This window comes from Acinetobacter calcoaceticus (assembly GCF_900520355.1).
Taxonomy (GTDB): domain Bacteria; phylum Pseudomonadota; class Gammaproteobacteria; order Pseudomonadales; family Moraxellaceae; genus Acinetobacter; species Acinetobacter calcoaceticus_C.
Map to the genome: position 1 here is coordinate 1,037,076 of NZ_LS999521.1, position 57,671 is coordinate 1,094,746.

The window sequence follows — 57,671 nt, forward strand, 5'->3', positions numbered from 1 at the left end:
TGGTGGAGGTACTAATATCGTCTAGTTCCCAAGTATATGCATGAGCAGACATGGCTAACATTAGACTGGTGCTGGCAAGGAGCACTTGTACCGTTTGGTAAAGGTCAAAAGTCTTTTTCATTTGTTTTTCTCCTTGCTACGTTCCGTTTTGTACCATTGAAGGGAGTTACCCTGTATTTTATTTTTAAGCATGTCATATGCGGCTTTAAATACAATAAATAGAAAAATTTGTGAGTAACTTACATAAGACAAAACAGAGTAAAAATAGAGTTCTGCTTTAACTTTTTCTAAAGAAAGGGTAAACCACATTTGTGCTACATATAAGCAAAATGAAAGACCCCACAAAGTGGTAAATGGCCCCGGAACTGAAATACCTGCAATACCAAGTAAGCCCAAAGTTAAGGTGATATGGCTCCAGAATAACGCGGGTACGAAAAGTACGTAGCACATAATGTTATTCAGAATTTCAATTCCGATGGGAAAAGGTGTTCTTAACGCTACAGGTAGATATTTACGGGTCACATAAAAATTACCTTGAGTCCAACGTGAGCGTTGTTTAACAAATACGCTTAAAGAGGGTGGATCTTGTTGCCAGCCAATTGCATAGGGTACCCATTTAATTCGTTTCTGGCCGATAAAAATCCGGAAGCTCATTTCAGTGTCATCAACCAATGACTTCTCATCAAAACCGCCCAAGGTTTCTAACGCATCACGCCAAATAACATAGTTAGTACCCATGAGCGTGGATAGTTGGAAACGTTGCCAACGTCCGCCTTGAAAAATCCATTGGAAAAAGATGAACTCAATGGCAATAAAGCGAGTCAAAATACTATCTTGCCAATTACGGGTTCTTACTTTGCCATTTACAGCCACTAATTTTTTATCGGCAATGAGGGTCTGAGCTAATAACCGTACGCAATTGGGTTCGGGTGTACTGTCCGCATCATAGACAACAATGAGTTCACCTTTGGCATGGGGTAGGCCATTATTAAGTGTTCTAGATTTACCTTTGCCTCCCATTCCTTTCGGAACATTTACAATTTTTATGCAAGGATAAATCTGCGCTAGATTTTCGGCAATTTCTAGGGTGTTATCTTTAGAGCCGTCATTAATGAGCAAAACTTCATATGCTTCGGCTGGATAATCCTGTTGAGCGATGGCATGTAAAGTATCTTCAATCACTACGCCTTCATTATAGGCAGGAATCAGAACACTCAAAACGGGCCATCTATCTGGCACAGGCAGGTTCTGCAACTCTTTTTCTGCTGTTTTTGAATATTTCCAAGCCTGATAACTTAACCATGCCCAAAATGCTTGAGGAATCCAGATGCCTAAGAAACCGAATAGGAAGAGAATATCAATGGGAGCCATTTGATTTAACCCTCCTAATAATAGACGAGATCAGCAATAACAATAAAATCACCCCGATCACCAAGGAGATCCATGAAATATAGCTGCCGAAGGTGCCAAGAAGGTCTGGATAGGTAGTGGTTAAAATAAGATCAAGTGGAACTACGACTGTGCTTAAACCAATAAAAATATACCCAAGGAAACTAGTGTTTATATGTTCAGGAGTGCTTATGTATTTAATATTATTAAATTTCCATGAAATTCCGAGTTGAGGATATCGAATATTTGTGGTCGGTAGATCTGAAGGAGGGTTAATGATAATTTCATAACCCGAAACATGACCATTAAAACTTTTAGCTGAATAGAATAAATGCTGCTTTTGTCTAATTTCTCTAGAAGGCAGAGGGAGTTCTTGTGAATTAAACTGAACAATATAGCTGCCAGCAGTTTGTGAAATTAAGTTTTCATCCCAGCCTGTTGAAACAAAAGCAGCCATAGGCCGTAAACCAATTGCAGTCGAAAATGTAGCTTTGGCGGCAAAATATTGAGGTTGTTCTGATTTAAAAATTGCAATGGGAATAGCACCTTGGCTCACTGCTTCTTTTAATAAGAAATAGTGAGAAAAGCTAAAAACCTCATCTGGTAATATGATGCCTGGCTTTATTCCTTTTTGAATAAGACCTTGAAAACTATCCGAACTGATTTGGTCAATTGTAAAAATAGGCCACCACGTATCCTGTGATGGGAAAAACATAGAAAGGTCATTAATATTCTGAATTTCGGTTTTTGTTTGTTCAGCTTTAACTTCACAGTGATAATATTGACGATAAAACTGCTGTAAAGTGCCATCTGGATATTGACTAGAGGCGATAATAATTCCACAAATATTAAGAAGATTAGTCATTAAGTAATCTCCTCTTCAGGTGGAATTTGAATAATTTGATATTCCACTTCAAGCCGCAACGTCATAATTTCTTTTAGCTTTTTTATAAAATCTGGTTCTTCAACCGTTTTTTGCTTACGAATTACAATACTGTATATATTCTCCAGATCATCGTCGGCAAATTGAAAAATAATTTCTTGTGGTTGATGTTGACTCAAAATTTTAATCATTTCATTTTGAGTGGTTTTCCATACATCATCGCCTAACATTTCTTTAATTAAGCTTCGGTTTAGAATCTTGATTTTAAAGACTTCATAGTCTTTTAAATGGTGATGATCAAGAAGTTTAAAAAAACTACGTTGAAAATATTTGAGGGCGCTAAGCGGGAAAATATCACGGCGATAATTTCGATCATAACTTTGAATGTCACGGTATTTTTGAACATTAATTTCAATATTGTGGCGTACAGCACTAAGAAAAAGAGGAATCAGAGGAATAATAAAAAGTAAAAGGAGCTGACGTTCAATATGTGTTTGTGCTCCTAGGTCGAGTAGGAAATATACTGCCACGCCTACGAAAGCGATTAAACCAACAATTAAAGATGCACCGACTTCTAAAAAAGCACCAGAAATTAAAAGAATAAGAATAAAAATCCAGCTTCCTCTAAAGCTTACAGGCAACCACTCATATGCCACCATTCCCATAAAGAGGTGAGCTGCGATAATCCATAAGACGAGTGTTCTTCCTGGGTTCTTTTGTTGCATGCGAGCTCTGGCTACCTTTTTTGTAATGTTAATTTTTATACTTTTATAATGAACTGTGATTGTGATGCTTTTTGAATTTATTGTTGTGTTTATCCTTTTATAAATCCCTTTAGTATTATTTTTAGAGTAAAGTCACACTATAGTCAAATTTCTCGTTTTTTTTTAATTAAAAGTAAACATAAAAGACTGAATGGACGTCTAAATACTCTTAAATGTTTCAATTGCCTTTGTTCGGGTTTCCTTTAAATCAACAATTGGTTTTGGATAATTTAATTGAAGATTAGCTTTAGTTGAGTAGGGTTCATGAATCATTTTATTGTCTAGATGAGCTAATTCCTCCACCCATTGACGAATATAGTCTCCGTTTGGATCAAATTTCTTAGATTGAGCAATAGGGTTAAAAATTCTAAAGTAAGGTACAGCATCAGTTCCAGTGGAAGCGCACCATTGCCAGCCACCATTATTGGCTGCTAAATCGCCATCGATTAAGTGCTCCATAAACCATTTTTCACCTATACGCCAGTCGATGAGTAGGTTTTTACACAAAAACATAGCAGTAATCATGCGCACTCGATTATGCATCCATCCTGTTTTTTGTAGCTGGCGCATGCCTGCATCAATAATCGGTATACCAGTTTGACCAGTTTGCCAAGCTACCAAATGCTCTTGATTATTTTCCCACTTAATATTTTGAGTATTTTGCTTAAACGGGAAGTGTTTAGAGACATGTGGAAAATCAAATAAAATATGTTGATAAAATTCGCGCCAAAGCAATTCATCTAACCATGTTTGCTGGCCTTCGTCTGCCAGATGAAAGTTGCCATGTTCAGCACGAAAGAGAGCCTGTAAACATTGTCGAATAGATAAAATTCCAAGATTTAAATATGGAGAAAGTTGGCTAGTGCCTTTTACATTTGGAAAGTCACGTTCTAATTTATAATGAGATAAATGATCTTCAATAAATAAATCGAGCTGTTCCAGAGCAAAATCTTCTCCGGTCGGCCATAAGTCTTGTCGCTCTTTAGAAATTGATGAGTCAAAAAAAGCTTCAATTTCTTCTAAATCTAAACTTTTTATATTTGAAAAAGACTGCGGATAGGCATTTTGTTTCTCAGGAACTGGATAGCACTGAGGCAAACCACTTATATCTAGTTTCGAATAACAGGCTTTTTTGAATGCACTGAAAACTTGATACGGTTGCTGCGACTGATTACGAATGGAACATAAAGGGAAAATTGTACGGTCATGAAATAAAAAAAGTTCTTTATTCTGCTGATTTAAAGCTTGTTGTACAGTTTTATCTCTTTTCAACTCATTCACGCCTACTTCTATATTCGAGTAAACATTTTCGATATGGAGTTGATGTGTGAGTTCACAAATATAATCTGCAATATCTTTCCAGTGGGGAATGACTTGAATGATAAGTGGAATATTAAGCTGTTCTAATTCTTTTTTTAATTGTTGAAGCTGAAGTAAATAGAAATTAATTTTTATAGGTGCATCGTGATGTATTTTCCATTGCTCAGGCGACAATATAATTAACCCAATCGAAGGTCCTTGTTGGCAGGCATGCCATAACGCAGCATGATCCCGAACTCTCAAATCCTGACGAAACCAAATAAGCTGATTTACGTTTGACATGAAAGATACCCTTATAAAGTTGAGTGAGTTAGAGGTTTGTTATTCAGATAGTATATAAAAATAAATACATAAAAAAAGCAAAGCCGAAGCTTTGCTCTTATCATCTTTACAGATGAATTAGTGGTGATGACCACCAGCACCGTGTACGTGACCGTGATCTAATTCTTCTTCAGAAGCTTCACGGATTTCTACGATTTCAACTTCAAAAGTTAAATCTTGACCAGCAAGTGGGAAGTTTGCATCAACAACAATGTTGTCACCTTCAACTGCTTTAACAGTAACGATCTGTACGCCGTCGTCTGTTTGAGCTTGGAATTGCATACCAGGTTGAATGTTCTCAACACCTTGGAACATTTGAGCTGGAACTTCTTGAACTAGGTCTGGGTTGTATTCGCCATAACCTTCAGCTGCTGGTACGTTAACAGTAAATTTTTCACCAACAGTTTTACCTGTTAATGCATTTTCTAAACCAGGAATGATATTGCCTGCACCGTGCAAATAGGCAAGTGGTTCACCTTGAGATTGATCAAGTGTTTCACCCTCAGCGTTTGTTAATTTGTAGTGGAATGAAACCACGTGGTTATTTGCAATAGCAGTCATGTTTTTGATCCATTCAATCAATTAAAGCGTACATCATAAAGTGAAAAATAAATTTTGTAGACTACAAAATTTGAATCTTTAACACTTTTATATAATGCGTTTTTATCTAAATAGGGATGAACTTAAAAAATTCAACTCAATATAGTTTAATTTTTGGACGTACACGTCTTGTAAGTAAATCTTTCATTGTGAGTAGTCCAGCCTGAGTGTATCCATGAATTGTTGCTTGGTGTAAACGATACAAAGATACATACATGGTTTTGGCAATATAGCCTTGCACACTTACATCGCCAAGTAATTCTCCAACGGCTTTATTACGGCTTAAAGACACGAGTGAACCTTTGTCGTTAAATCTAAACATAGGTTGTGAACGATTGTTTAATCGAGCTGCCATAGCATCGACTAAAAAGCTCGCTTGTTGGCTCGCAACCTGAGCACGTGGCCCAAGAGGAGGATGTCTTGCATCAAGTTGGCAATGTGCACAATCACCAAATGCAAATACATTTGGGTCTGAATAGGTTTGTAATGTTGCGTAGACCATGAGGCGGTTAATATTGTCGCGTTCAAAATCGTTAAAGTTTTCTAAAACCTTGGGTGCTTTTACACCTGCTGCCCAGACGGTAATATCACTATTTAACTGGCTACCATTACTGAAATAGATGCAATGCTCATCAATTTTTTCAACGCGATGTTTGGTTAAAACTTCAATGCCCATTTTTTCGAGCTGTTTTGCACTATGCTCAGCTGTTTTTTCGCTGAGGGCAGGTAAAATACGTTCGGATGCCTCAATAAGCGTAATTTTGACTTGGTTTGGATGAATCTTTTTTAAACCATATCGATAAAAGTTTTTAGTTGTTTCAATGAGTTCGGCAGCAAGTTCTACACCTGTTGCACCAGCACCCACAATCCCAATATTTAAAGTACACTGATTTGGCTGGTTTTGAGCTTCAATATATAGATGTAATAAATCTTGCTGAAAAATATCGGCTTGTTTTCTGCTGTCGAGGAAATGGCAGTTTTCACGCACGCCTGCTGTATTAAAGTCATTTGACACCGAACCAAGCGCTAAAATAAGCGTGTCATAACTCAATTGCTGCACATCGGTGTTCTGCTCTTTAGAGACTTGAGGAGGAATTAACTCAATTATTTTTTGATCTTTGTTAACCCCAACTAATGTTCCAAGCACAAATTCATAGTGATGTTTTTCTGCATGGGCAAAATAGTTAGTTTGTTCTTCGTGTGGATTTAAAGATCCAGCAGCAATTTCATGAAGCAAAGGTTTCCAGATATGCGTCAGGTTTTGGTCAATTAACGTAATCTTCGCTTTATGAGTTTTCCCAAAAGTTTCACCGAGTTGTGTCGCAAGCTCTAAGCCTCCAGCACCACCACCAACAATTACAATATGATGTAAATTTTGGGTCATTTTTATCACCTAATTATTTTTCTGTAAAAAAAAGATGGCTGAATTATGCCATCTTTTTTTTATAAAATTTATTGTGCATCTGTGCACAATTTGATGTTTTTAGTGCGAATCTAGTGGATAGAGTTTTGCAGCACTGTGTTCACTTGATGAAAAAATAGAGAAGAGACTAGAAAACCACATCATGATTTTTTGGAAAATATTGGCTTCTTCAATATGCACGTTATCTTCAATTTGAAGACTACGGATAAGTTGATTGTTTTGGTAAATAGATACTGTTGCCAAACTCATGACTTTCATTAATGGCGCAGTGAGTTGTTTTTCATTTAATTCAATATTTACGTGTGTTTGAGTCGTTTCGAGTGGAGCAATAACTTTGGGTTGCAAATTATTATCAAGTACCTGAACGCGCTGAGTCACATTATCAAAATTATTTAAGTCAATCGGTGCTGGGTCCGCATATAAAGAAGTAGTCACAATCGTGGGTTGCTTTGTTGCGACCTTAAACATTTTTAAAGTTGACTTCACAACAGGCAGCTCGGCAATTAATTTCTGCTCAGGAATAATGACTTCATCGCGTGTATAGGTATAAGCAAGATTCATTAATTTATCTGCAATTTCAGCGCGTTTTACTGCACTCGGGGTACCTAAAACAATAACCAATAAACGTCTTTGAGCTAAGTCAGATGAAAATGAAGGGCGAGACGCCGTTAATGCCAAATTATAACCAGCTGCTTTCGTATAACCAGTTTTTAAACCATCAACAGATGGTTCATATTTCAAAGCAAGGTTAGTCGCATGATGAAAACGTTGGTTGTAACTAAAGCTTGGCATTTTTGAATAATGCAAATATTCAGGTGTTTGTTTAACGACAGCCTGACCTAATAAGCTTAAATCATGAGCGGTGGTGTAATGATCAGACATGGTAATACCAGCAGGATTACTAAAATGCGTATGTTTCATACCCAAAGCCTGAGCTTCCTGATTCATGCGTTGTACAAAATGAGGAACATCACCCGAAATTTTTTCAGCTAAAGTCACGGCTGCATCATTAGCAGACATCACAATTAAACCTGCCAATAACTGATCAACTGAAATTTGTTCACCAGCTTTAAGATACATTTGTGATTCATCCCATTGCACTACACCAACCACTGGTGTTGCAGTAATGATTTCTTCTTTTTTCAGCTTTCCAGCTTTAATCTCTTTTAAGGCAATATAAGCAACCATCATTTTGGTTAAAGATGCTGGTGCGCGTTGCACATGGCTATTATGCTCGGCAATAATTTGACCCGATTGAGTATCCACAATAGTCCATGCAGCGGCTTCAACACTTTCAGGTGCAATATTGAGTAGCGAAGCATTCGCTAGCGTGGTGCAGAAAATACTGAATAGGGTAAAAAGAGATAGAAAAAATTTCACGGATAACCTTAACGTTTACTGGTAAATACTGAACACAGATGCACAGCATGCTATGCCTTTTTTTTATAGAAGGCTAGTGTGAATTGTTGCCAAAAAATACATCTACGCAAGACGATACAAAAAAGTGATAATCTAATGTGAAACCGTTCTTATTTTAAATTGAAAAATTTATGTTGCATTATCAAATTGAATTCGATGATTACAAACAGCACCTTGTTCACGTAACAATTCGTTTTTTAGCCAATCCGAATCAGGAACTTTGGCTGCCAACGTGGATTCCGGGTAGTTATCTAATTCGAGAGTTCTCAAAACATATTGAATCCGTTAAAGCTTACGATGAAGCTGGACGTATGTTGGATATTAAAAAAACCAGCAAAAATCGTTGGCGTTTATTTAATACAGATCATGAATTAATGACGATTGAATATGATGTCTACGCATATGATTTGTCTGTACGTGGCGCATATGTAGACCAGACTCGTCTATATATTAATCCAGCGTGTGTATGTTTAGGTTTGGAAGGACAAGAACAATCTGCTTGCGAGTTGGAAATTTTCTTGCCAGATGAATTAAAGCATTTTCAGTTGGCGACAGGTTTAAATTCTAAGAGTTTAGTTAAAGGTCGTTTCACTTTAAAAGCTGATCATTATGATCAACTCATTGATAGTCCGTTCGAACTGGCTGATCAAACGCGCTTTAACTTCGAAACACATGGCATTGAACATGAGTTTGTAATTTCTGGTTCGCACAATACCAATCTTGATCGCTTAAAAGCCGATATTGAAAAGATTTGTGCGACTGAAATAAATATGTTCGGTTCAGCGCCATTTAAAAACTATACCTTTATGACTATGGCAACAGGGAATAGTTATGGTGGATTAGAACATTGCAATAGCACAAGCCTTATTACACCACGCGACGATTTGCCAAAATTAAATGAACCAACTGAACCTTCTAAAGACTATCAACGCTTTTTAGGATTATGTAGTCATGAATATTTTCATTCATGGTTAGTAAAGTTTATCCGCCCAGAAAACTTTGCAAATTATAATTTACACCAAGAAGGCTACACTTCTTTATTGTGGATATTTGAAGGCTTTACTTCATATTATGATGACTTGATTTTATTGCGCAGCGGTGTGATTTCTCAGAAATCTTATCTTGATTTACTCAAAGCACAAATTGATCGCTATTTGCAAAATCCAGGTCGTCTTATCCAGTCTGTTTCTGAATCAAGTTTTGATGCTTGGATTAAATTTTATCGTCAAGATGAAAACTCAAATAATGCGGGTACCAGTTACTACAACAAGGGTTCATTGGTTGCGCTTTGTCTAGATTTAGGTTTACGTTTACGTGGTTCTAGCCTTGATGCTTTAATGCGCCGTTTATATGAAAATACTCAAAATGGTCTTCAAGTAAATGAGCGAACCATTTTTGACTTATGTAAAGAGCTGACTGGCGATAGCTGGATTGAACAAATCAATCACTTGATTAATACAACCGACGAATTGCCACTTGATCAGTTACTGCCAGAGTTTGGCTTAAGCTACAGAGTTAAAACTGACAAATCTTTACCTTTGGGCTTGAAACTTGTCGATAAGCCAGAAGGTGTGCTTGTGCAAAGTGCTCGCCGTGAGGGCGCTGGAGCAAAAGCAGGTATTTCTGCTCTTGATGTGATTATTGCAATTGATGGTTTAAAAGCGTCCACTAAGCTTATCGAGAAGTATGCAAAACAGGGTGGCCCTTATACCGTATTTGCTTTCCGTCGTGATGAGTTAATATCTTTTGAAGTCGATTGTGCTACATCTGATTTAACCGAAGTTGAACTTGTCGTTGAAGATCAAGCTAAAACTGAAAAATGGTTAAAAGCTTAGATTAAAGCTAAATAGTTTATAAAAAACCGATGTTTTGCACATCGGTTTTTACTTTTAAGTACGTTCAAATGGTGAAATCCGTTTTACCTTTGAGTTTATTTTGAATGAAAAGTATAATAATTGTCAGAACACTGAAAGATATCTCATGTAATTTAATGATGTTTAATGCCTGAAAAGTGATCGGAATGTGTATATTACAATGACTTAGATATCAGAAAATTATCTATATATTTGAATTATGTATTATTTCGCCACGAAATGTCGTTATCACTGGATATTTCGTTGACTGAAAGGCAATGAGAGTCGATACTCTCAGGGTTTTATTTAAGTATATCGGTTCGTAGGCACTGGGCCAAAAGCTCGGTCCTCAACACTCAATCAAACGGAAGGGGCTATATATGGCTGGTGAAAAGTCAACTATTATTTACACACTGACTGACGAGGCGCCACTATTGGCGACCTATTCGCTACTGCCGATCATTGAGACCTTTACTAAGCCAGCTGGCATCGAGATTATTAAAAGTGACATCTCTGTAGCTGCACGTGTGCTCGCAGAATTCGCTGAATACCTAAGTGAAGAGCAAAAGGTAACTGACAACCTTGCAGAGCTAGGTCGTCTTACACAAGATCCAGATACTAATATTATCAAACTCCCGAATATCAGTGCGTCTGTTGCGCAATTAACTGCATGTATCAAAGAGCTCCAATCAAAAGGTTATGCAATTCCTGATTATCCGGAAAATCCTGCAAACGAAGAAGAAAAATCAATCAAAGCTCGTTATGGTAAGTGCCTTGGTTCAGCAGTAAATCCTGTCCTTCGTGAAGGTAACTCTGACCGTCGTGCTCCAGCAGCAGTTAAAAATTACGCAAAAAAACACCCTCATTCAATGAGCGAGTGGAAACAGTGGTCACAAACTCATGTTTCACATATGGAAGAAGGTGACTTCTACCATGGCGAAAAATCAATGACACTTGATCGCGCACGTAATGTGAAAATGGAACTTATCACGAACAGTGGTAAGAGCATTGTTCTTAAGCCAAAAGTTGCGCTACAAGACGGCGAAATCATTGATTCAATGTTCATGAGCAAGAAAGCACTTTGTGATTTCTATGAAAAAGAACTTGATGATTGTAAAGAAGCGGGGATTTTGTTCTCTTTACACGTAAAAGCGACAATGATGAAAGTTTCACACCCGATCGTTTTTGGTCACTGTGTGAAAATCTATTACAAAGAAGCTTTCGAAAAACACGGTAAGTTATTTGACGAATTAGGTATTAACGTCAATAACGGTATGGCTGGGTTATACGAGAAAATCGAAACTCTTCCAACGTCATTACGTGAAGAAATCATTGAAGATTTACATGCTTGTCAAGAACACCGTCCTGCACTTGCTATGGTTGACTCAGCAAAAGGTATCACAAACTTCCACTCACCAAACGACATCATCGTTGATGCTTCAATGCCAGCTATGATCCGTGCGGGTGGTAAAATGTGGGGTGCTGATGGTAAGCAATATGATGCTAAAGCTGTTATGCCAGAATCAACATTTGCCCGTATTTACCAAGAAATGATCAATTTCTGTAAATGGCATGGTAATTTTGACCCAAAAACTATGGGTACAGTACCTAACGTTGGCTTGATGGCACAAAAAGCTGAAGAATACGGTTCTCACGATAAAACTTTTGAAATTCCAGAAGCTGGTATTGCAAATATTACCGACCTTGAAACTGGTGAAGTTTTATTAACTCAAAACGTTGAGGAAGGTGATATCTGGCGTATGTGTCAGGTTAAAGATGCACCGATTCGTGATTGGGTTAAACTTGCTGTGACTCGTGCACGTAACTCAGGCATGCCTGCGATTTTCTGGCTTGACCCGTACCGTCCACACGAAAATGAATTGATCAAGAAAGTACAAACGTATTTAAAAGATTATGACACGACTGGCCTTGATATTGAGATCATGTCGCAAGTTCGTGCAATGCGTTACACACTTGAACGTGTAGTACGTGGTCTAGATACTATTTCTGTGACTGGTAACATCTTACGTGACTACTTAACAGACTTGTTCCCAATTATGGAACTTGGTACTTCTGCGAAAATGTTGTCTATCGTTCCGCTTATGGCGGGTGGTGGTATGTACGAGACTGGTGCGGGTGGTTCAGCGCCGAAACACGTACAACAACTTGTTGAAGAAAACCATTTACGCTGGGATTCGCTTGGTGAGTTCCTTGCCCTAGCTGCTTCTTTGGAAGAGATGGGTATTAAAGAAAATAATGCTCGTGCTAAGTTACTTGCTAAGACTCTTGATGAAGCGACTGACAAATTGCTTGATAATGGTAAGTCTCCATCACGCCGTACCGGTGAGATTGACAACCGTGGTAGCCATTTCTACTTGTCACTTTACTGGGCTGAAGCACTTGCTGCACAGAACGAAGATGCTGAGTTAAAAGCTAAATTTGCTTCACTTGCAAAAACTTTAGCTCAAGACGAACCGAAGATTGTTGCTGAACTTGCTCAAGTACAAGGTAAACCAGCTGACATCGGTGGTTACTATGCAATTGATAAAGCAAAAGTAGATGCTGTAATGCGTCCAAGTGCTACATTCAATGCAGTTCTTGCAACTGTTAATGCTTAATTACTAATTCGTTAGTAAATAGCTTAAGGGCCGGTGCATATGCACCGGCTTTTTTATTTTTAGAAAAATAAAAGTCATTAAAAAAGCCCACCTAGGTGAGCTTTGAAAGCTTACATCTTATCGATCATTGCGGCCACGACCACGGGGTGCTTTAGCATTTGGACGAGTTGTACCATTGGTCTTGCGACGTGGTTTTTCACCGTCATCCATCTGCCAAATGCGTTTTGTACCAGACTTCTTCGTAGAACCGTCTTTATTTTTACGAACCATTGGCTTGCCGCCAGTGCCGCCTGGTTTTTTCACATATGAACGTGAACGATAAGGTTCTTCAGCAGGCACATCTTTAAAATCAGGGTAAAGCAAAGGCTCAATTTCTTTAACATCCCCAGGTTTTAAGCCGAGTTGAACTAAATCAATTGAACCAATTTTGGTACGAATTAAACGTAAAGTTGGAAAACCTACCGCAGAAGTCATACGACGTACTTGACGGTTACGGCCTTCACAAATTGAAATTTCGATCCAAGATGTTGGAATATTTGCACGAAAACGTACAGGTGGGTTACGTTCCCATAACCATTCTGGCTCGCTTACCTTAATGGCGGTGGCAGGAAGCGTTATACCATCATTAAGTTCTACACCTTTACGAAGCTGCTCAAGCGCTTCTTCAGTTACATCGCCATCAACTTGAACTAAATACGTTTTGTATTTTTTATTCGCAGGGTTAGTAATGAACTGATTCAAACCACCATGATCAGTTAAAAAAACTAAACCCTCAGAGTCCATATCAAGACGGCCTGCCAAACGCAAAGTCGGGTCATCAACAAAGTCAGAGACGGTCATATGCGCTTCGTCTTTACGAAACTGGGAGAGAACGTCATATGGTTTGTTGAGAATGACAATTTTCATAAAAAATGACTTCTTCTTTCAAATAACTAGAGAAAACATTGAGGTTTATTTAAGTGAGAAATCTGATTATTTCTCATATAAATCCCAAAAATGATTAATTTCAATTAAGCTATTATGCGTTAAGAAGAGTTGAAAGTATTGTGTATCGATAATTATTTTTAGTTAATTAAGTATTATAAAAGGGAGAATTCACACAATGGGTTATCAGAAGATTGTGGTTCCTGCAGATGGTGACAAAATTAAGGTAAATGCAGACCTGTCACTGAATGTACCAAATCATCCAATTATTCCTTTTATTGAGGGTGATGGTATTGGTGTGGATATTACACCAACCATGAAAGCAGTCGTAGATGCTGCTATTTTAAAAGCTTACGGTGGCAAACGCTCAATCGAATGGATGGAAGTGTATTGCGGCGAAAAAGCCAATAAAATTTATGGCAGCTATATGCCGGAAGAAACTTTTGAAGCACTTCGTGAGTTTGTTGTCTCAATTAAAGGTCCTTTAACGACACCAGTCGGTGGTGGCATTCGTTCACTCAACGTTGCCTTACGCCAAGAATTGGATTTATATGTTTGCGTACGTCCAGTGCGTTGGTTTGAAGGTGTTCCTTCACCTGTTCAACACCCAGAATTAACCGACATGGTCATTTTCCGTGAAAATTCGGAAGATATTTATGCGGGCATTGAATGGAAAGCCGATTCTGAAGAAGCTAAAAAAGTCATTAGATTCCTTCAAGAAGAAATGGGTGTGACAAAGATCCGTTTTCCAGAAGGCTGTGGTATCGGAATTAAACCTGTATCGAAAGAAGGTTCACAGCGTTTAGTACGCAAAGCCATTCAGTTTGCAATTGAAAATGATAAGCCTTCGGTGACCCTTGTTCATAAGGGTAATATCATGAAATATACCGAAGGGGCGTTCAAAGAGTGGGGCTATGAGCTCGCTCTCGATCGTTTCGGTGGGGAACTCATTGATGGTGGTCCATGGGTTAAAATTCAGAACCCTAGGACTGGTAAAGACATCATCATTAAAGATGTGATTGCGGATGCATTCTTACAGCAAATTTTAATGCGTCCCGCTGATTACTCTGTTATTGCAACCCTTAATTTAAATGGTGATTATATCTCTGATGCTTTGGCAGCGGAAGTAGGTGGCATTGGTATTGCACCAGGTGCGAATATTGGCGGGGCAATTGCAGTTTATGAAGCTACTCATGGCACTGCGCCTAAGTATGCAGGTCAAGATAAAGTAAACCCCGGTTCAATCATTCTTTCTGCTGAAATGATGCTACGTGATATGGGCTGGACAGAAGCTGCTGATCTGATCATTAAAGGAATTTCAGGAGCGATTGCCGCTAAAACCGTAACTTACGATTTTGAGCGTTTAATGCCAGATGCAACCTTGTTACGTTGCTCTGAATTTGGTGACGCGATTATAAAACATATGGGAGAGTAATCTTCTATTAAAAAAGCCCTCGGTTGAGGGCTTTTTTTATTGCAAAAATTCAGGGTATTTAGTGGTCTTCGTGATGCCGACTTTCTTTTGATAACTCTGGTCTAAAGCCTGAATAATAAGAACAAAGGCAATTAAAAATAGCGGCAAGAACAGAGATTTCATAATTCGGTTTCTCCGAGAGTTGAGATGTAAGTAGGCCGTACAGGAAATAAAAGGCAAACTGCAAAGAGTAGAACGATTCCACCCAAAAGGAAGAGATGTGCATAAGACCAGTGCAAATGATGCAAAGTACTAATGACGACACCGCCTAAAAGCTGAGTGCTAGCAAACCCAATCGTGGCAAGGCTCCATAGCTTTTGATAACGTTGCTCATAAATTTGTAAGAGGCTATAAGAGCTAATAAACACCGTAGCGGGGGTTAGTAATCCTGTAAAAAAGGAGGATAAAGCGAGCAAAGAAGTGGTCTGGGAAAAGAAAGGTAAAACAACAGCTAGACAGTAAATGGCATATAACCATTTAATGGTGTGTAAATATCCTATTATTCGGCTTAAGCAATAAGCGACAAATGCACCAATGCAGCTTCCTGCTCCATAGAGAACCCAAAATAAATTCCTTTGTTCTAATGAAAAATGCAAAGTTCCAGATAAATAATCCATCCAGAATAGAGAGTGAGGAATATAAGCAAAGGCACTGCACATGTAGGCAATAATAATGACTAGGCCTAAACGTGATTTTTGCGAGGCTTGCAGGTTTGTAGAATGCGGCTTAATCATCTGAGCTGTATTAGTTCTTAGTAATTGATAAAGCAGTACGCTTCCTAATATAGAAATGCTTGCAAAAATATCCCAAACATATTGAACAGACATATTTTTAAGTACAGGAATAATAATGGTGGCAGATAAGACACCCACACCAATCCCGCTAAATCCTAAAAAATTAACTTTTAATCTTTGCGTGGTGGGAATGTATTTCATGGCAAAGCTCGGGGCTAAAATCATAAGCAAGCCGCCAGCAATACCAGAAACCGTACGCCAGAAAATGAACCATGCCAGAGGCATATCCATGAATGAGCAGCCTAGGAGGCTGAGGCTCCCGGCAATAGTTGAGAGTACGATCATGGATGGGATGTACTTTTCTTTAATACTCAATAATGCCAATAAGGCACCAATGAGATATCCCAATAAATTTGCACTCCCTAAGAAGCTGGCAAAATCATGGGTCCAGTGATATTGCTCAATCATGATCGGCATGAGCGCAGTATATGAAAATCTGAACACTCCAATACCCAAACAAGTTGCCAAAAAGACAAGTAAGCTCATTCGATAAAACGTAGACATGAGAAGACGCTCAATTTTTTTATTATTAAAAGCTAGTTTTGTGATCATTAAAAATGATTTAATAAGATGATAGTTATCTTATTTTGAGATAGTGTAATGTTATTAAAGTCACTAGAGTTTTTCTTGGCGGTCGCAGAGAGTGGGAGTTTTTCATTGGCTGCACAAAAAATGTATACCGTTCAATCGAATATCACCAGCCATATAAAAAAACTTGAAGAAGAGTTGGGTGTGATTTTATTAAATCGCCATAACCCAGTGACGCTAACCAATGCAGGACAACAGCTACATAGTTATGCTGTTCAAATGCTTGCACTACACCATAAAGCTAAAAGAATCTTTCAAGAAGGTGGAATTGATCCTGCTGAATCAATTCGACTTGGAAGTATGGAGACCACTGCTGCGATACGTTTGCCACAGTTACTCAATCAATGTATGCAGCAATATCCCACTTTACCTATAGAGCTACAAACTCATCCGACACGTTATTTATTAAATGCTGTACATCAGGGTGAATTGGACTGTGCTTTTGTGGCATCTAAACATTCCATTCCTGAGTTATATAGTTTTCCTGTGTGGCATGAAGAACTGGTTCTGGTTTGTTCTAAGCAGCAACATAGCTTTCCAGAAAAAGAGGTTCTTGCAAAAACCAGATTTATAGCATTTCGGCAAGGTTGTTCATATCGACATGCAATAGAGCTTTTCTTGAATGACTTTAGTATCCCACCTTCGCAAATTATGGAAATGGGCAGTCTGGACGGAATTGTGAGTTGTGTAGAGTTAGGTGTTGGTTTTGCTTTATTACCTAAGTCATATCTCTCAAAAGTTGCGGATAAAGTTTCAGTCAATTGTTTTGGACTAAATACGGAATCTGCTTTTTTCACTACATATTTAGTTGCCCAGTTACCCGAAACATGGGGAACTAATTTAAAGCAATTTATTTATTTTATTGAGCAACAATTTGAATTAAAGGTTGCTTATGTGGAGGCTGATTTTTATACATAAATATCTCACTTAATTTATAAATTAAAAGTGATATATATGTATTTAAAAGTCATTTTATATTCTCACGCAGGTTTGTAATCATCTTGATGCTATAAAATTGTTGAAAAGGGTAGTTTATATAGGCCGGCTATGGTCAAATATGCCCCCTTGAAAGATGACACAAGCAATAATTTGGAGTCTGGGAATGAATATACCCTTAATCATCAATATTGTGGTTTTTGTCGGGTTAATATTTTTACTCGCCCAAACACGTAAAACAGACTGGAGCTTATCAAAAAAAGTTCTGGCTGGCTTAATTCTAGGTGTGGTGTTTGGCTTAGGACTACATTTGATTTATGGCGGTGGCCATCCGATTCTTGCTGAATCTATTAGCTGGTTTAATATCGTTGGAAACGGCTATGTAAAACTTTTACAAATGGTTGTTATGCCTTTGGTGTTTGTGTCTATTTTGGGAGCGGTTGCAAAATTACACCAAGCCTCATCTTTAGGCAAAATCAGTTTTTATACGATTGGTACTTTACTCTTCACAACGCTGATTGCTGCGCTCGTAGGGGTGTTTGTTACTAATCTGTTTGGCTTAACAGCAAAAGGTTTGGTGCAAGGTGCTGCCGAAACTGCACGCTTAACTGCCATTAATACAGACTATGTGGACAAAGTTACCGATTTAAGTGTACCGCAATTTATTCTTTCCTTTATTCCAAGTAATCCATTTGCTGAATTGACTGGTGCAAACCCCACTTCAATTATTAGTGTGGTTATCTTTGCCGTCTTCTTAGGGATAGCAGCGCTAAACTTAATGAAAGATGATGAAGAAAAAGGTCAGCGTATTTTAACGGCTATCCAGACTTTACAGTCTTGGGTGATGAAGCTGGTTCGTTTGGTGATGACCTTAACGCCTTATGGTGTTTTTGCACTCATGACCAAAGTTGTGGCAAGTTCGAATGTTGCAGATATCTTAAACTTAGGCGGTTTCTTGGTGGCGTCTTATTTAGGCTTGGCGATTATGTTTGTCGTACATGCCATTATTTTGACGCTTACAGGTGTTTCTCCGCTTAAATTCTTTAAGAAAGTTGCTCCTGTTTTAACGTTTGCATTTACCAGCCGTTCAAGCGCTGCAAGTATTCCACTGAGCATTGAAGCACAAACTCGTCGTTTAGGTATTCCTGAATCTATTGCAAGTTTCTCTGCTTCATTTGGTGCAACAATTGGCCAAAATGGTTGTGCTGGTTTATATCCAGCAATGCTAGCGGTAATGGTTGCGCCAACGATGGGAATTAACACGCTAGACCCAATGTGGATTGCATCGTTAGTTGGTATTGTGACTTTAAGTTCAATTGGTGTGGCTGGAGTAGGTGGCGGTGCGACTTTTGCTGCACTGATCGTACTTCCTGCAATGGGCTTACCTGTAACTTTGGTTGCGCTTCTTATTTCAATTGAACCTTTAATTGATATGGGACGTACTGCGTTAAATGTAAATGGTTCAATGACTGCGGGTGTTGTTACCAGTCAATTGATGGGCCAGACAGATAAAGAAATCTTAAACAGTGAAGATGAAATTGAACTAACACATCATTAATAAACTGTAAGAGACGACTCAATCTCATTGGATTGGGTCGTTTTTTTATGTGTGAATCATAGCTGTAATGCTAATTTTTTAAAATCTGTGTCTGTTTATATTTAAAAAAATTGAAGACAATGAGTTAATTTAAAAGAGTTGCATATCATGAAAATGTATCAAGTCGATGCTTTTACAAAAGAGTTATTTCGAGGAAACCCTGCGGCAGTTATTGTAGAAAAAGAATGGCTAGATGCAGATTTAATGCAGAAGATAGCACTTGAAAATAACTTGTCTGAAACTGCTTTTGTAAAAATTATAGACTCTGAAAATTATGAAATCCGTTGGTTTACTCCAACGGTTGAAGTCGATTTTTGTGGACATGCTACCCTTGCCAGTGCGTTTGTCATATTTAAAGATTTTACCGAAAAAAAGACCATTAATTTTCATGTACGAAACTTAGGTATTTTTGTGATTCATCAAGATGATGATGGCAAAATCAGAATGGATTTTCCAATTCGTAAAGCTCATCAAGTTGAAGATTATCCTGCTATTTTACATCAAGCTTTAACTAAACCTTTTAAAGCGGTTTATCAAAATGTTCAAGCCTACATTGTTGAATATGAGTCAGTGCAAGATGTATTGGATGAGCAGCCTGACATGAACTTGCTCAAAATATTAGGTAAACGTACTGCTATTACAGCAAGTGAGATGGAGGTTGCAATAACCTCAAAATCTGACCAGCAATACGATTGTGTATCTCGTTATTTTGCACCTGTCGCAGGCATTGATGAAGACCCAGTCACAGGTTCAATTCATACTGCTATAGCGCCGTTATGGGCAGAAAAACTTGGGGAAAATAATATTGTGGCTTATCAGGCTTCTAGTCGAGGTGGCGTTTTACATTGCAAGATTTTGTCTGAAGAACGTATTGAAATTTCAGGATATGGGAAGCTTTATATGCAAGCCGAGATTTACCTTTAGCAGAAAAGCAAAAGCCGTTTAAGTAAACGGCTTTTTTTTCAAAACTTTACTATGAAAAAAAGTTCAAATTTCCTACTATAGTACTCCCAAATATTGATTTTTTATTATTCAAATTAATTGGAATTTATATGTTTATGCAGTTTAAACAACTGACTCTCTCCCTATGTATTCTTGGTTTAAGTGCTGCAACTTGGGCACAAACCACACTAGTAAAAAGCAAGCAAAATATTGAGGAATATAAATTAGATAATGGTTTTCGGGTTGTACTTGCACCGAATGACAAAGAAAATAAAATCTTTATTAACACCATTTATTTGACGGGTTCATTAAATGACCCACAAGGCAAAAGTGGTTTAGCTCATTTGCTTGAACACTTAGCTTTTAAGGGGACAAAAAATGTTAAAGGGGAAGAATTCCAGCGTCGTCTAGATCAATATACTTTGATGACGAACGCAAGCACAGATTATTACTCGACTAAATATACCAACATCGTTCGCCCAGAAAAGACTGCACTCAATGAAGTGTTGTACCTTGAATCTGAACGTATGGATAAATTGGTTCTACAAGAAAAATTTGTTCCTTCCGAAATTGAAATCGTAAAACGCGAACGTGAAGTCCGCATGGATCAGCCTTTTGCTGTCCTGATGGATCAAATGTGGAAGTCAGCCTATGGCAACCAATATTTAGGGCGTTTACCGATTGGTGATTTGCCTGAGCTTAAATCTATTAAAATGTCTGAGCTAGACCGTTTTTATCGTAGCTGGTATGCACCGAATAATGCAGTCATGGTTGTTTCAGGTAAATTCGATAAGACAGAAGTTTTAAAAACAATTGACCAATATTTTAGTCCAATCGCAGCGCGTGAGGTTCCTAAAGCTGTTCAGATTCCTGTGCTCGACTCTACAAAAATAAAAAATCGTCAGTTTGTAGTAAAAAAGGGAAGTGATCTGGCGAAGTTCCATATCTATATGAATGGAAAAAATACCAAAATTCAGCCGACACTAGCGTTAGCTCCTTTGTTATATACCATGCAACCAAGTGGTCATTTATATCAGAACATGGTTGAAACAGGTATTACCACAAATGTTGAGGCGAGTACGTGGTTAGACCAAGATTTTAATGTGGTATTCCTAGGCGCTATATATGCACCAAGTAATGACCCTAAAAAAGTTGAAAACTCATTACTTACGGGTATCGAGAAAGGGAAGCCTTTTACTGAAGTTGAATTAAATCGTGTTAAAAGTTTAATGAAAACTCAAGGTGACTTAATCACCAAAGATGCGGTAGCACTTGGGTCGCGTTTAAGTGATTACACGGTCGCTGGTGGGCAATGGGATCAATATTTTAAAGATTTAGATTCGGTAAAAAATGTTAAGCTAGATGATGTGAATCAAACTTTAAAACAGTTCCTTGTTGCTGAGCATCGTATTGACGGGGATATTTTGCCAACACCTGAAGATCAGAAAAAAGCTCAACAGCAAAATTCAAAAGAGGCCCCTAAAACTCTAGATCAGGTGGCAGCAAAGGCAGAACCTTTAAAAGACCCGAAAGCCTATCAACAAGAAGTGACAGAGTTTTTAAAAACTTCAAAACAGTATGTAGAAAGTAATGAGAAAAAGATTATCCGTGGCAAACTGAAAAATGGAATGAAGTACGCTTTATTCCCAGTTGAAACACGTGATGATCGTACTTATGCCACAATTACGATGGATTTCGGAACAGAGAAATCTTTATTTAATAAAGGCACAGTTGTCGATTTAACCTCATATTTATTACTCCGTGGTTCCGATAAATATAGTTTGCAGGATATTGCCGATAAATCGATTGATGCGGGCGGTGCGGCTTATGCAAGTGCTGACGGCAATGGTATGACCATTAACATTCAGTCTAAAACAGAAAAATTTGATGAATTTTTCAAGTTTGCACTTGATGTGATGAAAAATCCAAAATTTGAGCAATCCCAATTTGATTTGATTAAATCACAGAGTTTATCAGGTCTTGATCGTCCTTATACTGAACCAGATGTAGTTGCTGGCTTAACACTCTCACGTTTGCTTGAAGAATATCAACCGGGTGATTTGCGTTATCACTTTGAACCGGAACTGGCAAAACAGCAATTGAAAAGTGCTACTCAGGAACAAGTGAAAGAATTGTACGAGCATTTCTTTGCAATGAACCATGCTCAAATTGCCATTACGGGTAAGTTTGATGCGAAAAAAATGCAGAAATTACTTGATCAGGAATTTGGTCGTTGGAATGGTAAACAACCTTATCAAAAGATCTTGATTGATCACGTTGATTTTCCAGCTCAGCAAGTTCATGTTTTATCTGAGCAGCGCGAATTTGGTAGCTATCAGAGCGTACTTGCGCTACCAGTCGGGAAAAACCATCCTGATGCATCTGCTTTAATTTTACTTAACTATATTTTAGGTGAGTCTCAAATTTCATCACGTTTGGCTCAAGAGCTTCGTGAGAAAAATGCATTAGTGTATGGTTTTGGCAGTGGGTTACAGCTTGATCGCGATACTAATGTAGGTGCTTTAAGCATTAGTGCAAATTACACTTCGGGTCGCTCAGCGCAGGTTTCTGCATCAATACATAAAGTGTTGAATGACTTGTTGAAAAATGGTGTGACTGAGCAAGAGCTTGAAGCCGCTAAAGCAGATATCATGAAGAAACGCGTTACGGCTTTAGAAGATGAACGTAATATTCATGGAATGTTAAATCTCCAGCTTGAGTCTGGTAAAACATTACAAGACCGAATCCGCCATGATCAAGAGTTAACTAAACTGACTGTTGCGGACGTAAACACAGTAATTAAAAAGTATATTAAACCTGAACATTTAGTCGAAGTTATGGCTGATCAATATGGTCAGGCAGCAAAAAAATAAAGCCTTCTTTAAAATAAAAAGCCACTCAATCGTGGCTTTTTATTTGGGTATTTAAATCATATTAATGATCGTGTTTATGCGAGTGAAAATCTTCATTTTTACGGAAACGTAAATAATTTTCGAACTGTTCACAGTACTCATCAAAGTTATCTTCGAGCATCATTTGAAATTGTTGCACAAGATAAGACATGACTTGATCTTTAGCATCACGCATTTCATCGCCATCTTTAAAATTATTTGCCGCTACCCATGTGTTAAAACGGGCGCTAGCAAATAACATTGCCGCACTCACTTGACCACGCAGCTCGGCTGGATCTGTTTTTTCACCTTTTGGCGGGCGACAAAAATCATTCGCTTGTTTGATAAATTCATCCGCACGCTCAAAGAAAACCGCATTTAAAGCTTCTTCTTCAGTAACATCTGTTGCATTAATCTTTTGAGACATGACTTATTCCCGCAAAAATAGAGCTGCTTATTATAGGCAAAGCCTTGCGGAAACAAAACCTTTGACTTAGTCTGTAAATAGCCTAAGTGTCGGTAGGAGAGCCTAATATGCAAGATGCAATTGCGATTCAAAGTTTAAAAACAGATATTGCTTTATTACGCCAACATGTTTTTCCACCTCAATATTTAGAACATGTGGAAGGGCTGCCGATTTATTATGGTTTACAACAAGAAGTCGAAGTCTATTACCAACAATGGCAAGGACTAATTGAAAGGGCACAAGAACTTTTTCAGCCGTTTATGGAAGATGAATTACCCGATGCGATTCATTTGCCCAGTCATTTAAATTTACCCTTGTTCTTTTTTCATGTAGACCGAATTCGGATTAATAAAACACGAGCTAAGGAATCTAAGACTTTTCGCGGGGTCGCGAGCTTAATTGAAAAATGTGGGCAGTTCGAAGCAGACCAGATTTTTACGATGCAGGAATGGTTGCAGAGTGACGATACTGCTGCACTGGTGGCTCATCGTGAGTTTATCGACTTAAGAACTTATGTATTCCAACATGGACAAAGTGAATATACCCGTTCACGTTTTTATACTAACGGTATTGTGTTAGGAGTTGAGCCGCATTTTAAGTTGGTCGATGCCCGTGATAAGCCAAGAAAGCAGCGTAGTGATAGCTACAATGACCCGTTAGCAGATAACGGTGTATGGAAAGTATTTGGTAAATACCGATAAAAAGTCGCTGCGCGTTTACAGCGACTTTTATAAATTACCAGAACGTTTCGGCCTGACTAAAAGTTTGTAAAGCTTTGGCGGACCGCTTTTGTAAGTGAGGCTGTTTGGCTTTTACCCAGCCTAATGCAAACCAGAAAGACGAGTCATTTTCGACAGCTTTATTGAAAATACCTTCAGCAATAAACAAATCGTTATAGTGACCTAAGGTATTTTGTACAGGTTGTAGCTGTTTTAAATATTGCTGTACTTTTTTGTTAGGATAAAGACTCGAAATAAACTCAACACAATAACGTAACTGCTTAGCTTTCTTTCGGATTTTGTGCTGTTCAGTGACTTCAAGTTCAGAGAAATGTTCAGCATGACTAATTACTTTATGATGTAGTTTATCTAAACTCTTTTTAATATGTTTTTTTAACTCGCCTTTTTTGCTCTTTGAATCTTCTTCTGAATAAGCGAATGCTAATAACTCTAGTAATAGCTTAATCGTGTCCGAAGAGGTAAATAGTATTGAGAGTTCTTTTAATGGCTGTGCTGAAACTGGCAGTAAAAGCTCTGGCGAGCCATGTTGCTTAATGATTGGTAACACTTCAGTCCGAATCGCATCTTCATCGCGAGTATCTCCAAGCTTACGGAAAAGCTCAGCAATTTGTTCTTCCCAAACCGGATTTACTTCGTTTGACCAGCTAGAAAAATGTTTAAGTGCGCTACGTAAACGGCGCAAACTCACACGTGCCTGATGAATATGTTCAGCTTCGGCAACGTCATCGGCAATTGCTGCCATATTTGGTAAGAATTGTCCTAAACAATTATCTACAATCTTTTTGAGAGCTTCTTCAGCAGTAATATCTTTATTTAATGTCAGTGCTTTGGCATGAACAGCGGGAGAGACCGCTTGCCCTAGTGCTAATAAATTACCACGCTCGGCTTTACTTCTGACATCGAGCCAAAGCGCATAACGATTAATCCATTGCTGTGCAAACTGAATAAGCGTTTTCACTGCGCCTTGCTTGAGTTCAAATTCAACTTCGCAAATTATACTTTGTGCATCTGCTGTTTTGACTACACCGTCATCAAGGCAGACTTCAATCGCTGTATTGTCTGCTTCAAACACATGATAGCTGCGCTGTACGTCAGTCTCAAATTGCAAAGTTAGCTTTTCAACTTCTGTACCTAGTGCTTCATGAAGTAAGCCTATAACAGTTTTATTATCTTGATATAGTTCGAGGTTTAAGTCAGGTTCTTTTTCGCATTGACCCAAATGAATTTCTTCTTCAACACGGTGTAGGTGGCTTTGACCTGCGGCTTTAAATGTTTGGACCCATTGATCATTTTCTTTACGCAAACGTAATGCCATGCCATTTTTTGCAAGTAATCGTTCGGGTGTGTCGTAATATTTTGCCTGAAGATGAATCTGCTGTGCTTTATGCTTTTTTAAGTATTGCTGAACAGTTTTTTTCTTCGATTCAGGTAACTGAAACTTAAGCTCAACTTCAACCATAATGTGTCTCCCTGAATCAGTTATTTAAACTATCTTGAATGAGTATAATAGCTTAGTACTAAAAGTAATGGTTTTGATAGAGAAAGTTACAATCAAACATATGACGCTATGCTTTTATTTCGGTGTACAATTAGGTGATGTTTTGATCAAATAAAAATCAGGAAGATGATCGTGAATGTACCCGTAAATTTTAATCATGAAGTTCAACCAGAGTTTGAATTACCCCTTAAAAACTACCAAGAATTTTATCGTTTTTATTTAACTGAGCACCGCAACATTATAAGCAGACGCTTGCATGTGGTGGGTAGTAGCATTGGCATATATTTCTTTTCAAAAGCAATCCATAAGAAACAGGCGAAATATGTACTCTATGGTTTGATGGCGGGTTACGCAAACGCTTGGGTTGGACATTTTGTGTTTGAAAAAAATAAACCTGCGAGTTTTAAACAACCTTTCTATAGCTTTATTTCAGATTGGCGAATGTTATCTGATGTTGCACGTGGTCGTTTGAGTTTGATTGATCGTAAACACGATAAGATTCCGAGTTAATTTTTTATTTCTATTCTTAATAGACCGATTGGTACTGGTAAGCCCATATCAATCGGTACTTATGATGACCTATAAATCCGTTATACTAGCGAAGTTTTTTAAAGCAAGAGTAGAGTATGCGCGGTTTATATCTGATTACCAATGATGACCCAATTCAATTATTATTAGAAAAACTAGATGTCGCGCTTGCAACTAAACAGGTCGCAATTTTACAGTACCGCCGTAAAAAAATAGAAAAAACTGACCAACCTGCTGAAGTTGAGCAAATCAAACTATTGTGTGAAAAATACCAAGTTCCTTTTGTAATTAATGATGACCTAGAACTGGCTGCTCAGTTTGGTTTAGGTGTGCATTTAGGGCAAAGTGACGGTGAAATTACCGATGCCAAATCTCAGTTACCACAAAATGTCATCATTGGTCGTACTTGTTTGAACTCTTTAGAGCTTGCCCAAAAAGCAATTGCAGATGGTGCAACTTATATTGCATTTGGTGCGGTCTATGCGACCTCTACAAAACCTGAAGCAGGTAATGTGGGCATAGAAGTGATTAAGCAGGCAGCGATTCAATATGATCTACCGATTTGTGCAATTGGCGGTTTAACCGTTGAAAACTCAAAACCTGTGATTGAGGCTGGGGCTGACCTGTGTGCGGTCATTAGTGATATATTAGGCCGATCAACTGCTGAAATTCCTGCCCGTGTACAAGCGTGGGCACAATTATTTTCTTAAGCTTTCAAAATTATTTTTTAGATATTTAAGACGAGCATTTCCATGAGTTTATCTCCAAAGCAAGAACAGTTATTTAAACAAGCCAGCAAACACATTCCTGGTGGTGTGAACTCTCCAGTACGTGCCTTTAATGGCGTTGGAGGAACACCTGTTTTCATCGAGAAAGCGAAAGGTGCATATTTATGGGATGTTGATGGTAAGCGCTATGTTGACTATGTTGGTTCATGGGGACCAATGATTTTGGGTCATGCTCATCCTGAGATTATTAAAGCTGTGCAAACTGCTGCCGAAGACGGTTTAAGTTTTGGTGCTCCGACCGTACATGAAACAACGTTGGCAGATATTATCTGTGAAATCATGCCATCAATTGAATTGGTACGTATGACGAACTCTGGTACAGAAGCGACTATGACAGCTATTCGTTTAGCACGTGGTTACACTGGCCGTGACAAAATTGTGAAGTTTGAAGGTTGTTACCATGGTCACTCAGACTCGCTTTTAGTAAAAGCAGGTTCAGGCTTACTCACTCTAGGTGAAGGTGAACCGACTTCAAAAGGCGTTCCAGTTGATTTTGCTAAACACACTTTAACGCTGCCTTACAACGATATTGCTGCATTAAAAGAATGTTTTGTGAAGTTCGGTCATGAGATTGCGGGTGTCATTATTGAGCCTGTCGCAGGTAACATGAATATGGTGAAACCAATCGACGGTTTCTTACAAGCCATTCGTGATGTGTGTGATGAATATAAATCTGTCTTTATTATTGATGAAGTGATGACAGGTTTCCGTGTTGCTTTAGGTGGTGCTCAATCGGTTTATAATGTTAAGCCAGACTTAACGACCTTGGGTAAAATCATTGGCGCAGGCTTACCAGTTGGAGCGTTTGGTGGTAAACGTGAAATCATGGAATGTATCGCACCTTTAGGTGGTGTATACCAAGCAGGTACATTATCTGGCAACCCACTCGCTATGCGTGCTGGTATCGAAATGTTCAAACATTTACGCCAACCAGATTTTTATAGCAAGTTATCTGCTCAGCTTGAAAAGTTACTTGCAGGTTTGCAAGCGGCAGCTGATGAAGCGGGTATTCCATTTAAAACTCAGCAAGCTGGTGCAATGTTCGGTCTTTACTTCACAAACCAAGAAGATATTACAAGCTTCGACTCTATGTTGGCGTGTGATATTGAAGCTTTCAAAAAGTTCTTCCATGGCATGCTAAAACGTGGTGTGAACTTGGCACCGTCAGCATTTGAAGCAGGCTTTATTTCATCTGCTCATTCTGATGAAGATATCGCATATACGATTCAAGCTGCAAAAGAAACATTCGCTGAAATGAAGTAAGCAAAAAAGCCCGTGTTAAACGGGCTTTTTAATTTGAGCTATTTTTTATTTGTAGAGAACAATGTTTTATCCCTTACCTCGAAAAATCCAATTAGCAGCAAATACTTCAAATTGGTCAATTGATTCTGCGCAAAGTATATTGCTATTAGTTGGGCTAAATGAGCTTAAAGTTTTACCAGATTGGGCCGGGCAGCCATTAGCCGATCATTTAGAATTGCTAAGTAAAAGAGCACAGGCGCTCGAAATTCCAATCATTTTTATTGATGCATCTCAGCTTCAGCAAACCATGTTGCAGCTTGGTCAACAGTTGTCATCAAATAGTAAAGCCCAAGTTGTGATGGCTGGGCATTTGTCACCTCTATTTAAGCAAGTCATGCAGCTCGTTTTATCGATTACAGATCAGGTGTGTGTTGTAAATGATGCAATCTTGGCAGGTAATTTAGAACAGCATATCCAGTGGGTTGAAAAGATTAGTTTTGACCATATAAAACATTTAAATACGCAGAACTTAATACGGTTGTGGTCTTTAAGTGCACCGTCTGAATATATTCTTTCGGATAAAGGAATTTTATTGGCAATTGCTGAACAGGTTGGGCGGCATCCCATGGAAATTCACCCTGAAATTGATTTACGAAACTATGGATTGAATCAATCTACTGTGGATTACCTAGTCGACCTATGGCGTGCAAATGGTGCGAGCCTAAGCGCTGAAGAGGTGATGCAAGCACCTACATTGCAACATATTATGCAGTTATTGAAGCATTGATTCACCATAGACCCCTAGTGCTCCATAATATTTGCAAATTATGCTGTTAATTTACCCGAACGGCATTGTAATTCGGACGTAAGCTTTTTATTATTGCCCGCTTGTTTTTCATCTTACCTTGGGAATAGAACTTTGAGTGACTTTCTAAGTGAACATCTGATCTATCGAGATGATGATTTTATGGTGATTCACAAACCTTCGGACATTTTGAGTGTTCCTGGTAAGGGTGATTTACATGATAGTGTTTTGACAAGGTTGGTTGCGATTGAACCTAAAACTTTGCTCATTCATCGTCTAGATCGAGATACTTCCGGTATTTTAGTGTTTGGCTTATCTAAACGCGGTCAAAGTGCAATTGCACGTCAATTCCAAGACCGTCAAACTTCAAAAATATATGAAGCACTAGTCGCAGGTCATCTAGAAGGTGAGGGTACGGTAGACATTCCGGTTATCTATGACCCAAGCCGCCCCCCTCTACATATTGTAGATGCTTCTCATAATAAGCCTGCTTTAACCCATTGGCAGGCTCTAGAACATTTTCAGATTCAGGGACAGCCGGTAACTCGTGTGAAATTAACACCAATTACCGGCCGATCCCATCAACTCCGTGTACACATGCAATATCTTGGACATCCAATTGTAGGTGACACGCTGTATGCAACAGCGGAGCAGCAACTTGTTCCGCGTTTGTGTTTGCATGCCAAACAGTTAAGTTTTAATCATCCTGTCACAGCGGAAATATTAACTTTTAACTGTCCTGTACCGTTTTAATGTAAAAAACTTTTGATGAGTAATTTTTTGTAGTAAAGCTATTTAATTGGTTTTTGCTTCAAAATTTTCCTTTAAAGACTACATAAAAAGATGCAAAAATAAGCTAATTTGCATCGTACAATATGTAGTATGTAGCGCGAACTTAAGAGAAAGGTGGAAAAATTGCAGCAGTATGCTATTGGTCAACGTTGGCTATCAGACACAGAAACTGAGCTCGGTTTAGGTGTTCTTATTGAGGTAGATGAAAGATCTGTCAGCATTTTATTCCCCAAAAGTGATGAGACACGTGTATATGCACGTAATAATGCTCCGCTCTCTCGTATCATCTTTAACACCAATGATGAAGTTCAAGATCAGGAAGGTAAGAAGTGGATTGTTGAGTCTATTGAAGACCGTCATGGTGTTTTGCGTTATAACGTGATTCGTACATTAGAAAATGGCGAACAAGAACGTAAAGCGCTGAATGAGACACGTATTGGTGCACAAATCCAGCTATCGAAGCCTTTAGACCGTTTGCTTGCAAGTCAGGTTGACTATAAAGAGTGGTATGACCTGCGCATTGAAGCTATGTTAATGCAAGCACAAATGCAAAACAGCCCTCTACGCGGTATGGTTGGTGCGCGTGTTGGTTTAATTCCACATCAGCTTTATATCGCACATGAAGTAGGTAAACGTTTTGCACCCCGTGTTTTGCTTGCCGATGAAGTGGGCTTGGGTAAAACAATTGAAGCTGGCTTAATTATCCACCAACAGCTTAAAACCGGACGCTCAGAACGAATTCTTATTTTAGTCCCTGATTCTCTACAGTATCAGTGGATGATTGAAATGCGCCGTCGTTTTAATTTGCAATTCTCTCTTTTCGATTTAACACGCACCGCATCTATTAAAGAACATGACCCAGAACTCAACCCATTCTTAACCGAGCAATGCATTATTGCGAGTGTTGATTTAATGGTTGACCATGATGATTTGCGCGAGCAAGCAATCGAAGCTGGTTTTGATTTACTCGTGGTCGATGAAGCACATCATTTGATGTGGAGCGAAGAAGAAGGCGGTAATGACCGTTACGATTTAATCGAAGAATTAGCTGAAAATACGGCAGGGGTATTGTTGCTGACTGCAACGCCTGAACAATTGGGTGTGGAAAGCCATTTCGCACGTTTACGTTTACTTGATCCGCAGCGTTTTAGTAGTTTAGAGCGCTTCTTAGACGAAGAAACTCAGTACCAGCAGACTGCAAAAATTGCTGAAGCGCTCATGTCTGATCAACCTTTAACTCCTGAGCATTTATCTGCTTTAGAGGGATTATTAGGGCATAGTATTGAAGACCAGCCTGAACAACGCTTTAGAGCAATTCACGAGTTATTAGACCGTCATGGTACGGGTCGTATTTTATTCCGTAATACGCGTGAAGCAATTCAAGGCTTTCCGGGTCGTGATTGTCAGCCAGCACCATTACCAGCACCAGAAGATTGGTCAAAAGATGGAAAATTGCGTGAGCAGATGTGGCCTGAAGAAGCACAACTTGATGGTTCATGGATGCAAAATGACCCACGTGTACTATGGGTAATGGAAGTTCTGCGCAAAGATCTCAAGCATAAAAAAGTGCTTTTAATTGCGCGTAGTGGACCCGTTGTTGAAGCTTTAGAAAATGTATTGCGTTTGCATGCAGGCATTCGTACTGCAATGTTCCATGAAGGCATGAGCTTACTTGAGCGTGACCAAGCGGCTGCTTATTTTGCTGAAGAAAGCTATGGTGCACAAATTCTACTGTGTTCTGAAATTGGTTCTGAAGGCCGTAATTTCCAATTCGCCAGTGATCTAATTTTATTTGATCTACCCGCTAACCCAGATGTTTTAGAGCAACGTATCGGGCGTCTAGACCGTATTGGTCAAGAAAACCGTATTCAGATTCATGTGCCATATCTTGTAGGAACAGCTCAAGAACGTATGTTCCGTTGGTACAATGAAGCACTTAATATTTTCAGCAATATTTCGCCAACAGCACAAACGTTGCAAGAAAACTTTATTGTTGAATTAAAAGACTGTTTGCTTGCAGACCAAGGTCAAACTTTTGAAGATTTGCTTGAAGAAGTGAATGTTCAACGTCAAGCCTTAGAAGCTGAACTTCAAGCAGGGCGAGACCGCTTACTTGAATATAACTCATGTCGTCCAATCGTGGCGCAAGAGATTGTTCAGGCCTTAGAAGATTATGATGACAATACAACGCTACCAATGTTTGTGAAGCGTTTCATGTCATCAACCAATATCGACTTTGATGAGCAAAGTAACGGTACTGTAATTATTCGTCCAACAGACCAAATGCAAGTGCAAGGTTTGGCGCTAGACGAAGAAGGCATGACAGCAACGTTCTATCGTGATCAGGCTCAGCTTCGTGAAGATGCTCAATATTTAACTTTAGAGCATCCATTCATTGAAAGTGTAATGGAAATGATCCGTACGCAATCATTTGGTAGTACCAATGTTGCTGTACTCAAATCCAATGCGTTAAAGCAAGGTTCAGTACTAATCGAAGTATGGTTTAAAGTCGATGTAGTTGCACCTAAAGCATTGAACTTGCCATCGAGCTTACCTAAGCAGTTAATTCGGGTATTGTTAAGTGAAAATGGTCAGGACTTATCTGAAAAGATTGATCCAGCTATTCTAAAACCATATTTACATCACTTAGATGGCAATAGCTGTCGTCAGGTGGTTAAAGCTCGCCGTGATATTATTGAGCAACGTTATAAACAAGCGTTGGATATCGCAAAGGTTGATTTGCCACAGCTTCAGCAACAAGCAAAAGAACATTATGGCAATAAATGGCAATATGAAATTGACCGTTTAACTTATCTAAAACAGTTCAACCCAAGTATTCGTCAAGATGAAATTGAACGTTTGCAAAAGCTGCAAAAAGAAGGTTTGAGCTTGCTGGATGGTTTAACTGTTACACCGGAAGCAATTCAAGTATTAGTTGTGGTTAAGCCATAATTAACTCAAAATAAAAAAAGCGCCTAGAGGGCGCTTTTTTTATAGACCAATTTAGAATTAGATGAGACCAGCATCTTTCAGTTCTAATTTTAAATATGCATAGAAAATTGGAGCTGCGATTAAACCGCCTAAGCCAAAAATTGATTCAAATACCAGCATTGCTAATAAAATCTCCCATGCATTTGCATTGATTTTATGTCCAATAATTTTAGCATTAACAAAATATTCAAGTTTGTGAACGAGAACGAGATAAAGTAATGCTGTTCCTGCTAGTCCGAGGGAAACAGTAAGAGCGGCAATGAACGTTAATGTATTAGAAATAAGATTACCTAAAATTGGAATCAGTCCAAACATGAAGGTCAAAATCGTTAGAGTTTTGGCAAAAGGTAGATGGACCCCCCAAAGTGGTAATAAAATAAAGGCGAATAAAATAAAGAGTAGCGTATTAATTGCTGAAATTTTTATTTGTGCAAAAACAACGTTTTTAAATGAAATTGATAATTTTTGAATACGTTGGATCAGAAGAGACTTAAAAACAGGCTGGGGAGTACGGCGGTGAAAACCGTGTATAGCGACCAAAATACCGATAATAAGGCCCATAACCATTGTTACAAAGTTATGTAAGATATCAGAACTTGTATTTTTTAATATGGTCACGTTATCTTTCATAAACGCGAAAATTTCGTCTTTTAATTCTGTCACGCTATCGGGAATATAACCCGGAAGATATTTACTAATTTCAGCTTGTAAATGCAGTAGTGTTTGATCGACTTTACTGTTGATATTATGGATGCCTACGCCTTTTAAATCATGGACGACAAAACTAATCAGACTTGTAATGAAAAAACCAATAAGTGAAATGGTGACAATACTTAATAAAATACTAATAAAGATGCGGGCTCTTTGACCATCAATATAACGTTCTACAACCGAGCTTAAGCTAATAATAATTTCATAAATAAGAAAGCCTGCAAAAAAACTTGCTAATAGATGTAATGGGATAACCGAAAGCAAAAAGATGCCCATAAGAATGTAGCTTGCAATCAGACTTGGACGATTATTCAAATTTTGCATGTTGATCCCTGAGATCGTGGGGAATATAGAAGAAAGAGCAAATGGACTAATTATTTATACTCTCGCAAGCTATTAGCTTCAATCGATGAGTTATATTTTTTCTGAAAAATAGAGGAGTTAGGTGCAAAAATGGCCTGTTCATCAACAAGCCATTCATTAAATCATTTTAACGAATTTTTGCTTCATCCAAATGACGAGCACCTTCTAAAATCATTCGAATCATGATCATGGTCTGTTCAGCAAGTTCTGACCTTTGCTCAATAGGAAGGTCAATCGCTTTTGCGCCCATGTGAAACACAAGTTGTGTAATTGCTTTTGCAACAAGTTCTGGATGGTATAGATGATTGTTATTTAGGCGCTCTAATCGTATTAAATCTTCTTGTAGCTCTTGTTGAAAGAAGTTTAATTGACGTTCAACTGCGGCTTTATAAGAGGCAGAGCCTGTAAAACCTTCGCGTAATAATAAACTTAAGTTACCCTCATCGGCATCGAGCTGCTGAAGAAAAATATCGACAGAACTACGGATAATACTTTCTTGTAAGGATGCGCGTAGGCGAGCGTGGCGAATAATTTTACGTAAGACAATACCAGCTCGGTCAATTAAAGAAATTGCTAACTCATCAATATCTTTAAAATGTCGATAAAAACTATTTGGCGCAATACCAGCTTCTCTGGCTACCTCACGTAAGCTTAAAGAGGCAATACTTTTTTGTGGGCCAATTAGATTTAAAGCAGCTTGAAAAAGTTCTTCTTTAGTAATAGTCGCTTTTCTTCCCACAGAACGCGTAGCTGTTTTAATTTCAATGACATCTTGTTGTCGAGGTGTGTCATTCAGGTTCTGAGAAAGTGAAGATTGGGTCATGCTGTTCAATATATTTGTAAACTCTCAGGATTATAGCCTTAGAAGCTGAACTTGTGAAATTGTAATTAAAAGTACAGGTGTATATACAAATATATATACATGTGTATAATAATTAAAAAAGAGCGATAGAGCCCCAGCTATGCAAGTAATCGAAAAGAGAAATTCTCTATTCAATTCATTGACACAAGCCATATTTGATAGAGATACGGCTAACTTCTGGCTACAAAAAGTTAATCCTTTATGGTCTGTGAAACATGGGCTTGTTCAAATTGTAAAAAAAGAATTTGTCGCTCATGATATGGTAAGTCTTACACTAAAATGTAACCGTTTAGTGAAAGTAGGTGTTGCTGGTCAGCATCATCCTGTCATTGTTGAAATTGCTGGTCGTCGTTATGAACGTACTTATAGCTTGACGCAAATTGACGAACAACATTTACGTTTAACGATTAAAAAAGTTGCTGATGGCATCGTCAGTAATTGGTTTATGACTGAAAGCCAAATTGGCGATGTTTTTGAGCTTGGTCAGCCTTATGGCGACATGCAACAAAATATTAAAACACCGAAATTAATTATGCTGGCTGCGGGTAGTGGTATTACACCAATGTTGAGCTTAATCACTGCTATTAAGCAAAGCCAGCAGTTAGATAAAGTTCAAGTGCAGCTTTTATATTGGGTGAAGCAACGTTCAGATGCAGCTTTTATTGAATACTTTGAAAAAGTTGCACAGCAATTCCCAAATTTTAGTTATCAGGTTTTCTATACGCAAGAAACACCAAATGATGAACGTTTAAATGCAGAGCATTTAGCATTAGCAGACGATTTGGAAAATAGCACTATATATGCGTGTGGACCTTCTGGTTTCGTTTCAACAGTGGAACAGCTTTTTGAAAAAGCACCGACTGTATTAACAGAAGCTTTTAGTTTAACTCGCGATAGTACGGCTGAAGTTGGTTATGTAAATGTCACATTAACCCAGTCTAATAAGGTCATTGCAATTCCAAAAGGCGAATCAATTTTGGTGAGTCTGGAACATGAAGGCCTTAAGCCAACACATGGCTGTCGTATGGGAATTTGTAATAAGTGCGTTTGTAGTAAAGCTCAAGGCTCTACACGTAACTTACTCAACGGTAGCGAAAATACCGAACCAAGCCAATTACTCAAAATTTGTGTGAACTCAGCACAATCTGATCTAGTTATTGATCTTTAAGAGAGAACTTTTATGAATATGCCAGTGAAAGTCGAATATTTCAAAAATCCTAAAAATCGAGATTTAACACCAGCAGAACTTGACGCATTTGCAAAAGAACTCGATCAGATCAAACAAGAAGTATTGGATGATTTGGGTGAGAAAGATGCTAAATATATCCGCCGTGTCTATGCAGCAGTTCGCTACAGTAGCTTTTTAGGCCGCGCATGTTTGTTTGCAGGTTGGTTCCCACCAGCTTGGGTTTTAGGAACAGGCTTATTAGGCTTTTCTAAAATTATGGAAAACATGGAACTTGGTCATAATGTTATGCATGGACAATATGACTGGATGAATGACCCTAAATTTAATGGTCAAACTTACGAATGGGATACTGTCGGTACTTCTGATAACTGGCGCCAGACTCATAACTATAAACATCACACCTATACCAATATCAAAGGCATAGATGATGACATTGGTTATGGTTTGCTTCGCTTATTCCCAGAACAACGTTGGAAACCAGGTTTCTTACTTCAACCTGTTTATAGCATTCCATTTTGCTTATTGTTCCAGTGGGGCGTAGCGATTCAGAACCTTGAAATTGGTCGTGTTCTCTACAAACGTAAGACCAAAGCAAAGTTTTTAGAAGAGTTAAAACCAGTAAATAAAAAGATTGCTACCCAACTCTTCAAAGATTACGTTTTTTTCCCATTAATTGCAGGTCCAGCCGCTTTACCTGTATTTACGGGAAATCTGGTTGCAAATGGTCTTCGTAATATTTGGACATTTACGATTATCTTCTGTGGTCACTTTACTAAAGATGCAGAAGTATTTCCAAAGTCTGTTTTACAAGATGAAAGCCGTGGTCATTGGTATATGCGTCAGATTCGTGGTTCTTCAAACTTGAAAGGTTCAGAAGCATTACATATCTTAAGTGGACATTTAAGCCATCAAATTGAACATCATTTATATCCTGATGTTCCAGCACGCCGTTATCGCCAGATGGCTCCAAAAGTTGAAGCTGTATGTAAAAAATATGGTCTGAACTATAACAACGCTAGTTTGACCAAACAGTTTGGTCAGGTGGTTGGCCGTATCTTGAAATATGCCCTACCATTTAAAAAATAAATAAAAAAAGCCCTGATCAGTTCAGGGCTTTTTTATTACTTCTTTTTAGAAATCCACATGGTAATCGTAGCTTGGAAGACTTTCTCTTTCTGAGAATCAAAGACTTCTACATTCACTAAATATTCTCCAGCTTTATCCCAGTCATAATTTTTTTCTACAGGCGTTGCAACTGCAATTAAGTCTGTTTCTGCCTTTTTTAAATATTCGACAGTCATACCTTTTGGAATCCAACGATGTGTGGAAGGTACAGTAACTTCAGTCATTGTGCCGCCTGCAAGCTCAGCCATATTACACATGGCAATTGCATGAACTGTTCCAATGTGATTGAGAACTGAACGTTTTTTCTTAATGGCTATTTCGCAATAATCTGGTTTTAACTCTAGAAATAGTGGTGAAATACTGCCGAAATAAGGTGCTTTTAAACATAGCATGCGTGAGAAAGTCCATTTTCCTTTAGGGAAAGTAGACACTTTGTTCCAAAGTTCTAAAGTTGTTGCCATGATTTTAGGCTCCATGTAAGTAAAACAGAATTTTATTCTGTTAAAGAATATAATTCTGTTTACAAAAGCGAGTCAAGTCATTCAGAATATCTCCGATAACTGGTTGGAGAGTGAACGATGCAATCTGCACAAGAGCTATTAGAACGGCTATATCCGGGTAGAAGGGCTGCTTTAAAAATACAGATCTTGTTAGATGCTTTGTCTTGTTTTTTGGAAAATGGAATTGAAACTACCAGTATTGAGATGATTCGTGCGAAATCTGACAGCAGTGTAGGGGCTATTTATCATCACTTTAAAAATAAAGAAGGAATTGTTGCGACTTTATTTTTTGCAGCTTTAGATGACCAAGCGGCACGAAGAGATGACTATCTGGAAGGCACAGAATCCCTTCAAGACGTTTTATATGCTTTTATTCATAGTTACATTGATTGGGTAAGTGAACAGCCAGAGTTTGCTAAATTTTTAATATCTGCTCGTTTTAGTGTGATGCAAAGTGAAGACCAAGAGCGTCTTGTTCAGAAAAATAAATTAAGAAATCAAAAGATATTTAATGAAATTTCAAATTATGCTGAGGCTGAGTTCTTAAAAACTATACCTCATGAACTATTACTTTCATTAGTGATTGGATCTACAGAAAATTACTGCCGTGCATGGTTATCACAACGAGTTCATTCAAACCCTAAAGTTTATAAAGATATTTTGGCGAAAGCTGCTTGGGATTCTTTACAAAATTTGAATTAAATATCTTAATACGTACCTACAAAAAAGCCGCATATTTCATGCGGCTTTTTTTGCTGGAAAATAAATTATTTAAATTGAATTGAACCGTTTGCATTCACAATGATTTTAGACTCACCAGCCGCCATGTCTTGAGCCGGAGCTGCTTCAGCAGCAGCAAATTTCGCCATGCTGGTACGCATTACAGGCTGTGGGAAATAGTTGTTCGTATTTAAATTTAAACTAACTAGCGTGTATTGGCTTTTATTCCATGCTTGAGTCAACATTTGAGCACGTTGTTGAAAGTTTTTAGAAGCTTCTACCATTAAATCATTTTCAACTTTTTTACGTTGTTCATCTGAAACTGTAAAATTAATTGATTGGGTTTGGAAGCTTTGTTGTAACTCACTAATTAACTGACTTGCAGCTTTAAAGTCTTTACTTTCAAGGCGAATTTCAGCGCGGCCACGCCATTCTTTTAGCTTATTACTATCGTTATCGTAAATTGGGTAAGTGCTTTGAGTGCCAGTTTCAACTTGTACTTGTGGGTATTTACGTGAAACGGCAAGCGCTTGATTCATCAGTTGATTAATTTGATTTGAAAGTTCGGCTGGTTGTTTGTTACTTTTTTCAATATATAAAGTTGCATGCATTTCATCATTAGAAACTTGGCGAGAAGCTTCAGCTTGTACATTTACAATATTATAGTTCAAAGCATTATCATCCTGAGCAAAAACCAAAGGGCTAAGGAGAGAACCTAAAAGAAGAGTTGAGATGGCTAAAGTACGCATAAATTTATCCTTTAAAAATTAATTAAATTTAATTTTTTTCATTAAGAAATGTTAAACATAAGTTATGCATAACTTTTGCAGATTTTGTGGCGTATTTGTAATATTTAGACCATTTTTTTTAAATTTTGGCAAATATAAATTCTTATAAAAATAAAGACTTAAAATTAAAGTGTGTCAATGTAACTTAAAAAATCAAAGTAATATAAAAAAAGAATATTTTCTTTAGGTTGTCACATAGTATGATGATAATTCATCTTAACTATTGGGATGATACATTTTTTCAATAAGATTAGATGAGTAAAGTACATAAAAGACGTTTTTTTTCTTGTAAAATTAGGTATCATCGCGCTCCTAGTTACAAGATATAAAATAAGTGTCTTTACTAGTTCTATAAAGCACCGAGTCAAAGGACCCATCGTCACCAGACTTATTTCTTTCTACCCCTATCAGAGATGGTAATCCGATATGAGCGTTACTTCCGTTAACCCTGCCACTAATGCTACTAACGAATATTATTTGACTCGCCAAAGTCAAATGGAATCAAATGTTCGTAGCTATCCACGTAAATTACCGTTAGCGATAGCGAAAGCACAGGGATGCTGGGTTACTGATGTTGAAGGTACACAGTACCTTGATTGTTTAGCTGGGGCAGGTACATTGGCTTTAGGTCATAATCATCCTGCGGTGATTCAAAGTATTCAAGATACATTGGCAAGTGGTTTGCCATTGCATACTTTAGACTTAACCACACCTTTAAAAGATGCATTCACTGAAGCATTGTTAGCATATTTACCTGGTGGTAAAGAAGAATATTGCTTGCAGTTCTGTGGTCCTGCTGGTGCAGACGCAACTGAAGCAGCAATTAAACTTGCTAAGACTTACACTGGCCGTAGTTCAGTGATCAGTTTCTCTGGCGGTTATCATGGTATGACCCATGGTGCGCTTGCTATGACTGGTAATTTAAGTGCAAAAAATGCAGTTAACGGTTTAATGCCAGGCGTACAATTCATGCCATATCCGCATGAATACCGTTGCCCACTTGGTTTAGGTGGTGAAGCTGGTGTTGACGCTTTAACTTACTTCTTTGAAAACTTTATCGAAGATGTTGAAAGCGGTGTAACAAAACCAGCTGCTGTTATTCTTGAAGCGATTCAAGGTGAAGGCGGCGTAGTTACAGCTCCAGTAAAATGGTTGCAAAAAATCCGTGAAGTGACTGAAAAGCACAACATCGTTTTAATTTTAGATGAAGTTCAAGCTGGCTTTGCACGTTCAGGCAAAATGTTTGCATTTGAACATGCAGGTATTGAACCTGATGTTGTTGTAATGTCTAAAGCAGTAGGTGGTGGTTTACCACTTGCAGTATTAGGTATTAAACGTAAATTTGATGCTTGGCAGCCTGCAGGTCACACCGGTACTTTCCGTGGTAATCAACTTGCTATGGGTACAGGCCTTGTCGTATTAAAAACGATTACTGAACAAAATCTTGCTCAAAATGCGCAAGAACGTGGTGATTATCTACAAGCTGAATTTAAAAAATTGGCTCAAGAATTCCCATGTATCGGTAACGTGCGTGGTCGCGGTTTAATGATCGGTATTGAGATTGTTGACGAGCGTAAACAAGCTGATCGTATTGGTTCACTTCCTGCAGACTCTCAATTAGCTGCTGCAATTCAAACTGCTTGCTTCAACAATAAACTATTGCTTGAAAAAGGTGGTCGTAACGGTACTGTAATTCGTTTACTTTGCCCGCTTATCATCACTCAAGAAGAGTGTGTTGAAGTAGTTGCTCGCTTTAAGAAAGCAATTGCAGAAGCATTGGTTGCAGTACGAGGCGCATAAGTATGGTGGATTTTGCAGAACATCGTAAAGCGTTACTCTGCAATGATGCACAATCCATTGCTGACTATGAGTCAGCAATGGGCGAAGCGGTAAAAGCCGTTTCAGCATGGTTGCAAAATGAAAAGATGTACACAGGTGGTAGCATTAAAGAATTGCGTTCAGCGATTTCTTTCCAGCCTTCAAAAGAAGGTATGGGTGTACAAGAATCACTTCAACGTATGATTGAGCTTTTCTTAAATAAAAGCTTAAAAGTACATCACCCGCACTCATTGGCACATTTACATTGTCCAACAATGGTAATGAGCCAGATTGCGGAAGTACTGATCAATGCGACTAACCAGTCTATGGACTCATGGGATCAAAGCCCAGCCGGTTCATTAATGGAAGTCCAGCTTATTGATTGGTTACGCCAAAAAGTAGGTTATGGTTCTGGTCAGGCGGGTGTTTTCACTTCTGGCGGTACTCAATCTAACTTAATGGGTGTATTGCTTGCTCGTGACTGGTGCATTTCGAAAAACTGGAAAGACGAAAACGGTAATCCGTGGTCTGTACAGCGCGATGGTATTCCAGCTGATGCAATGAAAAACGTCAAAGTCATTTGTTCTGAAAATGCACATTTCTCTGTGCAAAAGAACATGGCAATGATGGGCATGGGCTTCCAGTCAGTTGTTACTGTTCCTGTGAATGAAAATGCACAGATGGATGTAGATGCTCTCGAAAAAACGATGGCGCATTTGCAGTCAGAAGGTAAAGTAGTGGCTTGTGTCGTTGCGACAGCAGGTACAACTGATGCTGGTGCAATTGATCCATTGAAAAAAATCCGTGAAATTACCAATAAATATGGTTCATGGATGCATATCGATGCGGCATGGGGCGGTGCATTAATTCTGTCAAATGACTATCGTGCAATGCTTGATGGTATTGAATTGTCAGACTCAATTACCCTCGATTTCCATAAGCATTATTTCCAAAGCATTAGCTGTGGCGCGTTTTTGTTGAAAGATGAAGCGGACTATCGCTTTATGCATTACGAAGCTGAATACTTGAACTCTGCTTATGACGAAGAACATGGTGTACCAAACCTTGTTTCTAAGTCATTACAAACGACTCGTCGTTTTGATGCATTGAAATTGTGGATGACAATTGAATCACTTGGTGAAGACCTATATGGTTCAATGATTGACCATGGTGTAAAACTTACTCGTGAAGTTGCAGATTACATCAAGGCAACGACAGGCTTAGAGCTTTTAGTTGAGCCACAATTTGCTTCGGTATTGTTCCGAGTTGTACCACAAGGCTATCCAGCTGAGTTGATCGATAGCTTAAACCAAAACGTAGCAGATGAATTATTTGCTCGTGGTGAAGCAAATATCGGTGTAACAAAAGTTGGTAATGTACAGTCATTGAAAATGACAACATTAAGCCCTGTTGTGACATTCGAAAACGTTAAAAACCTTTTAGGTCAAGTATTGGCTGAAGCTGACCGCATTAAAGATGCGATTGCTTCTGGTAACTATGTACCACCAATCGACTAATTGAGTTGATACCAAAAAAGCCCGGTTTATTACCGGGCTTTTTTATTACATATTATTTTTATTAAAAGTGTGTATCAGGAGAGAGATGTATGCACAAAACATGCATATTTTTAAAAAACAAAAATAATTATGCATGATTTATGGGGAGCAAATTTCTTATTGTATTGGTATGTTCCCGATATTTTTGGTCGCATTGATATATCAATATCGTACTTATTAAATAATCCTGCTTTAACTGAAAATAAAGTAAGTGGCTGTAATTACAATTAAGACAAGGAAGAAGAAATGCAACAAGCGAATATGCTCAATGAATTTAAGCTCATTATTGGCGGTCAACTTTGTTCAGGTGAACAAGGTAAACTAGAAATTATTAACCCTGCTACAGGTTTAACAGCTGCGCGTTGTTCAAAAGCATCGGTTGAGCAAGTGAATCAAGCAGTGAGTGCGGCTAAACAGGCATCTAAAGTATGGCAAATGGTGTCGCACGATGAACGTAAATCAATTTTAAACAAGATTGCGGATGGTATTGAAAAGCACGCCGAAATGCTCGCTGAACTTGTTGTGCTTGAGCAAGGTAAACCACTTGCACTCGCGCAAATGGAAGTGCAGGGCGCAATTGGCTGGACTCGTTATGCAGCTGCTATGGATTTACCTGTTGAAATTATCGAAGACAGCGAAGCTAAGCGTATTGAGCGTCATCGTCATCCATTAGGAGTAGTCGCTTCAATTACTCCATGGAACTGGCCACTCATGATTGCGGTCTGGCATATCATGCCTGCATTACGTGCCGGTAACGTTGTCATTAGTAAACCTTCTGAATACACACCACTATCAACTTTGCGTTTATGTGAAATCATTCAGCAAGAAGTTCCGGCTGGTGTTATTTCAATTGTGGTGGGTGCTGGTGAGATTGGCGAAGCATTATCTTCCCATCCAGATGTACAAAAAGTTGTGTTTACGGGTTCAACCAGAACTGGACAGCACATTATGACGGGTGCAGCTCAACAGCTAAAACATTTAACTTTAGAGCTCGGTGGTAATGATGCGGGTATTGTATTACCTGATGCAAATATAGATGAAATTGCAGCTAAGATTTTCAATACTGCATTTTTAAATGCGGGTCAAACATGCGCCGCGCTAAAACGTTTATATGTGCATGAAAGCCAATATGAGGCTTTATCTCAAAAGTTAGCTGACATTGCCAATGCTCAAATTGTGGGTGATGGAATGGAGTCTTCTACAACATTTGGCCCAGTACAAAACCAAATGCAATATAACAAGGTGAAAGGTCTTATTGCCGAGGCAATTGAGCAAGGAGCAAAAGCACTTTCGGGTCAACAGCAGTTACCGGAGCAGGGCTACTTTATTGCACCAACTATTTTGACTGAAGTTTCTGAATCTTGCCGTGTAGTGCAAGAAGAGCAATTTGGTCCAGTGTTACCTGTCTTAAAATATACAGATATCAATGATGCAATTGCACGTGCCAATGATAGTGAGTTTGGTTTAGGTGGATCAATTTGGTCTTCTGATATTAAAGCTGCTCAAACTTATGCTACTCAGCTTCAATGCGGTACGGTTTGGATCAATACGCATGCAGAAGTTCTACCTCATGCACCTTTTGGTGGCTGGAAAATGTCGGGCTTAGGTGCTGAGTTTGGCTTAGAAGGTTTGCTTGAAAACACAATTGGGCAAACGCTACATATTAGTAAAGTCTAAATATTAGTTTTAAGGCGGATGATAGATCCGCCTTTTTATTCTAAATTATTTTATTAAAAAACTAACTTGCTTAAGTCGTGTGATGGTAGCCGTGACTTTTGGGTTTGATTAAAAAATGATTCTGTTCTTTAATTTTTTTCAGAACAATGTAAGACTTTATGTGTCCAATAAAATTATAAGAAAGCAATCTTTCAGTCACAAATTGAGAAAGCTGTTCTAAGTTTTCAGCAACGACTTTTAAAATAAAATCCGCATCGCCACTAATTGAAAATGCATCTTGAATGTTGTCTTCTGCTTCAATTAACTCTTGGAAAGCCTGCTGCGATTTTGCTTCGTGTGTTCTTAAATTAATATGAATCATCGCTGTGACTTCCAGTCCTAGCGCTTGTTGCTGGATGCGGGCGGTGTAACCTAAAATTATGCCTTTTTGCTCAAGCAGCTGTCTTCTTCTAGAACATTGGGAAGCAGATAAACCGATTAAATCTCCAACTTCCTGATTGGTGAGCCGTCCATTCTTTTGTAATGCCTGAATGATTTGCCAGTCGAACTTATCCATTGCATAAAATCCTTTTATGATACACAAATCATGTATTTTTATTAAAATGCGTTTTCATTATGCACGAAATCTAAAAGGTAGATGAAATATTATTTTTCTATGGAATAAAAATTGGTCTCAAAGGATATAGAGCAATGTTCATAGAAATCGGTGACTTTTTAAATCTTCGTCTAAAACAAATGGGTATCCAACATCTCTTTGGTGTACCTGGTGATTTTAACCTCTCATATCTAGAACAAGTTGAAGCAGATCCAGAACTCGAATTTATTGGAAATTGTAATGAATTAAATGCTGCCTATGCAGCAGATGGTTATGCACGAATTAACGGTTTTTCTGCCTTGGCAACCACTTACGGTGTAGGCGATTTAAGCGCGATTAACGGCATTGCAGGTGCATATGCAGAAAATGTACCTCTTATTCATATTTCAGGTATTCCACCGTTACATGCAGTTCAAAAGGGCACTTTAATCCACCATACGTTGGTTGATGGCAACTACGACAATATTATGAACTGCATGAAAGAGTTTACAGTTGCTCAAACGCGTTTGACTCCTGCAAATGCAGCCTTTGAAATTGACCGTGTATTACGTCAGTGTTTCCTTGAACGTCGTCCTGTACATATCCAATTAGCAGGCGATATTACTCACGTTAAAATTGAAGTAAGTGAGCGTCCGCTCGATTTAAGCTATCCAGCTGTTGAACCAGATTTATTAAACAGCGTCGTCAATAAACTTTGCGACATTTTGAACAATGCAAAAAGCCCAGCACTTCTGATTGATAATGAAGCTTCAGTTTTTGGTGTAACTTCTCTTCTTAATGATTTATCTCAAAAGTGCTCTATTCCATTTGCTGGTATGAATACTGCAAAAAATATTATGGATGAAGGCTCGCCTCGTTACATTGGCACTTATGTGGGTGGGGCAAGTCAGCCGCATGTTAAAAATATAATTGAACAGTCGGACTGCTTAATTGGTATTGGCGCACGTTTTACCGACGTAGGTTCAGCTGTATTTACTCATCAAATTGCGACTAAAAACTATATCGAAATTAAATCTTATGGTCTAAACATTTTTGGTCAGGATTTCCCTGGCATTGAGATTGGGCAATTACTTGTTGAGTTAAATAAGAAAGTTGCACCACGTAAAGCGACTAAACCTATTCTTGAAAAACAACCTCAAAAAGTCTTTGAGGCACCAGCACAACAAAAGCTAAGCCAAGATGTACTTTGGAACTACATTGCTGGTTTCTTAAAAGAAGATGATGTGATTATTGGAGAGGTGGGAACTTCAAACTCAGCTTTATCTGGTTTAAAACTTCCTGCCACAGCTAAATATATTGCTCAGCCACTTTGGGGTTCTATTGGTTATACCTTGCCAGCTTTACTTGGCAGTTTGCTGGCAGCTCCTGAACGCCGTCAAATTCTATTTATTGGTGATGGTTCATTCCAGCTTACGGTACAAGAACTTTCTACAATTATTCGTCACGGTTTAAAACCCATTATTTTCTTGCTGAACAATGGCGGTTACACCATTGAGCGATTAATCATGGGCGAAAACGCTGCCTATAACGATGTACAAAACTGGAAATATACTGATATTCCAGCTGTCTTTAACGGTAAAAAAGGTCATACCACCTATGTGGTTGAAACTGCCGGACAGCTTAAGAGTGTTTTAGATAATGTTCATCAAAATGATCAATTAACTTTTATTGAATTAAAACTACCAGCAATGGATGCACCGGTGAGTTTGAAAAAATTTGCCTCAGTCATCGCGCGTTTTGACTACGGTGATCGCGGTTACGAAATTTTAAAGGAGCGTTCCCAGCCTATTAAATGTAAGGATGCAAGCTCGTTTTAAATAGAAGATAGGAAATTCTTCTTAAAAATTAAATGGACTCATATTAAAGCAAACTTATGTCCGAAGGTCGGTTTCTGGCCTTCGGATATGGTGCTGAATAAAGGTGTACAGGAAGTGACACCAACATTGGAGATAATGTTATGGATGCAAACAATAAGCACGAGTTAAAACAAGGCTTATCCAATCGGCATATTCAACTCATCGCACTCGGAGGTGCGATCGGAACAGGGTTGTTTTTAGGACTTTCTCAAACGATTAAACTGGCAGGTCCTTCAATTTTATTAGGATATGCAATTGCTGGAATTATCGCTTTTTTAATTATGCGTCATTTAGGTGAAATGGTCGTTGAAGAACCAGTAAGTGGTTCATTTAGTTATTTTGCCAATAAGTACTGGGGCAAAATGGCTGGTTTTATGTCTGGCTGGAACTATTGGGTGTTATATGTACTAGTGAGCATGGCTGAACTTAGTGCAATTGGAACCTTCATTCAGTTCTGGTGGCCTGAAATTCCCACTTGGCTGACCGCTTTATTTTTCTTTATTTTAATTAATGGCATTAACTTAGTGAATGTCCGCTTTTTTGGGGAATCCGAATTCTTATTTTCCTGCATTAAGATTGTTGCAATTTTAAGCATGATTGGTTTTGGTACCTATCTCTTATTTACAGGCTCTGCTGGCCCGCAAGCTGGTATTGCAAATTTATGGCAACACGGTGGTTTCTTCCCACACGGGATTCATGGTTTTGTCATGGCTTTGGCCGTCATTATGTTTGCATTTGGTGGTTTAGAGTTAATTGGTATTGCTGCGGCTGAAACTAAAAAACCTGAAACAACCATTCCAAAAGCAGTGAACCAGATTGTTTATCGTATTTTAATTTTTTATATCGGTGCGATTGGAATCTTACTGTGCCTTTACCCTTGGAATATGGTTGCAGAAGGCGGTAGTCCATTTGTAATGATTTTCCAGTCATTAAATAGTAATGGCGTTGCAAACGTTTTAAACTTTGTGGTTTTGATTGCTGCTATTTCGGTTTATAACAGTTGCATTTATTGTAATAGCCGTATGTTGCATGGTTTAGCAGAGCAGGGTAATGCCCCAGCTATTTTGAAAAAAGTAAACAGCCGTGGTATTCCAGTTCCAGCTGCAGTACTTTCTGCATCAATCACAGCAATATGTGTGGTCGTAAATTACCTGATTCCTGGTCAAGCTTTTCAGCTCTTTATGATGCTCGTTGTGGCTGCACTTGTCATTAACTGGCTTATGATTTCAGTGACTCATTTGAAATTTACTAAAGCAATGAAACTGCAAAAACATCAAACCAAATTTAAAAGTATTCTTAGCCCATGGAGTAATTATTTAACCATTAGCTTTGTATGCTTTATTCTTATTATTATGGCAATGACGCCAGATATGAGATTGGCTGTTATTTTAGGCCCAATCTGGTTGGCTTTTTTAGCACTGATGTATTTCTTAAAATATCGTAAAAAAATGGTAGCGATGCCTGAAGTACAATCGAACTAGTTCACTAAATTTACAATGATATTGCGGTTACCTGACTTAAAGTAGGTAACCGTTTATCTTTTGTCATATTATTTTCATGTTACAAAGAAATTATTATTTCTTACCATATTTAATAAAAATTTTAGTCATAAAATTATTATTATTCGTAAAAGTAAAAATAGAGTTAAATAATAGATTTTTAAAATATTTATAATATATTTGTGTTTTATATTTTATAAATACTTAAAATCTATATTTTTAATCAATGTCATAATACAGACTAATATATAGGGTAAAATACTCGCTCGCGTTGAATTAAATATTTGATAATAGATAAAAAATAGTAAACAGATAATTAACAATATCGAAATCATTAAAGCGTCATCATACTGTAACTTAATTGTCATATTTTCTATTCACAATGCAGCTATCGAAGAGCGTACAAGCACTCAACAAAAAGTGACGTACAACCTATTGCATTAATGAGAGAGAACAGAATGCGCTTAAATCCACGTCAAATCGCAATTGCGTTAGCAGTAACTGGGGCAGCTGTAACAACGACTGCAAATGCAGCTCGTGATACGATTCAAATTGCTGGTTCTTCAACTGTACTACCATTTGCCAGCGTTGTAGCTGAAGAGTTCGGTAATACATTCCCTCAATTTAAAACTCCTGTAGTTGGTTCTGGCGGTTCTTCTGCTGGTTTAAAACAATTCTGTCAAGGTGTGGGTGACAACACTATCGACGTTGCTAACTCTTCTCGTAAAATTAAAAGCACTGAAATTGAAGCTTGTAACAAAGCTGGTGTAAAACAAATTCAAGAAATTAAAATTGGTTATGACGGTATTGTATTTGCGTCTAGCTCAAACAAAGCAGCTTATAAATTAAAACCTTACCATGTATTTGCTGCTTTATCTGCACAACTACCTTCAAAAGGTAAGTTGGTTCCAAACCCATACACAAATTGGAACCAGATTGATAAATCACTTCCAAATGAACCAATTACACTTGTCATTCCTGCATCTAACCACGGTACACGTGAAGTTTTCCAAGAGAAAATGGTTGAGGCTGGTTGCGAATCGTATGAATACTTCAAGAGCTTAGACAAAGATGCTCAGAAGAAAGCATGTTCTACTTTCCGTAAAGATGGCCGTGTAATTGAAATTGCTGGTGACTACACAGAAACATTAGCTCGCTTAAAGACTTCTCCAAGTGCAGTAGGCGTGTTTGGTCTAAGTTTTTATGATATGAACCGTGACAAATTACGTGTAGCAACAGTAAACAATGTTGTTCCTTCTGAGAAAACAGTTTTGAACGGTACATATCCTGTGTCTCGTCCATTGTTCTTCTACGTGAAAGGCGAACATTTAAAATCAGTTAAAGGCTTACCGCAATATGTAGAATATTTCGTAAGCAAAAAAGCAACAGGTAAAGGTTCTAAAGCTGAACGTGATGGCTTAATCGCAATGTCTGATGCTGAACGTGCAAAAGTATTGGCTGACTTTAAAGCAGGTAAAACTGTTAAATAAGTTAGTTTGAATAGGGGCTGGTGATCTTGAGAGTTCATCAGCCTTTTTGTCTAACTTGTTTTTCCAAATTATGACAATTGAGAAAACAGTGGAGAGTACATGAATCTGCTACTTATCGGTGTGTTGTTAGCCCTTGTGGCAATCGCATATCAACTTGGGCTGAGAAAGAGCCGTAGCCTAGCAGGTAAGGGAAGCAACTCGGCGACGTTACATTCTCGTCCTGGTTATTATGGTGCACTGGTTGGGCTTTGGTGCGGTATCCCTGCTTTTTTAATTTTGATCATTTGGAGCTTGGTTGAACCAAGTGTTTTAAACCATATTATTTTTAATAATATTCCCGCGACCGTAAGTGCTTCACTTGATGAAGCTGGCAGAAGTGTATTAGTTGATCGTGTTCAAGCGATTGCTTCTGGTTTTGGGGTGAGTGATAAACCGGCAGCCTATGAGTTAGCTGCTGCTCAACAGTTCGCAAAATTTCAAACCATTGGCTCTTTTGCCAAATTTGCTGTTGTCGTTTGTGCAGCTTTATTGGGTTTGGTTTGGGCGAAGAAAAAAATTAATCAACAATATCGTGCGCGTAACCAAGTTGAACGTGCCATTAATGTTGCTTTGATTTTATGTTCTGGTGTTGCGATTTTGACAACCATCGGTATTGTGATGTCGATGTTTGGCGAAGCAATGCACTTTTTCCGTTTTGTAAGTCCGCTTGATTTCTTCTTCGGGACAGAGTGGAACCCAGGCTTTAGTACTTCAGGTAATGTTGAAGGCAGTTATGGTTTACTGCCATTACTTTGGGGCACGCTCATGGTCAGCGGCATTGCTTTATTAGTTGCCGTACCCATTGGATTAATGATTGCCATTTATTTAGCTGAATATGCTTCTCCTTGGTTACGCTCATGGGCAAAACCAGCAATTGAAGTTTTAGCCGGTATTCCAACAATCGTTTATGGTGTTTTTGCCATGATGGTTATTGGGCCATTTTTCAAGGCAGCTGGCGCTTACGTTGGCCTTGAAATTAACGCGACCAGTGCTTTGACTGCTGGTTTCGTAATGGGGATTATGATTATTCCGTTTGTTTCTTCTTTATCAGACGACATTATTACCCAAGTACCTCGTGCTTTACGTGACGGTTCTTTAGGACTTGGGGCAACTAAGTCAGAAACAATTCGTCAAGTCGTTTTACCTGCTGCATTACCAGGTATTACGGGCGCATTTTTACTAGCTGTCTCTCGCGCCGTAGGGGAAACCATGATCGTGGTTTTGGCCGCAGGGAACAGCCCACTTTTACATGCAAATCCATTTGAAGCTGTTTCGACAGTGACCGTTACGATCGTAAAACAGTTGACTGGCGATACTGACTTTGCCAGCCCACAAGCTTTGGTTGCATTCGCGTTAGGTCTAACACTATTTGTGATTACCTTATGCTTAAACATTGTTGCACTGTACATTGTGCGTAAATACCGTGAGCAATACGAATGAGTACATCAAATACATCATCTCCTATGGATCAGAACGTATTTGATCCAAAAGCTGCTGCTGAATCACGTGAGCGACGTAAACAGGTCATCGAAAAATCTTTGGCTAAGCGTCATCGTAAAGAAAAAGCTTTTCGTTATGCTGGTTTCTCGGCAGTCGTAATTGGACTTGCATTCGTTGCACTATTGTTTAGCAGTATTTTGGCAAAAGGTTTACCTGCTTTTTGGCAAACCAGCATGAATGTTCCAATTTACTTTGATCCGAAAGTGATTGATGCAGGTCCGGTACCTGTTCGTGGGCAGGGGGAAACACCTGCACATTATCAAGAGCGCTATATCGATTGGCAAACCAAAATGGGTATGGTGGATTGGGACGGCATTATTGTAAATGGAATGATTGCTAAAGACCCTGCACTTGCTGGCCAACGTGATTACTTAAGCAGTCTTTATGCGAGCTCAGAAGCTTATCGTTTACGTGATATGGTTTTTGCGGACCCATCATTAATTGGTAAGAAAGAAAATCTTAATTTCTTGGGCGATGCCAATGTTGATGTCTGGTTAAAAGGTAATATTGACCGTTCATTGCCAGATGAGCAACAGCAACTTGGACCTGAAGTGCGTAAACTTGCAGATGAGCTAAAAGCAAAAGGTGTTCTTGAAAGTACATTTAATATGAACTTATTTAAGAATCCGGACTCTCGTAGTTCACCAGCAATTAGTGGTCTTGCGGGTGCGTTTATGGGCTCGTTGTTTATGATGCTAATTGTGATCATTATTGCAATTCCGATTGGTGTTGCCAGCGCAATCTATCTTGAAGAATTTGCTCCAAAAAATATTCTTACAGACATTATTGAAGTCAACATCAATAACCTTGCTGCTGTTCCTTCAATTGTGTTTGGTTTACTCGGTGCGGCGATTTTTATTGGTTGGATGCATTTGCCTCTATCTGCTCCACTGGTAGGTGGTTTAGTGTTGAGTTTAATGACGCTACCGACAGTCATTATTACCACTCGTGCTTCATTAAAAGCAGTACCACCTTCTATTCGACAAGCTGCACTTGGTTTGGGCGCTTCTAAATTCCAAACCATTTTCCACCACGTTTTACCATTAGCTTTGCCAGGTATTATGACCGGCGCAATTATTGGTGTTGCTCATGCACTTGGTGAAACAGCACCTTTACTTTTAATTGGAATGAGTGCATTCGTTGCAAGTATTCCTACAACTCCATTTGATCAAGCAACCGCTTTACCTGTCCAAGTTTACTTATGGCAAGGTAATGAGTTGCGTAACTTCTTCGAAGGCCGTACTGCCGCTGCGATTATCGTACTCCTTGCATTAATGATTGGTTTAAACAGTCTTGCAATTTGGTTACGTAAAAAGTTCGAAGTGCGTTGGTAATTGAGGATAAATTATGAATACTATTGATATTACGAATTCCTTAGAAAAGGATAAGTTAGTGAACACTGAACAATCTCAATTTACAGATAAATCGCAAAATCATGGCACTTCGTATGTTTCGCATTTTGAACCACAAACTTCAAAAAAGCAGAACTCAACCGAAATCAAAATTAGTGCACAAGATGCCCATGTTTATTATGGTGATGTTGAAGCGATTAAGGGCATTGATCTCGATATTTACCAAAACGAAGTTATTGCCTTTATTGGGCCTTCAGGTTGTGGTAAATCTACCTTTCTTCGTACGATAAACCGCATGAATGACACCATTGATGGTTGTCGTGTAACAGGTAAGATTACACTCGATAACCACAATATTTATGACCCAAACCTTGATGTCGTATTATTACGTGCTCAGGTGGGAATGGTATTCCAGAAGCCAAATCCGTTCCCTAAAACTATTTTTGATAACGTGGCATATGGTCCTAAACTTCATGGTCTAGCACGTGATAAATATGATCTAGAAGAAATTGTTGAAAATAGCTTGCGTAAAGCGGGTTTATGGGAAGAAGTGAAAGATCGTTTGAATCAACCGGGTACTGGTTTGTCGGGTGGTCAGCAACAACGTTTATGTATTGCACGTACTATTGCAGTAAGTCCTGAAGTGATTTTGATGGATGAGCCGTGTTCTGCACTCGACCCAATCGCAACAGCAAAAATTGAAGAATTGATTTCTGATTTATCAGAGCAATATACAATTGTAATTGTGACGCACTCAATGCAACAAGCGGCGCGTGTTTCGGATCGTACTGCTTACTTCCATTTAGGTGATTTGATTGAAGTCAACTCAACTGAAAAAGTCTTTACTCAACCTGATCATCAGTTGACAGAAGCTTATATTACTGGACGATTCGGTTAATTAATAATTAAGACAAAAAAAGAGCCATGTGCTCTTTTTTTTATTTTATAAATGAAAATGACTCTATTTTGCAAAAACGCTATTGAATTTTAATCAAAAGGACCACATCTTAAGGCTATAAAAGATAACTTATGAGCTTAGAATTTTATGTTATTCCATTTGCCTAAACTCCCTGCAGAAATACGTGTTAGTCACTTAAATGCACGTGTAAATGAACAGAGAAAAAAAATTGCACAAACCACTGCAAGCCGTTTAGAACTTTTACAATTGGCTCAACAACTTGCTAAAGAAGCTAAAATTCGCCGTAAAAATAATCAGAAAATCTTTGTCTTAGATTTTAAGGGGGATATTCAAGCTTCAGCGGTTGAAAATATACGAGAAGAAATTACTCTCATTTTAGCAACTGCTAAAGCAGGGCGTGACCGCGTTGTTGTTCGCCTTGAAAGCCCAGGAGGCATGGTACATGGCTATGGTCTAGCAGCAGCTCAATTGGTGCGCTTACGCGATGCAGGCTTCCATCTGACCATCTGTGTAGACAAAGTGGCAGCAAGTGGCGGCTATATGATGGCATGTATCGCAAATGAAATTATTACAGCACCATTTGCTATTGTTGGTTCAATTGGTGTAGTTGCTCAGGTTCCAAATTTTAATCGTCTTTTAAAACAACATAATGTTGATTTTGAGCTTTACACAGCAGGGCAGTATAAGCGTACTGTAACTATGTTTGGCGAAAACACCCCTGAAGGTAAAGCGAAGTTCGAAGAAGAGCTTCAACAAACTCATGTGTTATTTAAGCACTTTGTTGAAAAGTATCGACCACAGCTTAATGTTGATAAAGTCGCTACAGGTGAACATTGGTACGGTGAAGATGCGCTTAATCTCAACCTTGTTGATAAATTACAAACATCTGATGAGTATCTATTAGCGTTATTAGCACAGCATGATGTCTATGTGATTAACACTCGTAAGAAAGCAACCTTAGGTGAAAAGTTGGGTTTGCAAGCGGCACAAATGGCAGATAGCTTGATTCCAGCTGTGATGAGCAAAGTGATGGAAAGCCTTGCAAAAGCAAATACAACTCTTGTGCAGGTGCGTGATCCAAAATTATAAGTTTTTGTGATTCACATTTTGATAAAAAACCAGCTTAATAGGCTGGTTTTTTTATTGAATTAATAAATAAATCCAGTTTTTAAAATATCTCTAACTTTTTAATAAAAATTCAAAAATAATTATTGATAAATATACTTTTTGAATTGTGATAAACCAATGGTTTTGATATTTTAAACACCAATAAAATAGCTTTTAGATGAATCATTTAAAAAGTTAGACATTTAAAAATATAACTGAAATTCAGGATAGGAAATAATGACAAGAATAATTGTGGCATCCAAAGAGGGTTTGGACGTTCTGCAAGATGGTCAGCTCAATAAAGTTGTGTTAAGTAAACCTTCTATTATTCAAATTGGTATTAGTCAAAAAGATATAGCATCAATGGAAAAGCAGGGGGGCGGCAGTCTAGTCATCCATTTAAAAAATGGAGAAACCCTTGTTTTAGAAAATTTCTTTAATGAAGCAACGAATACAACAGACCATTCACTTGTTTTTCCAACTGAACATGGAAAATTTGTTGAAGCACAATTTGATGCACAAGGTAAGGTTATAGATTATACAGGTCTAAACCATGTCACAGATTTAGCCTACACAAGCACTAGCCAGCCAGCCTCAACAATGGCAGTTGATGATTCTCCAACTTTTTCGATGGGCAATGTGCTAAAAGCAGGCTTAGCAGTTTTAGCCGCTGAAGGTTTATACCTTTGGGCTTTTGATAACGATGACAAAGATGATTCACCTGTTGATGTCCCAAACACTGCGAAACCAACAGATTTAAAACTTGCAGATGATGCTGTTACGGTTACTGGTAAGGCAGAAGCTAATGCAAAAATTTATATTAAAGATATTGCTGGAAATACGGTAGCCTCTGGTGTTGCAGATGCAAGTGGTAATTTTACTATCAAGTTAGACAAGCCTTTGACAGATGGAAATAAATTAAATGTTTCTGCTCAAAATGGGGGCGGTAAAGAGTCTAGTGGTGCTGCTATTACAGGTGCAAAAGATACAATTGCTCCAGATGCTCCACAAGCTCAACTTAGTGAAGATGGTTCATTAGTAACAGGTAAAGCTGAAGCGAATGCAAAAATTACTGTATATGATGCCGCTGATAAAGTATTAGGAACTGTAACTGCGAATAAAGATGGGATCTTTTCTTTAAAACTTACTCCGCCCTTGACGAGTGACACAGGTGGTAAGGTGGTTGCAGAAGATGCGGCTGGCAATAAATCTGAGCCAAGTAAAATAATTGCAGGAAAGGATACCTTTGCTCCAGATGCGCCTTTAGTAGAAGTGAATAAAGAAGGCACAACAGTTGAAGGCAAAACTGAAGCCAATGCAAAGGTTCAAATCAAAGATGCTGATGGTAAAGTGATCGGAACTGGTACGGCAAATGCTCAAGGTGAGTTTCAAATTACACTTTCTCCTGCATTAAAAGATGCACAGAAGGCTACTATTGTTGTTGAAGATGCAGCAGGAAATACTTCTAAACCTTTAGAAATTTCTCCAAATTATGACTCTATTGCACCTGATAAACCAGTAGCTCAAATTAATGCTGATGGTACAACAGTAACAGGCACAGCAGAAGCTAATGCAAAAATTGAAGTTAAAGATTTAAGCGGCAAGGTCATTGGTAGTGGAACCGCTGGTGCAGATGGGAAATTTACAATTTCTATTTCACCAGCCTTAACTGATAATAAGCATGCCTCTGTATCAGCTATTGATAGTGCCGGAAATAAATCTGATGTTCTTGATATTATCGGCACTAAAGATACTACGCCTCCTATCAAACCTGTCTTAAATAGTGTGGATGATGATGTGGGAGCTTTAAAAGGGGCGATTACAGCTGGTTCTGAAACAGATGATGCAAGACCAAAACTTACGGGATCAGGTGAGGCAAATGCCACGCTCACTATTTATGATAATGGCGTTGCTATTGGAATTGTGACCGTAAGTAGTGGTAGATCGTGGACGTTTAGTCTTGATAAAGATTTAGCCCTTGGAAAGCATACAATTACTTTAATTCAAACAGATGCAGCAGGTCTTACCAGTGAAGTGAGTTCACCATTTACCTTTTATGTGGTCGCGCCAAAGACCGCCAGTTTAAGTGATGCAGCAGTTGATACTGCTCATGTAGAAACTGCATCTGTTGCGGATAGTGTTGGGTTAAATACATTAAAGTTAGAACAAAATACAACGAATGAAACCCATAGCCAGCAGCAGAAATCTGTGTTATTAGATGATTTATTAAAAAGCTCTTCACCTGATGCTTCTGACCCGATCGCAAAACTTTTATCTGCAACAGAGTCTAAACCTGTGGTGAATGAGCAGAGCGATGTAAATAACACAGCTAGTGATATCACAACCAATCTAGATCAACTTCTACCAAATGCGACTTCTTCAGTTTTATCAAATCTTTTAGATCAAACTTATCCAGTAGTTTAAATATCCTTTAAAAAAAGCGCTCATTGAGCGCTTTTTTATTTATGAATGATTTATTTTAGGTGTTTTTATAAGAGCAGCAACTCCATAGATTATTGCTCCAATAGTTGCTAACAGCATATCTTTATGGGCATCCCACATATCGCCTTGTTGCCCATTATAATTTTCGGCTTCTTCTGGAGATAAACCAATAGCAATTGCCCATTCAATGAGTTCATAGAAAACACTTGATGCCATCACAAATTGAATCACAAGTAAAAACAAAGTAAAAGGTCGTGCGGTAGGCAACCAAACCTGAAAAACTCGATAAATAAGAGGGTAAAGCAAAACACCATAGGCAAGATGAACTAAACGATCATACATGTTGCGGGACCACCCCATGTATTGATCTAGATTAAAATGGAATATCTGTTGAATCCAGTCATTGTAAGGAACGTATGAATACAGGTAGTGTGCGCCGATAATGTGAATCAGTAAAAATAGTAAGTAGAGAGTAAAGCTTAAAAAATCGAGGCCAATCTTTTTAAAAATAATAAATAGTAGAACCAACATAAAAACAGTTCCCACCTGATGAAGTAAGTAAGCTTCAAATTCAAGGGGCTGAATGCCTGACAGTATAATGGCAATAAAAATAAGACTAAGAGCAATATAGTGTTTAAGTTTGAATTGTTTTTCGATCATTTTATAAAGGCTTTATTGTGATTTATATTAGTGTAATAAAAAAGCGAAGCCTAAGCTCCGCTTTTTATAAACTTTTTAATTAGATTTTGCTAATTAAATCGTTAATTTGTTTTGCTTGTTCTGCTGCATTACCTGTATAAGTTGCAGGAGTAAGTTCAGCTAAACGCGCACGTTCTTCGCTTGGTACTTGAGAAAGTTCATCACCATTTACGAAGTTAACCATCATGTCGCGAGTCATTGCTTGACCACGAGTTAATGCTTTTAACTTTTCATATGGCTTTTCAACGTTATAGCGACGCATAACAGTTTGAATTGGC

General features: G+C 38.3%; 48 protein-coding genes (2 of these 48 cut by a window edge). 28 read left to right on the forward strand and 20 right to left on the reverse strand.

The genetic code is table 11. The features are described 5' to 3' along the window. From AC2117_RS04910 to AC2117_RS04945, 8 genes are all read right to left on the reverse strand, one after another. Positions 1-121 carry the 5' end (the start) of a hypothetical protein gene (locus AC2117_RS04910; protein WP_133972295.1) on the reverse strand. It extends 1,724 nt beyond the left edge of the window, so only the first 121 of its 1,845 coding nucleotides appear in the window; the start codon lies at positions 119-121; its stop codon lies beyond the left edge, outside the window. Further along, complete coding sequence (locus tag AC2117_RS04915) at positions 118-1,371, reverse strand: glycosyltransferase family 2 protein (protein ID WP_133972297.1); 1,254 nt, start codon at positions 1,369-1,371, stop codon at positions 118-120. The genes AC2117_RS04910 and AC2117_RS04915 overlap by 4 nt, the downstream gene beginning before the upstream one ends. Next, complete coding sequence (locus AC2117_RS04920) at positions 1,358-2,254, reverse strand: hypothetical protein (RefSeq protein WP_133972299.1); 897 nt, start codon at positions 2,252-2,254, stop codon at positions 1,358-1,360. Before AC2117_RS04920 ends, AC2117_RS04915 begins: the two co-directional genes overlap by 14 nt. Further along, positions 2,254-2,997 (reverse strand): hypothetical protein, encoded by a 744-nt coding sequence (locus AC2117_RS04925; protein ID WP_133972301.1) that lies wholly within the window; start codon positions 2,995-2,997, stop codon positions 2,254-2,256. The genes AC2117_RS04920 and AC2117_RS04925 overlap by 1 nt, the downstream gene beginning before the upstream one ends. A 198-nt stretch (positions 2,998-3,195) precedes the next feature. Further along, positions 3,196-4,638 (reverse strand): cryptochrome/photolyase family protein, encoded by a 1,443-nt coding sequence (locus AC2117_RS04930; protein WP_133972303.1) that lies wholly within the window; start codon positions 4,636-4,638, stop codon positions 3,196-3,198. A 117-nt stretch (positions 4,639-4,755) separates the two neighbouring features. Then, a complete protein-coding gene (locus AC2117_RS04935) occupies positions 4,756-5,238 on the reverse strand; it encodes an FKBP-type peptidyl-prolyl cis-trans isomerase (RefSeq protein ID WP_003650377.1) in 483 nt (160 codons plus the stop codon). A gap of 136 nt (positions 5,239-5,374) precedes the next feature. Beyond that, complete coding sequence (locus tag AC2117_RS04940) at positions 5,375-6,661, reverse strand: NAD(P)/FAD-dependent oxidoreductase (RefSeq protein ID WP_133972305.1); 1,287 nt, start codon at positions 6,659-6,661, stop codon at positions 5,375-5,377. A gap of 99 nt (positions 6,662-6,760) precedes the next feature. Then, positions 6,761-8,080 carry a D-alanyl-D-alanine carboxypeptidase PBP6B gene (locus tag AC2117_RS04945; RefSeq protein ID WP_133972306.1) on the reverse strand — a complete coding sequence of 440 codons (1,320 nt, stop codon included), beginning with the start codon at positions 8,078-8,080 and terminating at the stop codon, positions 6,761-6,763. A 170-nt stretch (positions 8,081-8,250) separates the two neighbouring features. Between AC2117_RS04945 and AC2117_RS04950 the strand changes: the two genes are divergently transcribed. Together AC2117_RS04950 and AC2117_RS04955 are read left to right on the forward strand one after the other, a co-directional pair. After that, positions 8,251-9,954, forward strand: a complete 1,704-nt coding sequence (locus AC2117_RS04950) for a M61 family metallopeptidase (RefSeq protein ID WP_133972308.1) — start codon at positions 8,251-8,253, stop codon at positions 9,952-9,954. Positions 9,955-10,352: 398 nt separating this feature from the next. Beyond that, complete coding sequence (locus AC2117_RS04955) at positions 10,353-12,590, forward strand: NADP-dependent isocitrate dehydrogenase (protein ID WP_133972310.1); 2,238 nt, start codon at positions 10,353-10,355, stop codon at positions 12,588-12,590. 117 nt (positions 12,591-12,707) lie between these two features. Here AC2117_RS04955 and AC2117_RS04960 read toward each other — a convergent pair whose 3' ends face one another. Further along, a complete protein-coding gene (locus AC2117_RS04960) occupies positions 12,708-13,496 on the reverse strand; it encodes an rRNA large subunit pseudouridine synthase E (protein WP_075431495.1) in 789 nt (262 codons plus the stop codon). A 196-nt stretch (positions 13,497-13,692) separates the two neighbouring features. On the opposite strand from AC2117_RS04960, the gene icd reads away from it, so the two are divergent. Then, positions 13,693-14,949, forward strand: coding sequence for an NADP-dependent isocitrate dehydrogenase (gene icd, locus AC2117_RS04965; RefSeq protein WP_133972312.1), 1,257 nt, complete (start codon positions 13,693-13,695; stop codon positions 14,947-14,949). A gap of 36 nt (positions 14,950-14,985) precedes the next feature. Here the strand turns inward: icd and AC2117_RS18975 are convergent, their stop codons facing one another. Then, positions 14,986-15,111, reverse strand: a complete 126-nt coding sequence (locus tag AC2117_RS18975; RefSeq protein ID WP_227549229.1) for a hypothetical protein — start codon at positions 15,109-15,111, stop codon at positions 14,986-14,988. Next, positions 15,108-16,334 (reverse strand): YbfB/YjiJ family MFS transporter, encoded by a 1,227-nt coding sequence (locus AC2117_RS04970; protein ID WP_227549230.1) that lies wholly within the window; start codon positions 16,332-16,334, stop codon positions 15,108-15,110. Before AC2117_RS04970 ends, AC2117_RS18975 begins: the two co-directional genes overlap by 4 nt. Positions 16,335-16,382: 48 nt before the next feature. Here AC2117_RS04970 and AC2117_RS04975 point away from each other — a divergent pair, with 48 nt between their 5' ends. The 4 genes from AC2117_RS04975 to AC2117_RS04990 all read left to right on the forward strand — a co-directional run bounded on the left by AC2117_RS04975 (position 16,383) and on the right by AC2117_RS04990 (position 22,718). Further along, the gene (locus AC2117_RS04975; RefSeq protein WP_133972314.1) at positions 16,383-17,288 is read left to right on the forward strand and encodes a LysR family transcriptional regulator; all 906 of its coding nucleotides are present in this window, start codon (positions 16,383-16,385) and stop codon (positions 17,286-17,288) included. Positions 17,289-17,472: 184 nt separating this feature from the next. Next, positions 17,473-18,864: an L-cystine transporter gene (locus tag AC2117_RS04980; protein ID WP_145988274.1), complete on the forward strand. Its 1,392-nt coding sequence runs from the start codon at positions 17,473-17,475 to the stop codon at positions 18,862-18,864. Positions 18,865-19,011: 147 nt separating this feature from the next. Continuing rightward, entirely contained in the window at positions 19,012-19,827 is an 816-nt protein-coding gene (locus AC2117_RS04985; RefSeq protein WP_133972318.1) for a PhzF family phenazine biosynthesis protein, read from the forward strand. A 128-nt stretch (positions 19,828-19,955) separates the two neighbouring features. Next, entirely contained in the window at positions 19,956-22,718 is a 2,763-nt protein-coding gene (locus AC2117_RS04990; protein ID WP_133972320.1) for a M16 family metallopeptidase, read from the forward strand. A gap of 61 nt (positions 22,719-22,779) precedes the next feature. Here AC2117_RS04990 and AC2117_RS04995 read toward each other — a convergent pair whose 3' ends face one another. Next, positions 22,780-23,163: a DUF3144 domain-containing protein gene (locus AC2117_RS04995; RefSeq protein ID WP_133972322.1), complete on the reverse strand. Its 384-nt coding sequence runs from the start codon at positions 23,161-23,163 to the stop codon at positions 22,780-22,782. Positions 23,164-23,270: 107 nt separating this feature from the next. On the opposite strand from AC2117_RS04995, the gene AC2117_RS05000 reads away from it, so the two are divergent. Beyond that, complete coding sequence (locus AC2117_RS05000) at positions 23,271-23,903, forward strand: hypothetical protein (protein ID WP_133972324.1); 633 nt, start codon at positions 23,271-23,273, stop codon at positions 23,901-23,903. A 34-nt stretch (positions 23,904-23,937) separates the two neighbouring features. Here AC2117_RS05000 and AC2117_RS05005 read toward each other — a convergent pair whose 3' ends face one another. Next, a complete protein-coding gene (locus tag AC2117_RS05005) occupies positions 23,938-25,401 on the reverse strand; it encodes a CYTH and CHAD domain-containing protein (protein ID WP_133972326.1) in 1,464 nt (487 codons plus the stop codon). 165 nt (positions 25,402-25,566) lie between these two features. Here AC2117_RS05005 and AC2117_RS05010 point away from each other — a divergent pair, with 165 nt between their 5' ends. The 6 genes from AC2117_RS05010 (at position 25,567) to rapA (ending at position 32,547) form a co-directional block, all read left to right on the forward strand. Beyond that, complete coding sequence (locus AC2117_RS05010; protein ID WP_133972328.1) at positions 25,567-25,950, forward strand: DUF962 domain-containing protein; 384 nt, start codon at positions 25,567-25,569, stop codon at positions 25,948-25,950. A gap of 116 nt (positions 25,951-26,066) precedes the next feature. Continuing rightward, a complete protein-coding gene (gene thiE, locus AC2117_RS05015; protein ID WP_133972330.1) occupies positions 26,067-26,678 on the forward strand; it encodes a thiamine phosphate synthase in 612 nt (203 codons plus the stop codon). Positions 26,679-26,720: 42 nt separating this feature from the next. Next, positions 26,721-28,019: a glutamate-1-semialdehyde 2,1-aminomutase gene (gene hemL / locus AC2117_RS05020; RefSeq protein ID WP_042898066.1), complete on the forward strand. Its 1,299-nt coding sequence runs from the start codon at positions 26,721-26,723 to the stop codon at positions 28,017-28,019. 61 nt (positions 28,020-28,080) lie between these two features. Beyond that, entirely contained in the window at positions 28,081-28,785 is a 705-nt protein-coding gene (locus tag AC2117_RS05025) for an acyl carrier protein (RefSeq protein WP_133972332.1), read from the forward strand. A 132-nt stretch (positions 28,786-28,917) separates the two neighbouring features. Beyond that, the gene (locus tag AC2117_RS05030; protein ID WP_133972334.1) at positions 28,918-29,556 is read left to right on the forward strand and encodes an RluA family pseudouridine synthase; all 639 of its coding nucleotides are present in this window, start codon (positions 28,918-28,920) and stop codon (positions 29,554-29,556) included. 153 nt (positions 29,557-29,709) lie between these two features. Continuing rightward, on the forward strand, positions 29,710-32,547 hold the full coding sequence (rapA, locus tag AC2117_RS05035; RefSeq protein ID WP_133972336.1) for an RNA polymerase-associated protein RapA: 2,838 nt from the start codon (positions 29,710-29,712) through the stop codon (positions 32,545-32,547). A gap of 57 nt (positions 32,548-32,604) precedes the next feature. Here the strand turns inward: rapA and AC2117_RS05040 are convergent, their stop codons facing one another. Beyond that, entirely contained in the window at positions 32,605-33,621 is a 1,017-nt protein-coding gene (locus AC2117_RS05040) for an AI-2E family transporter (protein ID WP_133972338.1), read from the reverse strand. A gap of 166 nt (positions 33,622-33,787) precedes the next feature. Next, a complete protein-coding gene (gene fabR, locus AC2117_RS05045) occupies positions 33,788-34,483 on the reverse strand; it encodes an HTH-type transcriptional repressor FabR (RefSeq protein ID WP_003650423.1) in 696 nt (231 codons plus the stop codon). A 139-nt stretch (positions 34,484-34,622) separates the two neighbouring features. Here fabR and AC2117_RS05050 point away from each other — a divergent pair, with 139 nt between their 5' ends. Together AC2117_RS05050 and AC2117_RS05055 are read left to right on the forward strand one after the other, a co-directional pair. Further along, positions 34,623-35,690 (forward strand): ferredoxin reductase, encoded by a 1,068-nt coding sequence (locus AC2117_RS05050; protein WP_133972340.1) that lies wholly within the window; start codon positions 34,623-34,625, stop codon positions 35,688-35,690. 12 nt (positions 35,691-35,702) lie between these two features. Further along, positions 35,703-36,797, forward strand: a complete 1,095-nt coding sequence (locus AC2117_RS05055; RefSeq protein WP_042898060.1) for a fatty acid desaturase family protein — start codon at positions 35,703-35,705, stop codon at positions 36,795-36,797. Positions 36,798-36,832: 35 nt separating this feature from the next. Here the strand turns inward: AC2117_RS05055 and AC2117_RS05060 are convergent, their stop codons facing one another. Beyond that, positions 36,833-37,297 carry a hotdog fold domain-containing protein gene (locus AC2117_RS05060; RefSeq protein WP_133972342.1) on the reverse strand — a complete coding sequence of 155 codons (465 nt, stop codon included), beginning with the start codon at positions 37,295-37,297 and terminating at the stop codon, positions 36,833-36,835. Positions 37,298-37,414: 117 nt separating this feature from the next. Between AC2117_RS05060 and AC2117_RS05065 the strand changes: the two genes are divergently transcribed. After that, the gene (locus AC2117_RS05065) at positions 37,415-38,038 is read left to right on the forward strand and encodes a TetR/AcrR family transcriptional regulator (protein ID WP_133972344.1); all 624 of its coding nucleotides are present in this window, start codon (positions 37,415-37,417) and stop codon (positions 38,036-38,038) included. 65 nt (positions 38,039-38,103) lie between these two features. On the opposite strand, the gene AC2117_RS05070 is transcribed toward AC2117_RS05065, so the two are convergent. Beyond that, positions 38,104-38,805, reverse strand: coding sequence for an SIMPL domain-containing protein (locus tag AC2117_RS05070; RefSeq protein ID WP_133972347.1), 702 nt, complete (start codon positions 38,803-38,805; stop codon positions 38,104-38,106). Between the two features lie 465 nt (positions 38,806-39,270). Between AC2117_RS05070 and AC2117_RS05075 the strand changes: the two genes are divergently transcribed. The 3 genes from AC2117_RS05075 (at position 39,271) to AC2117_RS05085 (ending at position 43,895) form a co-directional block, all read left to right on the forward strand. Further along, positions 39,271-40,644, forward strand: a complete 1,374-nt coding sequence (locus AC2117_RS05075; RefSeq protein ID WP_133972349.1) for a diaminobutyrate--2-oxoglutarate transaminase — start codon at positions 39,271-39,273, stop codon at positions 40,642-40,644. Between the two features lie 2 nt (positions 40,645-40,646). Beyond that, positions 40,647-42,179 (forward strand): pyridoxal phosphate-dependent decarboxylase family protein, encoded by a 1,533-nt coding sequence (locus tag AC2117_RS05080; protein WP_133972351.1) that lies wholly within the window; start codon positions 40,647-40,649, stop codon positions 42,177-42,179. A 285-nt stretch (positions 42,180-42,464) separates the two neighbouring features. Further along, a complete protein-coding gene (locus tag AC2117_RS05085) occupies positions 42,465-43,895 on the forward strand; it encodes an aldehyde dehydrogenase family protein (protein WP_133972353.1) in 1,431 nt (476 codons plus the stop codon). 70 nt (positions 43,896-43,965) lie between these two features. On the opposite strand, the gene AC2117_RS05090 is transcribed toward AC2117_RS05085, so the two are convergent. Continuing rightward, on the reverse strand, positions 43,966-44,451 hold the full coding sequence (locus AC2117_RS05090) for an Lrp/AsnC family transcriptional regulator (protein WP_017387914.1): 486 nt from the start codon (positions 44,449-44,451) through the stop codon (positions 43,966-43,968). Between the two features lie 134 nt (positions 44,452-44,585). On the opposite strand from AC2117_RS05090, the gene AC2117_RS05095 reads away from it, so the two are divergent. The 8 genes from AC2117_RS05095 to blp2 all read left to right on the forward strand — a co-directional run bounded on the left by AC2117_RS05095 (position 44,586) and on the right by blp2 (position 56,676). Then, positions 44,586-46,307 carry an alpha-keto acid decarboxylase family protein gene (locus tag AC2117_RS05095; RefSeq protein WP_133972355.1) on the forward strand — a complete coding sequence of 574 codons (1,722 nt, stop codon included), beginning with the start codon at positions 44,586-44,588 and terminating at the stop codon, positions 46,305-46,307. 140 nt (positions 46,308-46,447) lie between these two features. Continuing rightward, the gene (locus AC2117_RS05100; protein ID WP_133972356.1) at positions 46,448-47,827 is read left to right on the forward strand and encodes an amino acid permease; all 1,380 of its coding nucleotides are present in this window, start codon (positions 46,448-46,450) and stop codon (positions 47,825-47,827) included. Positions 47,828-48,303: 476 nt separating this feature from the next. Continuing rightward, positions 48,304-49,335 carry a substrate-binding domain-containing protein gene (locus tag AC2117_RS05105; RefSeq protein ID WP_133972358.1) on the forward strand — a complete coding sequence of 344 codons (1,032 nt, stop codon included), beginning with the start codon at positions 48,304-48,306 and terminating at the stop codon, positions 49,333-49,335. 99 nt (positions 49,336-49,434) lie between these two features. Further along, positions 49,435-50,814, forward strand: coding sequence for a phosphate ABC transporter permease subunit PstC (pstC, locus tag AC2117_RS05110; RefSeq protein WP_133972360.1), 1,380 nt, complete (start codon positions 49,435-49,437; stop codon positions 50,812-50,814). Beyond that, positions 50,811-52,208 carry a phosphate ABC transporter permease PstA gene (gene pstA / locus AC2117_RS05115; protein WP_133972362.1) on the forward strand — a complete coding sequence of 466 codons (1,398 nt, stop codon included), beginning with the start codon at positions 50,811-50,813 and terminating at the stop codon, positions 52,206-52,208. The genes pstC and pstA overlap by 4 nt, the downstream gene beginning before the upstream one ends. Positions 52,209-52,221: 13 nt before the next feature. After that, positions 52,222-53,124, forward strand: a complete 903-nt coding sequence (gene pstB / locus AC2117_RS05120; protein WP_042898050.1) for a phosphate ABC transporter ATP-binding protein PstB — start codon at positions 52,222-52,224, stop codon at positions 53,122-53,124. 147 nt (positions 53,125-53,271) lie between these two features. Further along, positions 53,272-54,234 carry a protease SohB gene (gene sohB, locus AC2117_RS05125; RefSeq protein WP_075431488.1) on the forward strand — a complete coding sequence of 321 codons (963 nt, stop codon included), beginning with the start codon at positions 53,272-53,274 and terminating at the stop codon, positions 54,232-54,234. A 255-nt stretch (positions 54,235-54,489) separates the two neighbouring features. Further along, positions 54,490-56,676, forward strand: a complete 2,187-nt coding sequence (gene blp2 / locus AC2117_RS05130; RefSeq protein WP_133972364.1) for an Ig-like repeat protein Blp2 — start codon at positions 54,490-54,492, stop codon at positions 56,674-56,676. Between the two features lie 39 nt (positions 56,677-56,715). Here blp2 and AC2117_RS05135 read toward each other — a convergent pair whose 3' ends face one another. Together AC2117_RS05135 and purB are read right to left on the reverse strand one after the other, a co-directional pair. Then, positions 56,716-57,354 carry a DUF2238 domain-containing protein gene (locus AC2117_RS05135; protein WP_133972366.1) on the reverse strand — a complete coding sequence of 213 codons (639 nt, stop codon included), beginning with the start codon at positions 57,352-57,354 and terminating at the stop codon, positions 56,716-56,718. Positions 57,355-57,433: 79 nt separating this feature from the next. Next, positions 57,434-57,671, reverse strand: partial view of an adenylosuccinate lyase gene (gene purB, locus AC2117_RS05140; RefSeq protein WP_042898047.1) — the 3' end only. 1,151 nt of this gene lie beyond the right edge of the window; the window shows 238 of its 1,389 coding nt (coding positions 1,152-1,389); its start codon lies off the right edge, out of view — the gene reads right to left on this strand; it ends in the stop codon at positions 57,434-57,436.

What these genes read in the sequence shown, in the direction of transcription:
- AC2117_RS05025 (WP_133972332.1), top strand. Translation starts at nt 28,081, where the DNA reads ATGTTTTATCCCTTACCTCGAAAAATCCAATTAGCAGCAAATACTTCA.
- sohB (WP_075431488.1), top strand. Translation starts at nt 53,272, where the DNA reads ATGTTATTCCATTTGCCTAAACTCCCTGCAGAAATACGTGTTAGTCAC.
- blp2 (WP_133972364.1), top strand. Translation starts at nt 54,490, where the DNA reads ATGACAAGAATAATTGTGGCATCCAAAGAGGGTTTGGACGTTCTGCAA.
- AC2117_RS05055 (WP_042898060.1), top strand. Translation starts at nt 35,703, where the DNA reads ATGAATATGCCAGTGAAAGTCGAATATTTCAAAAATCCTAAAAATCGA.
- AC2117_RS05090 (WP_017387914.1), bottom strand. Translation starts at nt 44,451, where the DNA reads ATGGATAAGTTCGACTGGCAAATCATTCAGGCATTACAAAAGAATGGA.
- fabR (WP_003650423.1), bottom strand. Translation starts at nt 34,483, where the DNA reads ATGACCCAATCTTCACTTTCTCAGAACCTGAATGACACACCTCGACAA.
- AC2117_RS05100 (WP_133972356.1), top strand. Translation starts at nt 46,448, where the DNA reads ATGGATGCAAACAATAAGCACGAGTTAAAACAAGGCTTATCCAATCGG.
- AC2117_RS18975 (WP_227549229.1), bottom strand. Translation starts at nt 15,111, where the DNA reads ATGAAATCTCTGTTCTTGCCGCTATTTTTAATTGCCTTTGTTCTTATT.
- AC2117_RS05080 (WP_133972351.1), top strand. Translation starts at nt 40,647, where the DNA reads ATGGTGGATTTTGCAGAACATCGTAAAGCGTTACTCTGCAATGATGCA.
- AC2117_RS05040 (WP_133972338.1), bottom strand. Translation starts at nt 33,621, where the DNA reads ATGCAAAATTTGAATAATCGTCCAAGTCTGATTGCAAGCTACATTCTT.
- AC2117_RS04920 (WP_133972299.1), bottom strand. Translation starts at nt 2,254, where the DNA reads ATGACTAATCTTCTTAATATTTGTGGAATTATTATCGCCTCTAGTCAA.
- AC2117_RS04935 (WP_003650377.1), bottom strand. Translation starts at nt 5,238, where the DNA reads ATGACTGCTATTGCAAATAACCACGTGGTTTCATTCCACTACAAATTA.
- AC2117_RS04975 (WP_133972314.1), top strand. Translation starts at nt 16,383, where the DNA reads ATGTTATTAAAGTCACTAGAGTTTTTCTTGGCGGTCGCAGAGAGTGGG.
- AC2117_RS05050 (WP_133972340.1), top strand. Translation starts at nt 34,623, where the DNA reads ATGCAAGTAATCGAAAAGAGAAATTCTCTATTCAATTCATTGACACAA.
- AC2117_RS04980 (WP_145988274.1), top strand. Translation starts at nt 17,473, where the DNA reads ATGAATATACCCTTAATCATCAATATTGTGGTTTTTGTCGGGTTAATA.
- thiE (WP_133972330.1), top strand. Translation starts at nt 26,067, where the DNA reads ATGCGCGGTTTATATCTGATTACCAATGATGACCCAATTCAATTATTA.
- AC2117_RS04930 (WP_133972303.1), bottom strand. Translation starts at nt 4,638, where the DNA reads ATGTCAAACGTAAATCAGCTTATTTGGTTTCGTCAGGATTTGAGAGTT.
- AC2117_RS05000 (WP_133972324.1), top strand. Translation starts at nt 23,271, where the DNA reads ATGCAAGATGCAATTGCGATTCAAAGTTTAAAAACAGATATTGCTTTA.
- AC2117_RS04990 (WP_133972320.1), top strand. Translation starts at nt 19,956, where the DNA reads ATGTTTATGCAGTTTAAACAACTGACTCTCTCCCTATGTATTCTTGGT.
- hemL (WP_042898066.1), top strand. Translation starts at nt 26,721, where the DNA reads ATGAGTTTATCTCCAAAGCAAGAACAGTTATTTAAACAAGCCAGCAAA.
- AC2117_RS04960 (WP_075431495.1), bottom strand. Translation starts at nt 13,496, where the DNA reads ATGAAAATTGTCATTCTCAACAAACCATATGACGTTCTCTCCCAGTTT.
- AC2117_RS05105 (WP_133972358.1), top strand. Translation starts at nt 48,304, where the DNA reads ATGCGCTTAAATCCACGTCAAATCGCAATTGCGTTAGCAGTAACTGGG.
- AC2117_RS05135 (WP_133972366.1), bottom strand. Translation starts at nt 57,354, where the DNA reads ATGATCGAAAAACAATTCAAACTTAAACACTATATTGCTCTTAGTCTT.
- icd (WP_133972312.1), top strand. Translation starts at nt 13,693, where the DNA reads ATGGGTTATCAGAAGATTGTGGTTCCTGCAGATGGTGACAAAATTAAG.
- AC2117_RS04995 (WP_133972322.1), bottom strand. Translation starts at nt 23,163, where the DNA reads ATGTCTCAAAAGATTAATGCAACAGATGTTACTGAAGAAGAAGCTTTA.
- AC2117_RS05070 (WP_133972347.1), bottom strand. Translation starts at nt 38,805, where the DNA reads ATGCGTACTTTAGCCATCTCAACTCTTCTTTTAGGTTCTCTCCTTAGC.
- AC2117_RS04925 (WP_133972301.1), bottom strand. Translation starts at nt 2,997, where the DNA reads ATGCAACAAAAGAACCCAGGAAGAACACTCGTCTTATGGATTATCGCA.
- AC2117_RS04970 (WP_227549230.1), bottom strand. Translation starts at nt 16,334, where the DNA reads ATGATCACAAAACTAGCTTTTAATAATAAAAAAATTGAGCGTCTTCTC.
- AC2117_RS05085 (WP_133972353.1), top strand. Translation starts at nt 42,465, where the DNA reads ATGCAACAAGCGAATATGCTCAATGAATTTAAGCTCATTATTGGCGGT.
- pstB (WP_042898050.1), top strand. Translation starts at nt 52,222, where the DNA reads ATGAATACTATTGATATTACGAATTCCTTAGAAAAGGATAAGTTAGTG.
- AC2117_RS04915 (WP_133972297.1), bottom strand. Translation starts at nt 1,371, where the DNA reads ATGGCTCCCATTGATATTCTCTTCCTATTCGGTTTCTTAGGCATCTGG.
- AC2117_RS05010 (WP_133972328.1), top strand. Translation starts at nt 25,567, where the DNA reads ATGATCGTGAATGTACCCGTAAATTTTAATCATGAAGTTCAACCAGAG.
- pstC (WP_133972360.1), top strand. Translation starts at nt 49,435, where the DNA reads ATGAATCTGCTACTTATCGGTGTGTTGTTAGCCCTTGTGGCAATCGCA.
- AC2117_RS04950 (WP_133972308.1), top strand. Translation starts at nt 8,251, where the DNA reads ATGTTGCATTATCAAATTGAATTCGATGATTACAAACAGCACCTTGTT.
- AC2117_RS05075 (WP_133972349.1), top strand. Translation starts at nt 39,271, where the DNA reads ATGAGCGTTACTTCCGTTAACCCTGCCACTAATGCTACTAACGAATAT.
- pstA (WP_133972362.1), top strand. Translation starts at nt 50,811, where the DNA reads ATGAGTACATCAAATACATCATCTCCTATGGATCAGAACGTATTTGAT.
- AC2117_RS04985 (WP_133972318.1), top strand. Translation starts at nt 19,012, where the DNA reads ATGAAAATGTATCAAGTCGATGCTTTTACAAAAGAGTTATTTCGAGGA.
- AC2117_RS05065 (WP_133972344.1), top strand. Translation starts at nt 37,415, where the DNA reads ATGCAATCTGCACAAGAGCTATTAGAACGGCTATATCCGGGTAGAAGG.
- AC2117_RS04955 (WP_133972310.1), top strand. Translation starts at nt 10,353, where the DNA reads ATGGCTGGTGAAAAGTCAACTATTATTTACACACTGACTGACGAGGCG.
- AC2117_RS04940 (WP_133972305.1), bottom strand. Translation starts at nt 6,661, where the DNA reads ATGACCCAAAATTTACATCATATTGTAATTGTTGGTGGTGGTGCTGGA.
- AC2117_RS05095 (WP_133972355.1), top strand. Translation starts at nt 44,586, where the DNA reads ATGTTCATAGAAATCGGTGACTTTTTAAATCTTCGTCTAAAACAAATG.
- AC2117_RS05060 (WP_133972342.1), bottom strand. Translation starts at nt 37,297, where the DNA reads ATGGCAACAACTTTAGAACTTTGGAACAAAGTGTCTACTTTCCCTAAA.
- AC2117_RS05005 (WP_133972326.1), bottom strand. Translation starts at nt 25,401, where the DNA reads ATGGTTGAAGTTGAGCTTAAGTTTCAGTTACCTGAATCGAAGAAAAAA.